Below are 42,183 nucleotides of genomic sequence, written 5' to 3' on the forward strand. Positions count from 1 at the left end.
AGGAGACGCCGGAACTCCCGCGCGTCTCGAACGGCTGACGGTTACGACTGACGACTGACGGCTAACGGCTGACGGCTGACGACTGCCTGCTAACGGCTGACGGCGAGCGACAGGTATCCCCAGCGGCTGATGGCGGCTCGCTGGCGATACGCATCGACCCGCCACGACTCGCAGCCCCGGACCGCGATAACGAGTTCCGGGGCTGCGCGTCTGCTGTGGTAGCCTCTACACGTTCCAAGGGCCTGTAGCGCAGCCCGGTAGCGCACCTCGTTCGCATCGAGGGGGTCAGGGGTTCAAATCCCCTCAGGTCCACCACACGAACGTTCACGGATAACTCCGAGAGCGTTCATGAGTTTCCGTCCAGCCACTTGTTGATCAGGGGATTGGGCGGGATTTCTCGTTTCCAGGGCTGCTTTGCGAAGGCTCGGAGAGGCGTCGAGCCACGCGAGGCCGCCCTTGTTCCGTGCGGGGACACGCCGCAGTGGCCGAACGACTCGGGGCGTCGTTCGGCCAGGACTTCGCGCACCAGCTATTAGTGATCTTGTAGCCTCGCCAGGCTCAGTCTGGTGACCGCTGCAGCGGTTGGTCGCTCAGTCCTGCTCTGCTCGGCTCATGAAGTGCTTTGATACGCTTTTGGGGGCGATACGGGGGCGGATGGCGTCAGCGGAGGGGTCGGATCGTGGCTATCGATGAGTTGCCGTTGCCGGTAGTGAACTTCCTGAACGTCATCGGTGTGGAATGGCCGTACATCGACGAGGAAACGGTCATGCAGTTCGCCTCGTTGGTGCGGGAGTTCGGACAGGCGGTTCAGCAGACGCACCAGGACGCTACCGATGCTGTCCATCGAATAGCGCAGGCACATCAGGGTGCATCGACGGCGCGGATGAAGTCCGGATGGGCGACCTTGTCGGACCGGCACGTGACCGAGATCGTGGATGGCTGCGAGGTGCTGGCGGTCGCCCTGGAGGCATGGGCCGGGTACATCGTGGTCCAGAAGGGCGTGGCGATTGCGGAACTGGTGTCGATGGCCGCGGCATTCGTCGCCGACCAGGCCGCAGCGGTTGCCACGTTGGGCATCGCCGAAGCCGCCGTGCCGGTCATCATCGCTGGCGCACGGAAGCTGGCCGAGTCGTTGATCGACGATCTCAACCAGTACGTTCAGGGGAAGATCATCGAAGCCGCCGCGAAGCCGCTGTTCGCGAAGGTGGAGTCGGCGCTATCCGGGCTGGATTGGTCGCAAGCGGGTGCCTCCGGTGAGACCGCGGAGGGCTTCAGTCTGGACATGCAGGAGCTGACGACGCAGACCGGGATCCTGCGCGCTCACGCGGAGACGATGCGCTCGCACGCGGTCAGGCTGAGCGACGGAATCGGGGGATTGAGTTTCTGATGGGGGCTGGAGAGGAACTCGCTGTTGCCGCAAAGGCACTGGCCCGGGACTTCGCCGAGTCGGCCGACCGGATCGCCGACAAAGCCGCGTCGTTCGCGGAACAGACTGCGGACAAGGCGCTGAGCAACGGCCGCGATCTGGAAAGCCTCGACCAGGATCTGGGTGGCAAGTTCGACGGCATTGGCAAGGGCGGCGAGCCCGACAGTCTTGCCCCACGGCCTGGCACGGCCTCCGGCGAGCCGACACCTGGCGGGGAACCTCTGCCCGCCGGAGGCAGCACGGAGCCGCCCACCCTGAATCACGGCGGCGAGACTCCGACGGGCGGACAGGCGGCTGACGGCAACAGCGGTTCCACTACCGGGGGTGACCCCGTTGATGTCGTGTCGGGTCAGATGATCAGCTCTGAGACCGACCTGGAACTGCCTGGGCTGTTGCCCCTTGTGCTTCGGCGTGCCTATGCGTCCGGTTATCGCGGTGGCAGGCACTTCGGACCGGGGTGGTCCTCGACTCTCGACCAGCGTGTTGAGATCGACGAGGACGGTATTCACTTCGCTGGCGACGACGCTCAGATTCTGCACTACCCCCTACCTACCCAGCCTGGTCAGCAGGTACTGCCCGCTGCTGGCGCCCGGTGGCCGCTGACCTGGGACCGGGCCAGCGACACGATCCATATCGAAGACCCTGGGCGCGGCTGGACCCGGCACTTCACCACCCTCGGAGCCGGGAGGACCAGCGCAGGTCAGCTGCGGCCGATCACCGCGATCTCCGACCGGAACGGCCATCGCATCACATTCGTCTTCGACGAAGACGGCGTGCCCTCCGAGGTTCAGCACACCGGTGGCTATCGCGTCGCGGTCGAAACGGACTACACGCTCGCGGGCGTTCGCGTCACAGCCCTCCGCCTGCACGATGGCTCGCACGACGGACAAGGCAGCAGTGTCTTGACCTACGGCTACGATCGTCAGGGGCGGCTGACCGAAGTCACCGACTCTACGGGCGTGCCATACGTCTACGAGTTCGACGATCACGACCGCGTCACAGCGTGGACAGACCGCAACAGTTTCAGATATGAGTACGAGTATTGTCGCGAAACGGGCCGCGTTGTCCGAGGCGCGGGGCAAGATGGCTACCTCTCCGCGGCGTTCGAGTACGACGTCAAAGCCCGCGCCACCAAGGTCACCAACAGCCTGGGGCACGTCACCGTGTTCCGGTACGACGAACACGGCCACATCACAGAAACCGTCGATCCTCTTGGCAACGTCACGCGGACCGAGTTCGACCGTTATGGGCGGCCGCTTTCCCGCACCGATCCTCTCGGACACACCACTCGATTCGTGCGCGACGAACGCGGAGAGCCGGTCCGCATCGAGCGTCCCGACGGGCTGGCCGTGGCGGTCGAATACAACGACCTGCGGTTGCCCGTCCGCGTCATCGGCGCCGACGGAGCTGAGTGGAAGTACGAGTATGACGCGGCCGGCGGCATCGTCTCGGTGACGGATCCGGCCGGCGCGGTGATCGGTCTTCAGCGAGACGAGCGCGGCGCTCTCGCCGCGGTGATCGACGCGCTGGGAGCGGTTAGCCGCTACGAGTCGGATCGTGCGGGGTTGCCGTTGGCCGCGACCGATCCGTTGGGTGGGCAGGCTCGGATCGAGCGCGACGCCTTCGGCCGCCCCGTCGTGCTCACGGACGCACTGGGAGGGACCACCCGCGTCGGCTGGACCATAGAGGGACGGCCGGCATGGCGCGTCCTCCCGGACGGCACGCGGGAGGAGTGGACCTACGATGCCGAGGGCAATCTGCTTGAGCAGCGCGCTCCCGGCGGCGCCGTCACCCGTTTCGAATACGGCGATTTCAGCAGGCCGACAGCACGCGTCGACCCGTCGGGCGCGCGCTACCGGTTCGCTTATGACAAGGAACTGCGCCCTGTCTCGGTGACAGGACCACATGGCCGAAGCTGGACCTACGAGTACGATCCGGCCGGCCGCCTCGTCTCGGAGACCGATTTCAACGGTCGCACCATCACGTATCAGTACGACGCAGCCGGCCGCGTTGTAGGGCGGACGAACGGCGCGGGCGAGTCGGTGCACCTTGAGCGGGACAGCCTTGGCGCGGTTACCGAGCGCCGAGTAGGCGAAGCGGTCACCCGTTTCGAATACGACGCCGCGGGACGGATATCGCGGGCTCTAGGTCCCGACAGCGTGCTCGAATACGGCCGCGACAGCCTCGGTCGAGTGCTTACCGAGACGGTGAACGGGCACGTGCTCGCGAGCGAGTACGACGCTGCAGGCCGGCGGATACGCCGCACGACGCCGAGCGGCGCGGTATCCGAATGGGCCTATGACGCGGCCGGGCGACCCATCTCCCTCGCTACGGCAGGCGGCGGCCTGACGTTCCAGCACGATGCCGCCGGCCGCGAGATCACACGCTATTTCGGCACCACCGCGGCTCTCTCGCAGGAATTCGACGCCCTGGGCCGCCTGACTGTACAGGGCGTGTGGGCCTACGATCGGCCGGAAGCCGAGGCCACAGCGACGCCCGTGCCGCGCCTGTTGCAGCAGCGGTCGTACACGTACCGGCAGGACGGCATCCCGACATCCGTCGCCGATGCGTTGCGCGGCACGCGTACTTTCGACCTTGACCGGGCCGGCCGGGTCACGGCGGTGAACACGGCGACATGGACCGAGTCGTACGCGTACGACCAGTTCGGCAACATCGTCCAGGCGACCGGCCCGTGGGGTGACGACCTGCAGGGCGAGCGGCACTTTGAAGGCACCATGCTGCGCCGAGCCGGGCGCGTCGATTACGAGCATGATGAGCAGGGCCGCGTCGTCCGTGTCAGCCGTCGGACACTGTCCGGTCAGACAAGACAGTGGTCGTATACCTGGGATGGCGAAGACCGCCTGACTCGCGTGACGACCCCGGACTTGACCAGCTGGGAATACGCGTACGATCCACTCGGTCGCCGCATAGCCAAGCGCCGCCTGGCTTCGGACGGCGCCGTCGCCGAGGAGACCTTGTTCACCTGGGACGACATTCGGCTTGCCGAACAGCTGTCTCATGGCCCGGACGGCCGTTCCACCGCCGTGACGTGGGAATGGGAGCCCGGTACTGGCCGCGCGGCCACGCAGGTCCATCGCTCCTGGGCAGATGACGCTCCACAGGAGGAGATCGACGCCGCCTTCTACGCAATCGTCACGGACCTGGTCGGGACCCCGTCCGAGCTGATCGCAGCTGACGGCCGCGTGGCCTGGCACAGCACCTCGACGCTTTGGGGCTCCGTCGTGGCGGTCTCGGCGGACGGAATCGACTGTCCTCTGCGGTTCCCCGGCCAGTACCTCGATGCCGAATCCGGGCTTAGCCACAACGTATACCGGTACTACGACTCTGGAACCGGTCGGTATGTCACGCCGGATCCGCTGGGCCTGGCCCCGGCGCCGAACCAGCACGCGTACGTCCCGAACCCGGTCATCGGCACCGACGAACTCGGGCTCTCCCCGGCCGCCGGCGCTCAGACCAACTACATGGACGCGACGGACAAATTCGCGATCAACGCGGCCAACGCCAAACCGATGCCCGGCTTCCACGACGTCATCATTCACGGCAGCCCGACAGACTTCGGGCCACAGCCCACATCGTGGAAGAACGGCACGAATTTCGACCACCGGACGCTTGCCAACCTGCTGGAACACGATCCGAGCTATGCCGGCGGCCCGATCAGGCTGCTGTCCTGCAGTACCGGCAAGCTTCCGGACGGCGCCGCGCAGAACCTCGCGAACAAGCTCGGTGTCACGGTCGTCGCGCCGACCGATACGCTGTGGGCCTATCCGTCAGGACGACTCACCGTCGGTTCGACGGCACTGCGCAGCAGCGGCTCCACCGATTTGTGGAACGTCTTCGAACCGGGCAATAGTTCGACCTCGCTGACCCAGTGGCTGGCCAAACCGTAGCAACGCTGAACAGGATGGCTGTCAGATGAAGCAACTCGGTTTCTTTCGAGAGCTTCCACACGGCGACCCGGAAGGTCCCTCGCTGCTCGAAGCCGGACGCCAGACGCGGGACGACGAGGCGGCGATCGTGCGTTACCTCGCGGAGAGCCCTGTGCTGGCCATCTCCGGCAGTGCCGTGTACGACGTCATCGATTCGCAGCATCCGGTCGCCGGCCGCAACGCGGTGCGCACCGACGGCGTGTGGATCTGGCCCGATGATCTCGCGTATTACGTAGCCAACTATCACATCGTGCTGCCCGCCGAGTTCATCGCGGATGGAACACGGACTAAGTGGGCTGTCCGCGACCTCACGCAGGCCGAGTTGGAGGACCTGGAGCGGGAGATGTTCGGGGAGTAGGCACCGGTCTCGGGTTCGCGCACGCCGGCTGAGACGGGACAACTCGTCGCACTGCTCGGCGGCGAGCCGGAGATCCTTCCAGGCCGCCGTCAGCTGCGGGGCGATGGCCAGAGATCTGACCCGAGTCAAGATGCCCAAGCTGATCGCGAAGGACTTCTCCGTCCAGGCCGCCGCCGCAGACGCGCACCACAACACCCGGCTGATCGCCGCCGAAGCGCGCGCCGCGCACGTCGCATCCCCCTGCTCGATGTGAGTAGTGAGTTGTACGGCGAAGCGGTGGAACTCGGCCATGGCCGGCTGGACATGGCCTCGGTTATTAGAGCCATCGAAGCGCGCAGTGCGGCTGAGGGATGTCAGCCGACGTTGTAGCAAATTCGTGACGCCAGCGGCTTTCACCGAGGCCGGATCGTCGCCCGCGGCTGGTACTGTCAGCGATCCGGTGGGGGCGGGCAGGCCGCCCGGCCGTGGTTCGGGTGGGATACATGAGAACTAGAGTGCGCGTCGCGCTGACCTTGAGCGCCGTCACTGTCGCAGCGGGGCTGACGGCCTGGCCCGCGCAGGCGGCCGGGACTACCTACTACGTCGACATCTCCAACCAAGCTTGCTCGGACAGCGGAAGCGGTACCGCGGCCGCGCCGTTCTGCAGCATCCAGGCAGGCGTGAACGCGGCATCGGCAGGCGACACGGTCGTGGTGTCGAGCTCGCTGAACGTGATGTACCGGGCCGGCGCCGTGATCTCCAAGTCCGGTTCTGACGGGTCGCCGATCACCATCGAATCCAACGCCGCGCAGCACTACTCGAGCAGTGGCAACCCGCTGATCTGGACGACGTCGGGCTCGTCCGCCTTCGTGCTCAACGGCGCCAGCCACATCGCGATCCGGGGCTTCGCGATCCTCAACTACGCGTCGGCTCCGCTGGTCCAGGTCCAGAACTCCACCGACGTCACGGTCGACGGGATCGACGGCGCCGCTTCCTCCGGCGACGGCGGGTCGGCGGCGGTGACCGTCGACGGAGCGTCCAGCGCCGTCACGATCAGCCGGAGCGCGCTGAGCGGTATCACCGTGAGCTCGGGCGCCGCGAACGTCACGGTGACGACGAACCGTGTCTCCGGCAACATCGGGCAGACGCCGATCCTCGCGACCGGCGTCAACGGCCTGAACGTGACCAGCAACACCGTCGAGCGCGCCTGCCCGTCGGGCATCGACGTCGAGGGCGCGTCCCAGCAGGTGTCGATCGAGAACAACATCGTCATCGACGACTGGGGCTGGGGGCCGGGCATCTCGGGCGGCTACCGGGACTGTGCCGGCGTGGTTGCCGGCACGACGCCGGCCCAGCCCGAGGTGACCGTCTCCGCGGGGTCCGCGGCGCACGCGACGAGCGACTACAACGACCTCTACACCTGGCCCACCAACAACACGGCCATGTACGGCTGGAACGGCGCTACCTACCCGAACCTCGCGGCGTTCAAGACGGCCACGGGGCAGGGAGCGCACGACCTCGCTTCGCTGCCATGGCCGGCCCAGCAGCAGGCGAACCCGTATGCGACCGCGGATCTGCCGCTCACCGAGGGTTCCCCGGCGATCGACTCGGGCGACGCGAACGCGCCGGGATTGCTGGCCACCGACATTCTCGGTAACCCGCGCACGGACGACCCGTACGTGCCGAACACCGGCGGCGGATCAGGCTACGTCGATCGCGGCGCCTACGAGTTCGTGCCGGCGGCCGGCAGCCCGGCGAGCGTCACCGCGACCCCGCTGACCGGGACGTACCCGCTGGTGGTCACCGCGACGGCGACGCCCCCGAGCGCCTGGGCCTGGGCCAGCACCTACTCGTTCAACTTCAACGACGGAACCGGGTGGACGACCCCCTCGACGTCGAACAAGATTCAGCACACCTACACGAAGCTCGGGGCCAACACCGCCGGGATCGACGTTCGCGAGACGCTGTACGGCGCCACGACCTCGGCGCACGACTCCGACACCATCACCGTCAACCCCGGCAGCGCCCCGCTCGTCGCCTCGCTCAATCTGTCGTACCCGAGCGTGCCGGCCGCGCCGATCTCCGTCACCGCCGACGGAGCGGGGAGCACGGACGGCGCGCCGATCTCCTCGTACACCTTCGACTTCGGCGACGGTTCGACGCCGATGGTCGTGTCCGCGGCGGACGGGACTTCGGCCACGCACCCGATGGCGATCGGCAAGTACACCGTGAAGCTGACGGTCGTCGACGTGCTCGGGAACACCGCGACGACCACGCAGCAGCTCGTGGTCGCGACCGACGCCGTGGAAGCCGCCGCGCTGACCGTCACCGAGGGAGCGCCGGTCAACGGCCTGGTGCCGGTGACCATGGATCCGAAGGGCACCACGGACGGCGCGCCGATCTCCTCGTACTCCTTCGACTTCGGCCACGGGTCCGCTCCGGTGGTCGTGAACGCCGCGACCTCCGCTCCGGTGACGCGCCCGCTGCCGCAGGGCTTGTATATGGTCAAGCTCACCGTCACCGACGCGTTCGGCCGCTCGCAGAGCGTGTCGAAGACGGTCGCGGTGGGCGGCGGGTTCCAGCCCTACGGCCCGGCGCGGATCATGGACACCCGCAAGGGCATCGGCGTGGCCGCGGGCGCCGTGCCCGCGCTCGGCACGGTCAAGCTCAAGCTGCCGCAGGCGCTGCTCGGCACCGCGGACAGCCCGACGATCGCGGTCGTGCTGAACGTCACGGTGACCGCGCCGGCCTCCGGCGGCTACCTGACCGTCTACCCCGACGGCATGACCCGGCCCACCAGCTCGAGCCTGGACTTCAACGCCGGCGAGACCGTGCCGAACCAGGTCACCGTCCCGGTCGGCCCTGACGGCACCGTGGACTTCTACCTCGGCAGCGGCGCGAGCGCCCAGCTGATCGCCGACGCGGAGGGCGTCTACTCCCTCGGCTCCGGAACGGGATACACCGGGGTCGGTCCGACCCGGGTGCTCGACACCCGGACCGGGCTCGGCGGCGCGGGCGGCCGGGTGGCCGGCGGCGGCACACTGAAGCTGACCCTCCCGACGAGCGTCGTTCCGGCGAGCGCCACGGCAGTCCTGATGAACGTGACCGTGGTCCACCCGTCCGGCGGCGGCTACCTCACCGTCTACCCGGACGGCGGCTCCCGGCCGACCACCTCAGTCCTCGACTTCCCCGCGAACGACACCGTGCCGAACCTCGTCGTCGTGCCGATCACGAACGGCAAGGTCGACTTCTACCTCGGCAGCGCGGGCAGCGCGGACCTGGTGGCTGACGTGGCCGGGTACTACAGCCCGTCGTCCACGAGCGTGTTGCTGCCCATCGTCCCGACGCGTCTGCTGGACACCCGCCAGATCGGGCCGCTGCCTGCGGGCACGTACGGCACGCTGGAACTGTCGAACGCGCTTCAGGTGCCGTCGAACCTGCTCAGTGCGGCGCTCTACAACATCACCGTGACGCGGCCGCAGACGGGTGGCTATCTCACCGTCTTCCCGGACGGCCTGACGGCGATGCCCAAGGCCTCGAACCTGGACTTCGCCGCCGGACAGACCATCGCGAACGCCGTGCTGTCCCCGCTGCTGGACGGCGGAACGAACATCTACAACGGCTCGGGAGGCAACGTCGACGTGATCGTCGACCTGTTCGGGGTCTTCGCGCCGACGATCTCGCAGAGCACGATCAGCTCGTCCGCCATGCACCTGAGCGGCTTGGCCGGGCAGGAGAGCGCGCTGCACGCTCCGCACGGAGCTTCGAGCGGAACGCGTTGACCGTCGAAGTGTCCTGATAAGCACACTGAGCAGTAGCTGTTCGGCTCCGAACCCGGTGACGGGTTCGGAGCCGAACGCGTTATGCGGGGGCTGTTACAGTGCCGGCCAGTCGGCGAGGATCAGGACGCTGCCGTCGTCGTGTACCAGGCGCGCGGGCAATCCGAGGTCGGTGAGCCAGCGCGCGGCGGATTCACCGCGAGCCATAGCAGCGGTGGCCGCGATGCTGGCATCCACGCACGTGATCGCGGCGACGCTTACCGCGCTCCAGCAGGATTGCGCGGGCTCGCCGAGCCGGGAATCGCCGAGCCGGGAATCGACGAGCCGCGAATCGACGAGCCGCGAATCGACATGGCGGTGCAGTTCCGTGCCCGCCCCGATCCAGCGGTGTACCGCCGCGCTCGACGTGGCGAGTCCGCCCTCTGCGATGCTGACGGAGCGGCCGGGAGCGGCGGCGTGGCCGATTGCCGCCTGCTCCGACGCACCGTCGCAGGCACCGTCGCGAGGGTCGTCGGCCACGCGCACCCGCCAGCCGCCATCAGGGGCCTGACCCTGGACGGCGAGGTCGTCACCGAGGCTCACCAGTACACCGCAGCCGGCTGCTCGGTGTGCGGCATACGCGGCGCGGTCCGCCGCCAAGGCCTTTGCGGTAGCGCCGAAGTCGAGCAGTGAGCCTGGTCGGATGCGGATCGACTGCCGACGCGGATCCCAGTCGATCGATCGCCAGCCGGGAGCCGGAGCAGGTCGGGTCATGCTGATGCTTGCGCCGCCAGCGCGCGCCTGTTCGAAGTCGCGGTCGTACCCCGTGCCGACGACCGCCGCGCGAGTCGGGTCCACCGCGCCCTCGGTGAGCCGGGCCGCCCGCAGGGCCACCTCCACGGCCTCGGCGAACAGGTCGCTGACGGCCACGGGCCGACCCGCGCTCGCGTTCACCCGCGCGAGTTCCGAGTCGCCGCGGAAACGGCTGCACGCCGAGTTCATCGCCTCGATCTCCGCGCGCGCGGCCGCACAGGCCGAATCCAGCCGCTCCGGCACGGCGGACAAAACGACAGCCGTCCCGCCGAACGCGGGGAACTCGGCCCGTGCGATGTCGAACGCGGGAGTGGTCACGACGAGCCGCCCACAGTCGCGCAGTAGGTTCGCGGTGGGCGCGGCAGGATCACCGCTGCCACGATGCCGACAGGTGCGCGGCGGCCATTGCGATCGCGATACCTGCGGCCAGGCCGACCGCCGTGATCGACCAGCGCAGGCCGCGACCGCCGACCGCGACCGCCGCGCCGTAGGCCCGTGAACTGCGCAGGTCCGCGCCGATGAGCCCGGGTAGCCGCCAGATGTAGGCGAGCACGTGGATGGTCATGACTCCCAGCCAGAGCACGAAGCTCGCTTTGTGCATGAACAGCAGCGGGATGCCGTGGTAGGACGTGCCCTTCTCGAAGCCGAGCGCGACGCCGGTGCTGAGTACGCCCACGCTCGTGAGGATCACGAACGGCCCGAGCACACGCAGCAGCGGCGCAGGCGGTCCTTTACGCGCGTATTCGCGATCGCCGGTGTAATAACGGATGAAGCGGTAGAACGTCGAGCCGATCTTCACGCAGACCGGGCCGATGAGAAGCAGCCCGATGAAGTAGTGCCAATACAGCAGGCTGCGTAGGGAGAGGATCGTTACGCCCTCCGCGGCGAACAGCACGAGCAGTACGGCTCCGGTGATCGCGGTCAGCCGCTCGTTGCCCTCGGGTCCGGAGTGCGATCCGGCCGGCGGAGTCCTGCGATGGGAGGTCATGCCGGGGGAGCGCGCGGCCTCGTTCGATGCGGCGTTCTCTGTCACTGCGTTGTTCCACGCGGCGCTGTCACGTACCACGGCCCGGTGCGTCCCTTCTGCAGACCTCCCCTCCAGGATCGATTCCGGGCTTCGTGAATCCGGTTCAGAACTCGCTCAGAACCGGTAAAGATCGCTGATCGGGCCTCGCGAACCGGCGCGCCGCGGGCGTTTCGGTCGTTCGATCAGGACGCTGACGGAAGATCGAGTTCCACGGTCAGCCCGCCGCCGGGGGTGTCCGTCAGCCGCACCGCGCCGCCGTTCGCCGTGATCAGCCGGTGCACGATCGCCAGGCCCAGCCCGTTTCCGCGCGCGTCCGGATTGCCGAAGCGGTGAAAGGCGGCCTGCTTGGCCGGCTCGTCCATGCCCGGACCGTTGTCGATCACCTGCAGCAGCACCCGGCCGTCGACGCGCCTCACCCGCATCTGCACGCGGCCCGCGTCGGGGACCGCCTCCAGGGCGTTGGCCAGCACGTTGTCGAGCATCTGCTCCAGATCCCCGGCTCCGAGGCGCGCCACCGCCTCGGGCCCGATCGCGCCGACGGTCTCGGGCGGTTCCAGCTCGATCCGCCGCTCCCTGGCCACCGGCTCCCAGGCCGCGACGCGTTCCGCCGCGACCGCACCGACGTCGACCGGCTCGCGGCGCGGCACCCGCCCCTCCGCCCTGGCGACCGCGAGCAGACCGTCCACGAGCCGGGAGAGCCGGCCGATCTCCTCCAGCGCCCCGGCCAGCTCGGCGGCGGTTCCGCCCTCGGTCTCCGCAGCCAGCACGTCCAACCGCAGCCGTAGCGCGGTCAGCGGCGTGCGCAGCTGGTGTGAGACGTCTGCGACCCACGCCCGATGGCCGTGCACGAGGGTCTGTGTCCGCTCTGCCATCCGGTTGAACGTCGCCGCGAGTGCGCGCACCTCGGCCGGCCCGTGGCTGGTCTCGGCGCGGACGGTCAGCTCTCCATCACCGAGCCGCGCCGCCGCGGCGCCAAGCCCGCTCAGCGGCCGGGAGACCCAGCGGGCCAGCCGAAGCGAGAGCGCCACGCCCAGGATCAGGCCGGCCAGTCCGGTCAATCCGAGCCAGACCCAGAGCACCGTCATGTGCTCGTCGAGCTCACCGGTCGAGCGCCCGAACACCACGGTGCCCGAATACTTGTCGTCATCGGAGACCGGCACCGCGGCCAGGAACCACGCTCCATCCTGCGCGGTCTGCTCGTGATCGCGTGCGGTGCGTGCCGTCACGACCAAAGCACGGGCACGAGCGTCCGTCGTCGCCGAGCAACCCGCGGAAGTGAGCAGGCGGTCATCCGGCAGGTAGACGGCGGCGCAGTCGTGGTGCTTCGCCGCCTCGGCGAGGGCCGCGTTCATCGCGGTGGGCGGGTGGTGGTCGGTCAGGTACTCCTCGGCGGCGGAGGACACCTGGCGCCCGGCCGAGATCGCGTCGAAACGGAACGACTCGCGTTCCTTGGCGTCGACCGCCACGCCAACCGGCACTACCGCCACCACCAGCAGCGCCGCGATCAGTGCCACGAATGTGAGCGCGATGCGTCGGGACACGGCCGGTCAACCCGCCGTCACGGCGCCGTGTGCGACGGTGCCGACAGTCGCCGGGCAGCGGGCCGGGCGCGCAGGGGTGCAGGGACTCATTCGAGTTCGCCGAGCCGGAATCCCCGCCCGTACACGGTTTCCACCAGCCCTGTCACACCGAGCTTGCGCCGCAGTGCCGCCACATGCACGTCCAGCACCTTCGTCGGCCCATACCAGTTGGCGTCCCAGACCCGCTCCAGCAGCTCCTGGCGGGAGACGACGCGGCCGGGGTCGGCGGCCAGGCACTCCAGGATGTCGAACTCCTTCGGCGTCAGCGACACCTCGGTCCCGTCCACGGTCACCCGGCGGGTGCGCGGATCCACCGTCATCGGGCCGTGAATGTACACCGCCGGGCCGCTCGGCCGGATGCGGCGCAGCACCGCCCGGATGCGTGCCAGCAGCTCCGCGAGCCCGAAGGGTTTGACCAGGTAATCGTCCGCGCCCTCGTCAAGGGCGACGACCCGGTCCCCTTCCTCTCCGCGTGCGGTCACCACGATGATCGCCGCGTCGCAGCGCCGGCGCAGGCCGCGGCACACCTCGAGGCCGTCCATGTCCGGCAGCCCGAGGTCGAGCAGCACCACGTCGGCCGCCGCGGCGGCCAGGGCCTGCGCACCGGTCCCGACGACCTCGACCTGGTATCCGGCCCCGGTGAGCCCGCGGGCCATCGAGTTCGCGATCCCGGGATCGTCCTCGACCACCAAGGCCTGGATCCGCAGGCCGCCGCCGCTCCCGCTCGCCGTCACAGGGCCACCTTATGACGCGCGGGCCGGTGCTCGCCTCTGGTCGACCGGAGGAAAAAGGCCAGGACCATCGGCCGGTGCGGCGGCGCGGCAATCCGGTGTCCCGGAAATCTGCGTTCTGGTTCAATGTCAATCGCTGATTTCGGGGGCCGCGCAGCATGGCGCGGCCGGGGCGGTATTGAGGGGCGGGAATTTCAGTCTGATGACGGGTCTGAGAGCACAGGGGCGGATCCGCCGGTTGGCGGTGGTCGCCTTCACGGTGGCGGCGCTGGGAGCGTCGGGCGTGAGCGCCGCCGCTGCGGCGACGAGCACGGGATCGACGGCGGCGAAGCCGGTCGCCGGTTCAAGCGCCAAGCGCGCTGCGACTCCGGCGGCGAAGACAGCGACGCAGAAGGCAGCGCCGCAGAAGACAGCGGCACCGAAGGTGCGGCCGCACGCGTTCTCGCTGCCCGAGCAGCCCGGACTGGCCGGCAAGTTCGTCGCCGCCGGACCGACTCGGCTGCTGGACACCCGCAAGGGGATCGGCACCGGCGGCGTCGTGGCGCCGGTCGGCCAGGTGCCGCTCCTGCTCGACGTCTCGCAGGTGGCGGGCGGCTCGGCGACCCCGACCTCCGTCGTGCTGAACGTGACGGTGACGAACCAGACCTCCGGCGGCTACGTCGTGGTCTATCCCGGCAGCTCGTCGCGGCCGGCCTCGTCGAACCTGGACTACGCCGCCGGGCAGACCGTGGCGAACATGGTCACGGTTCCGGTCGGCTACGACGGCAAGGTCCAGTTCTACGTCTCCGGCGGCCACGCCGACGTGATCGCCGACCTCTTCGGCTACTACACGATCGACACGGCCGCGTCCACGTACGTGCCGGACGGCCCGAGCCGGATCCTCGACACGCGTTCGGGCATCGGGACGGGCGGGGTGAAGGCCCCGGTCGGCGCGGGCAAGAGCATCCGCCTTCAAGTGGACGGCGTAGCCGGCATTCCGGCGGCGAACGTCTCCGCGGTCGTGCTCAACGTCACCGAGACGAACTCCTCGACCGGCGGATACCTGACGGCTTATCCGGACGGCGGCAGCGTGCCGACGACCTCGAACCTGGACTTCCCGGCCGGCAAGACGGTGGCCAACCTGGTCACGGTCCCGGTCGGCGCGGACGGGAAGATCGACTTCTTCAACAAGTCCGGCACCGTCGACGTCATCGCGGACCTGGCCGGCTACTACCTGGCGAACGCGCCGCGGTCCGGCGGGATCCTGCAGAACCTCGACACGCCGACGCGGCTGCTGGACACGCGGTCGGGTCTCGGCACCGGCGGGGTGAAGGCGCCGGTCGGCGCGGGCGCGAGCATCAGCCTCCAGGTGGACGGCGCCGCCGGGATCGCGCAGAAGAACGTCACCGCGGTGATCCTCAACGTCACCGAGACGACGCCGAGCGTCGGCGGCTACCTGACGGTCTACCCGGACGGCGAGAGCGTCCCGACGGCGTCGAACATCGACTTCGCCGCCGGCGAGACCGTGCCGAACCTGGTGGTGGCGCCGGTGGGCGCGGACGGCAAGGTCGACTTCTTCAACAAGTACGGCACCACCAACGTCATCGCCGACGTCTTCGGCTACTTCCTGGCCGGCGGCGACCTCTCGGTCAGCACGCCGAAGTTCGCCTCCCCGACCGTCGACACCACGAGCGGCGCGGTGGCGGACACGGTGACGTGGACGGTCACCGACTCGAACCCGGCGGCTACCCAGACCGGCGGCGAGCTGGTGCTGCGCCAGCAGGGCAGCACTCCGAACACATTCGTCGGCCAGTGGTACGTCGTCGACTTCCTCTCGACGCAGAGCCTGTATCAGGGCGCGACCGTGGTTTCCGGGGACGCCGCGAAAGCGACCTTCTCCTATGACTTCGCCGTGCCGCAGTACGCGGGCGCGGCCACGGCGAAGTGGGTCGTCGCGCTGGTGACGGTCTTCGAGAACGCGACCCAGCAGGGCCAGCTGCTGTCCGGCTCGGAGCTCGCCGGGGCCGGGAACGCGGTGACCGCCACGCAGCAGGTCTCGGCGGTCGCTCCGTCGTACGACCTGCTCCAGCTGGCGAACAACGGCAACCCGCCGTACTACTACAACGCCGGCAACTCGGAGGTCCCGTACCAGCTCGAGGTCCAGGACGGGCAATCCGGGTTCTGGCAGGGCACGCTGACAATCAGCGGGCCCGGCGGCAAGCAGCTGTCGGGGTCGTTCTACTACCAGAACGACTACGGCGTCTCCTCCGGCATGTGCCAGGGGTACGGCTCGACCGCGAACCAGAGCACTGATGCCCACTGCTACGTGTACGTCGACATTCCGGCCAGCGCTCCCGCCGGAACGTGGACGGTGTCTTCGATCAGCCTGACGAACAACGCCGGCCAGACGAAGACCTACACCGGTATCAGCGCGCTGCCGATCAGCGTCACCTCGGACGGTGTGATCAGCGCGAGCAACTTCAGCCCGAGCGCGACCCAGCTGAACAACTGGACCTCGAACGCTCCGTTCCAGCTCTCCATGAGGATCGCGGGAGCGCAAAGCGGCGTCGCCTCCATCCAGCTGTTCTGGGGACCCTTCCTGAACGTGTGCGCGCAGCAGTCGACGACTCCGACGGTCGGCTCCGGCGGCGTCTACACGATTCCCGTCGTCATGTATCGGACGTACCAGGCGCTGAGCACCTGCACCCTGGACGGTGTCGTGATCACCGACGGCGCCGGGAACGTCTCGCTCTACGGCACTCAGTTCGGCGCGGCTGCGACCGGCGTCAAGGTGACCACGATGCCTGACACCACCCCGCCGACGGCCAGCTCGGCTTCGCTGAACCACACCACCATCGCGCAGAGCCAGATCGGGAACTTCAGCTACGTGATCAACGTGCAGTCGAGCGATCCGACCGCGCCGGTCAGCAGTTTCAGCAGCTACCTCTACGACAGCACCGGCAACGTCGTGGGCCAGGAGTTCGGCGGCGTGTCGGCGGGACCGGACGGCGCGCTGATGCTCGGGCTCGACGTGCCGTACGGGCTCGCCGTAGGCACCTACACCGTCGGCTTCACCATCACCGACGAGGCCGGGTTGAGCACGAAGTACGGCGAGCCCGGTTCGGCGCCGGTCCCCGGCGGGCCGCTCACGTTCACCGTGACGGCCGGTTGATTCCCGCACCCGAGCCGGCCGCCGGCCGCACAGCGAAAGGGCAATCCGCCATGCAGCAGCAAGCAACGGAGCAGGAAGAAGAACGCTGCGAGGAGTGCGGCTTCGTCTATCACCTCGACCACGCCGGCGCGGCGATCCGGATCCTTCCCGAGCTCGCCGGGGAGATGGCGCAGCTGCTGCGCAGCGAAGGGGCCGACCTGCGCGGCCGGCGGCAGCCGGAGGTCTGGTCGCCGCTGGAGTACGGATGCCATCTGCGTGACGTGCTCCTGGTCCAGCGGGAGCGGGTGCTGCTGGCGCGGCGCGCCGACCGGCCCGAGTTCACGTCGATGGGCCGGGACGAGCGGGTGGAGCACGACGGCTACGCGTCGCAGCAGCCTGAGGACGTCGCCCGGCAGCTGCTGGACGCCGGATTGATGTTCGTCGGCGTGCTCAGCCACCTGAGTCCCGCCGACTGGGAGCGCGAGGCGCTTTATCCGTTCCCTGCGCCGACGCCGCGCACGCTCGCATGGGTCGCGGTGCACACCGTGCACGAGGCGCGACACCATCTGATGGACGTGCGTCGGCAGCTCGGCTGAGCCAGGGTATTGACTGAGTCGGGCCGACCGGCTCTGCGGCAGGAACGGCGCGATCGCGTGGACCGGAAGGGTGATCCGGGCCACGCGATCGCGCCGTTCTGGGTGTTTCGCGGGCGCTCGCCCTCAGGCGGTCAGCAGGTCAGGTTGGATCCGGCCGGCACGCCCAGGATCTGGACGAACTGCTCGTAGTCGTTGACCCGGTCCTGCATCTCGGCGGTGTTGCCGCCGTTGCACTCGATGCCGCCGTTGATCGCGCGGATGGTCTGGCCGAAGCCCGCACCGTTGACCATCGCGTCGTGCGACGTCATCGAGCCGGAGCCGGTCTGGGTGTTCCAGTACCAGAGCCCTGTCTTCCACGAGGTGGCCGCGTCCGTCGCCACCAGGCTCGGGTTGTCCAGCAGGTCGATGCCGAGCGCGTCGCCGGCGGCCTTGTAGTTGAAGTTCCAGCTCAGCTGGATCGGACCGCGGCCGTAGTAGGCGTAGGTGCCGGCCGGGCAGCCGTAGGGCTCACTCGCGCAGTAGTCGCCCGACTGGTCGATCTCGTTGATGTAGACCAGGCCGCCGGTCTCGTGGTCCACATTGGCCAGGAAGGCCGCGGCCTCCTGCCTCTGCACCGTGCTGCTGCCGGTGGTGGCGAACGCGGGGTACGCGCTGAGCGCCGCGACCAGGCCGCTGTAGGTGTAGAAGGAGTTCCGGTTCGGGAACATCTGGTCGAACTGGGCCTCGCTGACGACGAAGCCTGACGAACCGCCACCGCCGCCGGTTCCGCCACCGCCTCCGCCGCTGGAGCCGGAGCAGCTGTACGGGCTCCAGAACCAGGTGCTGATGGTCGGGTCGTAGCCCGGGTTGTCGTGCGTGGCCTGATAGTACTGGCCGTTCGGCGGATAGAGGACGATCGCGCCGGTCGTGTAGTTGGTACCCGCGGTCCACACCGTGTAGGTGCAGCCCCCGGTTCCGCCACCGCCGCCACCGGTCCCGCCTCCGCCGCTGCCGCCGCACGGGCCCTGGTCGGACCACACGCCCGCGGCGCCGCCGGGCGTATCGCCCTGCGTCCACCACTTGGCGGTCCAGTTGTCGCCGTTGTAAGAGGCCTGCATTCCGCCGGTGTAGACCGCGCCGCTGCTCCAGGCGGCCGCGCAAGGGGTCGAGGCGGAGGCCGCGGTGCTGTTGAGGACCGGAACGCCGACGGCGACCGTCGCGGTGGCGGCTGCGGCGCTCAGCCAGATCAGAAATCGCTTTCTGGACACGTGCTCTCTCCTTCGTGCAGCGTGCGCTGCACTTCGTGCACGGCCCACCGACCGGGCGCCGTACGGCTCGGTCGGCCGATTACTGGTGTCGCAGGGACTAAACCGTGGCCGCACGGGCCTGTCAAGGTCTAGACCAGTAATCCCTGGTCAGCGGGGTATTGGTCTAGACCTAGTAAGGCGGCAGGCTGCCCGAGGGCGGTCGCGGTCACGCCGGGCGGGTGGCGGGCAGCGCGGCGAAGCGCAGTTCCAGCCCTGCGATGAGCGCGTCGAGCCCGGTCTCGAAGGCGCCCTCGTCGATCTCCCTGCGGCGCGACTGGAGCCGGTGCGCGTCGGACAGGTGCGGGTAGTCCGCGCCGTACAGCGCCGGATCGTCGACGAAACCGGCCGCGAAGGAACCGGTCGCCGCGCCGACCACGAAGTAGCGCATCAGGGCACCGATACGGGTCGCCTCGCGCGGCGGCCAGCCCGCTTGAACCAGCGCGCCGTACACCGCGTCGGCGAGTTTGAGCGCGTGCGGCCGGCGTCCCGGGCCGTGCGCGACGACCGGGACCAGGTTCGGGTGCTCGGCCAGGGTCTGCCGGTAGGAGACCGCCCAGGCCCGCAGCGCCTCCGGCCACGGCCGGGCGCCCAGCGGCGAGATGTCCACCTGTGCGGTCACCGCGTCGGCCACGGCTTCGAGCAGGTCGTCTTTCGTCGCGAAGTGGTTGTACAGGGACGGCCCGCTCACGCCGAGCTCCAGCGCCAGCCTGCGGGTGGAGAGCGCGGCCAGGCCCTCCGCGTCGACCAGCGCGATCGCCGCGGCCACGATGCGGTCGCGGCTGAGCAGCGGCGACCTGGGCCTGGCCATGGTGACGCACCTCGCTCTTCCGGGACGGGCGTGCGGTGGGTTACAGTCAACCAAAACTAGCACTGTAAGTTTTTTGTGGCGACGAGAAGGCAAGGCGGTGCGGCCCATGGATCTCTCGCTCGACGAGGAGCACGCGGCGCTGCGGCGGCTGGCCGCGGACTTCACCGACCGGGAGATCGTCCCGCACGCCGCCGAGTGGGACCGGGCCGAGTCCGTGGACCGCGGCATCATCAAGCGGCTGGGCGCGCTCGGGCTGCTCGGCCTGACCATCCCCGAGGAGTACGGCGGCTCCGGCGGCGACCACTTCGCCTACGTACTGGCGCTGGAGGAACTCGGCCGCGGCGACTCCGCGGTGCGCGGCATCGTCTCGGTCTCGCTCGGCCTGGTGGCCAAGTCGATCAACGCGCACGGCACCGAGGAGCAAAAGCGCGCCTGGCTGCCGCGAGTGTGCTCCGGCGACGCGCTCGCCTGCTTCGCGCTGACCGAACCGGACACGGGTTCGGACGCCGCGAACCTGACGATGCGCGCGGTACGCGACGGCTCGGACTGGCTGCTGACCGGCTCGAAGATGTTCATCACCAACGGGACGTGGGCCGATGTCGGCCTCGTCTTCGCGCGGTCGGGGGAGCCGGGGCATCGCGGCATCACCGCGTACCTGGTGCCGCTGGACGCCGAGGGCGTCGAGCGCCGGGAGATCCACGGCAAGCTCGGGCTGCGCGGCCAGGCTACGGCCCAGCTCACCTTCGACGGCGTGCGAGTGCCGGACGCCGCGCGGCTCGGCGCGGAGGGCAAGGGATTCACGGTCGCCATGTCCGCGCTGGCCAAGGGGCGCATGTCGGTCGCGGCCGGCTGCGTCGGCATCGCGGAGGCGGCGCTGCGGCACGCGGTGCGCCACGCGACCGAACGGGTGCAGTTCGGAAAGCCGATCGCGCACCGGCAACTGGTGCAGGAGCTGATCGCAGCCATCGCCACGGATGTGGACGCGTCGCGGCTGCTGGTCTGGCGGGTCGCGGACCTCATCGACCGCGGCCAGGAGTTCGCCCGCGAGTCCTCGATGGCCAAGCTGTTCGCGAGCGAGGCTGCGGTGCGGGCTGCGAACAATGCCCTTCAGGTCTTCGGCGGCTACGGCTACATCGACGAGTACCCGGTCGGCAAGCTCGTGCGCGACGCCCGCGTGATGACCCTGTACGAGGGCACCAGCGAGTTGCAGAAGCTGCTGATCGCGCGGGCGCACACCGGCGTCAACGCGATCGCGTGACGGCATGACGGTGCGGTGAACAAGACAGCGCGGTGCATCAAGACAGCGCGGCGGCAGGGTCGGGAAGCACGTCGGACGAGGAGCGTGGAGTAAGAGCTATGAGAACCGTGTACGTGGCCGCCGCGAGGCGCACGCCGATCGGCAGGCTGCGCGGCGCCCTCGCTTCGGTGCGGCCGGACGACTTGGCCGCGACCGTCATCAAAGACCTGATCTCGGGGCTGCCGGGCCTGGACCCCGCGCGCATTGACGACGTCTACTGGGGCGCGGCGAACCAGGCGGGCGAGGACAACCGGAACGTCGCGCGGATGGCGGTGCTGCTGGCCGGGCTGCCGGAGTCGGTGCCCGGCGCGACGCTCAACCGGCTGTGCGCCTCCGGCCTTGAGGCGTTCACCGTCGCGGCCCGGACCATCGCCGCGGGTGAAGCAGACATCGTACTCGCCGGCGGCTCGGAGTCGATGACACGCGCCCCGTTCGTGCTTCCCCGGCCGGATGACGCGCTGCCGCACAAGATGGAGCTGGCCGACACCCGGCTCGGCTGGCGGCTCGTCAACCCGCTGATGAGCGAGCTGCACGGCCTGCTGGCGATGGGCGAGACGGCCGAGGAGGTCGCCGCCCGCCACGGCATCGGCCGCGAGCGGCAGGACGAGTTCGCGCTGCGCAGCCACCAGAAGGCCGCCGCGGCCCGTGACGCCGGCCGCTTCAAGGACGAACTGGTCGAGGTGCACCTACCGCAGGGCGCCGTGGTCGACACCGACGAGGGCATCAGGTCGGACACCAGCCTGGAGAAGCTCGCGGGGCTCAAGCCGGTGTTCCGCAAGGGCGGCAGCGTCACGGCGGGGAACTCGTCGCCGCTCAACGACGGGGCGGCGGGCTTGGTCCTGGTCTCCGAACAGGGCCTCGCCGAGCTGGGCGTCGAGCCGCTGGCCCGATACGTCGCGGGCGCCTCGGCCGGCGTGCACCCGGATGTCATGGGCGTCGGCCCGATTCCGGCGACGCAGAAGGTGCTCGGACGCAGCGGCTGGAGCGTCGCAGACCTCGATACCGCCGAGCTGAACGAGGCCTTCGCCGCGCAGTCGCTCGCGGTCATCGACGGGATCGGCATCGAGCCCGAGATCGTCAACCCGGACGGCGGCGCGATCGCGCTCGGGCACCCGCTCGGCTGCTCGGGCGCGCGCATCGTGACCACGCTGGTGCACCGGATGCGGCGCGAAGGGCACCGGCGCGGCCTGGCCACGATGTGCGTCGGGGTCGGGCAGGGGACGGCGGTACTGCTGGAAGCGCCGTGATCGGCGAACGTCTTTCGGTCGGAACACAGAAGAGCGGATGAGGAGTAGCAGGATGAGTCGCTTCGAGGGCAAGGTCGCGATCGTGACCGGTGCGGCGCAAGGCATCGGCGCGGCGATCGCGCGCCGGCTGGCGAATGAGGGCGCGAAGGTCGGCGTCGTGGACCTGACCGCCGACCGGGCGCAGGGCACCGTCGATCAGATCGTCAAGGACGGCGGCGAGGCCTTCGCGGTCGGCGCGGACGTGTCGAAGACCGCTGACGTGCAGGCCGCGGTCGCCGCCGTGGTCGAGGAGTTCGGGCGCATCGACATCCTGGTCAACAACGCCGGGATCACCCGCGACAACCTGCTGTTCAAGATGAGCGACGAGGACTGGGACTCGGTCATCGCGGTCAACCTGCGCAGCGCCTTCCTCATGTCCCGCGAGTGCCAGAAGCACTTCGTGGCGCAGAAGTACGGCAAGATCGTCTCGCTCTCCTCCCGCTCCGCGCTGGGCAACCGCGGCCAGGCCAACTACTCCGCCTCCAAGGCCGGGATCATGGGCCTGACTTCCACGCTGGCGATCGAGCTCGGGCCGTTCGGCGTCAACGTCAACGCGGTCGCGCCCGGCTACATCGCCACCGACATGACCGACGCCACCGCGCGCCGGGTCGGCTTCGAGCCGGAGAAGTTCCGCGAGGCCGCCGCGCAGATGACGCCGGTGCGCCGGGTCGGCACCCCGGAGGACATCGCCGCGGCGGTCGCGTTCCTGGCCGCCGACGAGTCCTCGTTCATCTCCGGCCAGACCATCCAGGTCAACGGCGGGGCCGACCGGTGAAGGTGTTCGCGAGCCCGGCCGAGCTCGCGCAGGCGGTCGGCCAGGAGGTAGGCGCCAGCGCGTGGCTGGTCATCGAGCAGGACCGGATCAGCCAGTTCGCCGAGGCGACCGGCGACCACCAGTGGATCCACGTCGATGAGGCGCGCGCGAAGGAGGGGCCGTTCGGCTCGACGATCGCGCACGGATTCCTGACGCTTTCGCTGCTGCCCGCGCTGCTCGCCGAGGTATACCGGGTCGAGGGCGTACGGATGGGCATCAACTACGGCCTGAACCGGGTGCGGTTCATCAACCCGGTCCGGGTCGGCTCCTCGGTGCGCGCGGTGATGACCGTCGCCGAGGTGGATCAGCAGGCTGACTATGTCCAGGTGACGGCGAAGGCGGTCGTGGAGATTCAGGGCGCGCAGAAGCCGGCGGCGGTCGCGGAGACCGTTTCCCGGTTCTATCTCTAGTGATTCGGCTCTGCCGGAGTTTCGAAGCGGCGGCGGGCGGTCCAGCGGCGCGACGGCGCGGGTGGACCGCCTCCTAGCCGCAGAACACTGTCACGCTGGCCGGCAGGTCGGCGGAGGAACGCCCGACCGCGAACTCGAACTCGCCCGGCTCGCCGACGAAGCCGCCCTCCTGCTCCGACCAGTGCGCCAGGCGGATTCCCGGTACCTCGAAGGCGAGCGTCCTGGATTCGCCCGGCTCCAGCCGGATCCGCTCGAAGCCCTGCAGCTTGCGCAGCGGCGTGGGCACGGAGGCGTCGATCGCGTGCGAGTACAGCTGGACCACTTCGTCACCGGCCATGTCGCCCGCGTTCGTCACCGTCACCTCGACGGTCACCGTAGGCGCGCCCTCGTGTGACAGCGCGACCGTCCCGATCGGATCGCCGTACTCGAAGGTCGTGTAGGACAGGCCGTGCCCGAACGGGAACAGGTGCTTGCGCTGCGAGTACTGATACGTCCACTGCGCGCCGATGACGTCGTAGTCGCCGGGCTCGGGAAGTTCGGCGTCGGCCGAGTACCAGGTCTGCGGCACCCGTCCGGCCGGGCTGTAGGCACCGGTCAACACCTCGGCCACCGCGTTGCCCAGCTCCTGGCCGCCGTGTGAGGTCCACAGGATCGCGGGCACGTGTTCGACGGCCCAGTCGATCGCGTACGGGTAGCTGGAGACGACGACCACCACAGTGTTCGGATTCGCCTCGGCCACGGCGCGCAGCAGGGTTTCCTGAGCCGCCGGCAGCGCCAGGCCGTCGCGGTCGACCGTTTCGCGGCCGTTGATGTGCGGGTCGTTGCCCACCGCCACGATCACGCGCTCGGCCGACGACGCGGCGGCCACCGCCTCGTGCGTGCCCGAGGTCAGCAGTTCGACGCTGAAGCGAGTCGCGTCCTGCGGCGAATCGGCATCCGCGACAAGGCTTCCGGCCTCGTCTACGCGCACGTACTTGCGGCTGTGCTCGGCGTTGGAGCGCAGCAGGAACTGGCCGGCCGCCGAGGCTTCGCCGACTGTGTGCAGCTCCCACAGCTCCTTGACGAACCAGCCGTCCGGAGTCTGCGCCGCCGCCTCGACCTGGCGGTCGTGCTCGCCGGTCAGCGTCAGGTACTTGCCATTCTCGGTGGACTGGAACGTGTGCACCGGCACTGGGCACTGCACGCTCGTGCCCCAGTCGTTGTGGACGAAGGGGCCGAACTCCCGCTCCCCGGCGCGCAGCTTGACCACGTCGGCCCCGTCCACGGCCACCACCGAGTCCGCGCCGAACCGGGTGCGCAGCCCGTCCGCGATGCTGACCGCGTAAGGGAGCGTGCCGCTGTACCAGTCGGCCAGCACGCGCGTGCCCAAGTGCCCGATCACCGCGACCGACTCGGGGCGCGGGTTGAGCGGCAGCGCACGATTCTCGTTCTTCAGCAGCACGATCGACGCCTTCGCGGCCTCCAGCGCCAGCGCCGCGTGCGGCTCGCAGACCACCACGTCGGCCCGGATGTCCGCGTACGGGTCGAGTTCGGGGTCGAATTCGCCGGTGCGCGCCCGCATCGCCAGCACCCGGCCGACCGCCGCGTCGATGTCCGCCTCGCTGATCAGCCCCTGCTCCAGCGCCGCGGTGAACCGTTCGATCGTCGGCTGCGCGTTCGCGTCGTTGTCGGTGTAGCTGTCCAGCCCGGCCTTGAGCGCCGCGGCGTGCGACTCGACATGCGAGGGGAAGTACTTCTCGATCTCCACGAGGTTCGACGGAGCCTGCGCGTCGGAGCAGATCACCAGCTCCGGGTTCCAGGCCCGCAGCGCTTCGGCGAGCAGCGGGTGCACGTGGTTCGGGACGCCGTTGGTCAGGTTGTAGCCCGGCATCACCCCGGCCACCACGCCTGCCTCGATCGGGCCGCGGAAGGCCGGCAGCTCGTACTCGTGCAGCACACGCGCCGGCACCCGCACGTCGATCGCGGCCCGATCGGTCTCCACGTTGTACGCCAGGAAGTGCTTGAGGACCGGCGCTGTGCGCCAGATCGTCGGGTGGTCGCCGCGCAGCCCGCGGCAGTACGCCGTCGCCATTTCCGCGGTCGCGTACGGGTCCTCGCTGTAGCCCTCCTCGTTGCGACCCCAGCGCGGATCGCGCAGCAGGTTGACCACCGGCGACCAGACATTGAGCGAGACCATCGTGTGCTTTTCGTACACGTCGCTGCCCTGCACGGCGCGCGCGTCCTGCCGGAAGGCGCGCACCTCGGTCGACACCGCCTGGCCGATCCGCCGCAGCAGTTCCCGGTCCCAGGTCGCGCCGAGCCCGACCGCCTGCGGGAACACGGTGGCCCGCCCGATCCAGGCGACCCCGTGCAGCGCCTCGCAGCCGGTGTGGAACCGGTCGAGGCCGAGCCGTTCGACCGCGGGCTGGTGCTGGTGCAGGAAGGCGATCTTCTCCGCGAGGGTCAGCTGCGCCAAGAGCACGGCAACCTTCGCGGCCGGATCGGCGACAGTCGCAGCGGGCGCGGAAGCAGCAGGCACAGCACTCACGGAAAAGACCTTCCCCACGGTTCCACGATCGAAGCGCTTCGAAAGTCCCATCCCATCAGTCCCGGTGTCAACCCCGGCACGGCCGAACGCGGCTGGTCTCTGCGCTGGTCCAGACAACTTCGCGCAGATCACAAGCGGTATCGATCGGGCTGGTCCAGGGCGGCGGGGAGGCCGCCCGCGGCCTCGAAGGACATCACTCCCGATATCGAAACGTGACCGAACACCCTTGCGTGGGCGGTGGGGCTGACCTAACCTCAACGCAATATTGAAGCGCTTCGACAGTCTCGCCACAGGGCGGTGCTCTCCCTCGGTGCGGTGACGATCCGGAGCCGCCGACTGGCAGACGCAGTCCCGCACCACGACAACTCGATACCCACCCGCCGAGGCCCGGCGCGGATCCGGTCCTTAAGATCGGATCCCCAGGACGAGGCGGAGCCACTTTTCGTCAATGGAGAGTTCAATGCCGAGCTCCAACGCCTTTACCCGCCGCGGCTTCGTCACCGCCACCGCGGGCGCCGCAGGCGCGTTAGCCCTCTCCCCGCTGCTTGCCGCGTGTGGCAATGGCTCCTCCACCGCGAAGGGGAGCACCAACACCAAGACCGGCCTGGCGGCCGCGCTGCCGACGTACAAGGCCAACTCCGCGGTCGCCCCGGACATCCCCATCGTCCAGGGCTCCGGCGGGGCGGTGACCGACGCGGGCTACCTGACCTATCCGGCGAACCCGGTCGCGACCGTGAGCGGCACCCCCGGCTCCGGCGGCACCTACAACGCGATCACGCCGCTGTGGGGCTCGATCCCCGCCGCGAACAACCCGTACTACGCGGCCGTGAACAAGGCTCTCGGCGCGACGATCAACATGCACCCGGCCAACGGCAACACCTACAACACCTCGGTCACCGCGCTGATCGCCGGCAAGAAGCTGCCGGACTGGATCCAGATGCCGACCTGGTGGAACTCGGCCTTCACCGTCGGCGAACTGACCGCGACCCAGCTGGCCGACCTGACCCCGTACCTGGCCGGGGACAAGATCCTGCAGTACCCGAACCTGGCCGCCATCCCCACCGCGGCCTGGACCGCCGGAGTGTGGAACAACAAGCTCTACGGCATCCCGTCCTTCGCCAGTGGCGCGGCCTTCGCGGGCGCGTTCTTCTACCGCAAGGACATCCTCGTCGACAAGATGGGCCTGAGCGGCGACGTGAAGTCGATCGCCGACTTCGAGGCGCTGATGAAGGAGTGCAAGCAGGCCAACGGCGGCATCGGCGCCTGCGACGACCTGTGGCCGTACACGTACCAGCCCTTCGGCGTCCACTCGAAGTTCGAGGTACAGAGCGGCAAGCTGGTGCACATGTACGACACGCCGCAGTACCTTGAGGCGCTGAACTGGAACTACAAGGTCGCCAAGGCCGGCTATATCCACCCCGACGCGCTCGCGGGCGACACCAGCAACGCCAACACCCGGTTCTACTCGGGCAAGACCATCCTCGGCTCCGGCGGCACCGGCGCCTGGAACCTGATGGACGCCCAGTCCGGCATCGCCGCCAACCCCAAGTACAACCGGCAGGCCTTCAAGGTCTTCTCGGCCGACGGCACCACGACGCCGAGCATCTTCGTCGGCTCCGGCGCGAGCATCATGAGCTACCTGAACAAGAGCCTGACCCCGGCGCAGATCAAGGAATGCCTCTCGATCGCGAACTTCCTCGCGGCGCCGTACGGCTCCAAGGAGTACACGCTGATCAACTTCGGCGCCGAGGGCGTGGACTTCACGATGACCTCCGCCGGGCCCACGTACACCGACAAGGGCAAGACCGAGGCGAACCAGGACACCTACCAGTTCCTCGCCGCTCCGCCGAGCGTCGTGTCGAATCCCGGCATGGACCAGGTGACCAAGGACTTCTGCGCCTGGCAGGCCGACGCGGTCAAGCACGCCTACAAGCCGGTGTTCGACAACGCCAACATCCAGGTTCCGGCCCGGCTGGCGGCGGCCGACACCGCCCAGGCGGTCGAGGACACGGTCAAGGAGGTCTACCACGGCCTCAAGCCGGTCTCCGCGTTCCAGGACGCCGTCACCACCTGGAAGAAGAACGGCGGCACCGAATTGATCAACTGGTACCAGACCAACGTGTACGACAAATACGGCTCGATGCAGTAACTCGCGCGCCGCGCGAGTTCGCCGGGCGCGCCGCGGCGTCGCCCGGCGCCGGGCCGAATGCATTGTTGGTTCGGTTCCACGATCGGTCGGATTCACGGTTGGTCCAGCTCACAGACTCCGGTTCCGTGTCGCGTACGGCGCACGCGGCGCGGAACCGGCTCCAGCGGTCACGCCGGACGAGCACCAGGTAGCAGACGGCACGAGTGAGGAGTCAGCCGGTGGCGGCGATCACGACAGGCGGCGGGGGACCGGAGCGCGCGAGCGCGCTCGCGGCCGATGCCGCCCGGACCGGCGCGCTCGCGGCCGGTCCCGACCTTGATCTCGGCGTACCCGAGGACAGCGGGTTCCGGCCGGCCCCACGCCGCCGGATGACCTGGCGCTCCCGGCTGCGCAGGGACAAGACGCTGCTGCTGATGACGCTGCCGGCGATCGCCCTCGTGATCGTCTTCAACTACCTGCCGATGTTCGGCGTGATCACCTCCTTCGAGTTCTACGATCCGCTGGTCGGCGTCGTGCACAGCCAGTTCATCGGCCTGGACAACTTCCGCCAGCTGTTCGGCGACCCGCTGTTCTGGAAGGCGGTGGAGAACACCCTGGCGATCAGCGCCGTGCAGCTGATCCTCTACTTCCCGGTGCCGATCGTGCTGGCGCTGCTGCTGAACACGGTGATCAGCAACAAGGTGCGGGCCTTCGTCTCCGCCGTGGTCTACCTGCCGCACTTCTTCTCCTGGGTGCTGGTGGTCTCGATCTTCCTGCAGATGCTCGGCGGCGCCGGCCTGCTCAACACCTTCCTGATCCACCACCACATCACGCCGTGGAACGTGATGACCGACCCGGGCACCTTCAAGCTGCTGGTGACCTCCCAGGCGGTGTGGAAGGAGGCCGGCTGGGGACTGATCGTGTTCCTGGCCGCGCTGGCCGCGATCGACCCCACGCTCTACGAGGCGGCCGCGGCCGACGGCGCCGGGCGCTGGCGGCGGATGTGGCACATCACGCTGCCCGGCATGAAGGGCGTCATCATCCTGATGCTGGTGCTGCGCCTCGGCAACGCGCTGACCGTCGGCTTCGAGCAGATGCTGATCCAGCGCGACGCGGTCGGCCACGAGTCCGCGGACGTGCTGGACACCTTCGCCTTCTACTACGGCATCGGCACCAACAACTACGGCTACGGCGCAGCGGCCGGCCTGTTCAAGAGCGTGATCTCGCTGCTGCTCATCTACGGCGCGAACCGGCTCGCGCACGCCTTCGGTGAGGATGGGTTGTACCGCAAATGACCGAGTTGGGTATCGAAGGCGCGCTCGCTCCCAGGGCGCTGGTCAACACGCCGCCACGCAAGCGGGCCAAGGGCCGTCCGGTCTGGGAGGAGCCGCCCACCAAGGCCGGGCAGTTCGGCAAGGGCACCGTCATCGCCGTCGTGCTGGCGGTGGTCCTGGTCCCGCTGTACTGCGTCGTGCTCACCAGCCTCTCCACCCAGGGGGCGATCAACCGGGCCGGCGGCCTGGTGCTGGTGCCGCACGGGCTGACCTTCGACGCGTACCGGCAGGTCTTCGAGAACAGCACGGTCACCCGTGCGCTGGAAGTCACCTTCGGCATCACCATCGTCGGCACCGCCATCTCGATGCTGGTCTCGGTCCTGTGCGCCTACGGCCTGTCCCGCTACCGCTCCTTCGGGCATCGCACGATCCTGATGACGCTGATCATCACGATGTTCGTCAGCGGCGGCCTGATCCCGACCTTCATCGTGGTCAGCGAGCTCGGCGGCTACGACCAGTACTGGGCGCTGATCCTGCCCAACGCGGTCAGCGTGTTCAACATCCTGGTGCTGCGCTCGTTCTTCGCCGGCACCGCGGTCGACCTGATCGACGCGGCGCGCCTCGACGGCGCGGGCGAGTGGCGCATCCTCTGGTCGGTGGTGCTGCCCACCTCGCGCGCGGTGACCGCGGTGATCACCCTGTTCTACGCGGTCGGCTACTGGAACACCTTCTTCGGCGCGATGCTCTACATGCCCGCCGACCAGCAGAAGTGGCCGATCCAGTACGTTCTCTACCAGTACGTAAACCTCGGCATGACCATGCCCGGCGTCGCGAACAGCGGCTACGGCGGAATCCACCAGCAGAGCTCCCCGCTCTCGCTGTCCATGGCGGTCGTCGTGCTCACCGTGCTGCCGATCGTGATCGTGTACCCCTTCGTACAGAAGCATTTCGCCAAGGGCATGCTCACCGGCGCGATCAAGGGCTAGCCGGCCGCTTCCCACCTTTTCCCAGTCTTCCGCCAGGCGGGCGCCGCACTCGCCCGCCCGGCGGAGCTCATCCCGCGAGGACACTCCCATGCGTCACGCAACGAAGAGGACACTGCTGTCCGCGGCCGCCTGCTCGGCGCTGCTGGCCGGTTCGCTGGCCGCCGCCCCCGCGGCGCTGGCCGCCGGCTCGCCTTCCGGGCTGGGCTTCGGCCCGGCACCGCACTGGAGCAACGTCAAGATCGGCGCCGGCGGCTTCATCACCGGCGTCGTCTACAACCCGACCCAGCCGGGACTGGCTTATCTGCGCACCGACATCGGCGGGCTGTACCGCTGGGACGCGTTCAGCCGGAACTGGATACCGCTGCTGGACTGGACCGGCTTCAACGACTGGAACCAGCTCGGCGTCGAGTCCGTGGCCACCTCTCCGCTGCACCCGAACCGGGTGTGGGCCGCGGTCGGTGAGTACGCGGACAGCTGGAACTCGGCGAACAAGGGCGCGATCCTGCGCTCCGACGACTACGGCGCGCACTGGAAGACCACACAGCTGCCGATCCTGCTCGGCGCCAACGATCAGGGCCGCGACTCCGGCGAGCGGCTGGCCGTGGACCCGAACGACGACGACATCCTGTACTTCGCCTCGCGCAACGACGGGCTGTGGAAGTCCACCGACGGCGGGGCGACCTGGGCGCAGGACACCGCGTTCCCCGACCTAGGCTCGAACTCCACCAGCGGCCTGCAGTTCGTGACCTTCGACCAGACCGAGAAGCACCGGCGCGGCACCCCGACCCGGCACATCGTGGTCGGGGACGCGGACAAGAGCGCGCTGTATGAGACCACCGACGGCGGGCAGACCTGGTCCGCGGTCGCCGGAGGACCCGGCACGATCCCGATCAAGGCGCAGTTCGCCGCGAACGGGTCGCTGTACGTGGTCTACGACCAGATCACCGGCCCGTATTGGATGGGCACCGGCAAGCTGTACAAGTTCGCGAAGGGGGCCACGGCAGCAGCGGTCACCTCCCCGACCGATGTCTCTCCGCCGCCCTCGTACAACTGGTACGGCTACGACGGCCTCGCGGTCGACCCGGAGAATCCGAATACTGTCATCGTTTCCACCAACGACCGGTGGAATCCGATCGACACCCTCTACCGGTCCACCGACGGCGGCGCCACCTGGCAGGACGTGTCCGCGTCGACGTCGCTCGACATCTCCGATTCGCCTTATCTGGCCTGGGGAGCGACGCCGAAGTTCGGCTGGTGGATCGGCGCCGTGGCGATCGACCCCTTCGACTCCAACCACGTCGTCTACGGCACCGGCGCGACCCTCTACGGCACCTACAACCTCGGCGCGATGGACAGCGGCGGCACAGTCACCTTCTCCTCCAAAGCCGCGCGCGGCATCGAGGAGACCGCGATCAACGATCTGCTGGTGCCGCGCGGGACCAGCTCCTGCAAGCTGATCAGCGCGGTCGGCGACCTCGGCGGGTTCTGCCACACCTCGCTGACCAAGTCCCCCGCGACCGGCATGTCCGCCAACCCGATCCTCAGCTCCGGCACCGGCCTGGCCCAGTCCGCGGACGGCTCGCTGATCGCCCGCGTCGGGTACGGCAGCAACAACCAGTTCGGCGCGTACTCCACCGACGGCGGCAGCACGTGGACCCCGTTCACCAAGCCGGCGACCACCACCAGCGGCGGCGGGAAGGTCGCCGTCTCGGCCGACGGAAAGACGATCGTATGGTCAGCTGGTGACACGTCCAATGCCGGCTCCGGCACCTCGTACTCGACCGACGACGGGCAGACCTGGACCGCCGTGAGCGGCCTGCCCGCCGGGCTGACCCCGGTGGCCGACGCAGTCGACTCCGCCGTCTTCTACGCGATCGACGGCACCAACGGCACGTTCTACAAGTCCACCGACGGCGGCCACACCTTCACCAGTACCGTGACCTCCTTCTCCGGCGGCAACAACACGCAGGTGAAGGCGACGCCGGGCAAGGCCGGCGAGCTGTGGCTGTCAGGACTCGACGACGGACTGTTCCACTCGGCCGACGGCGGCGCGACCTGGACCAAGGTCAGCTCCGCGAGCTCGTCGTACACGCTGGGCTTCGGCAAGGCCGCGCCCTGGTCGAAGTACCTGACGCTCTACCAGGTCGGCGTGGTCGGCGGGGTCACCGGAGTCTTCATGTCCACCGACGACGCGGCGTCCTGGCACCGGATCAACAGCGACGCGCAGAACTGGGGCTGGACCGGTCAGGCGATCACCGGCGACCCGAACGACTTCGGCCGCGTCTACCTGGCCACCAACGGCCGTGGGATTCAGACCGTCGACGTCGCCCCGTTCGGCCTCTCCTTCTAACCCGCCCGCCCGCATCTCAGACCGGGAACCGCTCATGTCCTCCTCCTTCACCGACCGCATCCTGTTCGGCGGCGACTACAACCCCGAGCAGTGGCCGCGCAAGGTCTGGGAGGAGGACATGGCCCTGATGCGGCAAGCCGGGGTGAACCTGGCCACGGTCGGGGTGTTCTCCTGGGCGATGCTCGAACCGACGCCGGGCGTATACGAGTTCGGATGGCTCGACGAGGTGCTGGACCTGTTGCACGCCAACGGGATCGGTGTCGCACTCGCCACGCCGACCGCCTCCACGCCGCCGTGGATGAATCACCGGTGGCCCGAGACGCTGCCGCAGAACCCTGACGGCACGATCCGCACCTACGGCTCGCGCAACGCCTACTGCCCATCCTCCCCGGTCTACCGCGAGTTCGCCGACAAGATCAGCGAGGCGCTGGCCGCGCGGTACGCGCATCACCCGGCGCTGCGGATGTGGCATATCGGCAACGAGTTCGGCACGGTCTGCCACTGCGACCGCTGCGCCGCGCGTTTTCGCACCTGGCTCCAGGTCCGCTACGGCGACCTCGACGGCCTCAACGAGGCCTGGGGGACCGCGTTCTGGTCGCAGCGCTACAGCGAATGGGCCGAGGTGATCCCGCCCCGCCAGGTGCAGTACGTGATCAACCCGACCCAGGACCTTGACTACCAGCGTTTCGTCTCGGACCTGCTGCTCGGCGGCTTCGTCGCGGAACGCGACATCGTGCGCGCGCACAATCCGGCGATCCCGGTGACCACCAATTTCATGGGCTTCTTCAAGGGCACCGACTCCTGGCGGTGGGCGCGCGAGGAGGACCTTGTCTCGGTCGACATCTATCCCGATCCGAACGACCCTGACGCGGCCCGCGACGGTGCCATGGCCCACGATCTGACGCGCAGCCTCGGCGGCGGCAAGCCGTGGCTGCTGATGGAGCAGTCGCCGGCCGGCGCCGGGTGGCGTCACGTCGCGACGCCCAAGCGGCCCGGCCTCAACCGGCTGTGGTCCATGCAGGCGGTCGCCCGCGGCGCCGACGGCGTGCTGCACTTCCAGTGGCGCGCCTCGATGCAGGGAGCGGAGCGCACGCACGGCGCGATGGTGCCGCATGCGGGTCCTGATTCGCGCGTCTTCCGCGAGGTCTGCCAACTCGGCGAGCAACTCGCGCGGCTCGGTGACGTGATCGGCACGCGGGTGACCGCGGAGGTGGCGGTCCTGCACGACTGGGACGCCTGGCGTGCGGTCGAACTGGACCATCAACCGCACAGCGGATTCCGCTACCTCGACCGGATGCGGGAGTACTACACGCCGCTGTGGCGCGCGAATATCACCGCCGACTTCGCGCATCCCGAGGCGGATCTGAGTACTTACAAGCTCGTCGTCGTGCCCAACCTCTATCAGGTCACTGACGTCGCGGCGGCCAACCTGGTGCGCTACGTCGAGCGCGGCGGGCACCTCGTCATGGGCCCCTTCTCCGGAGTGTCAGACCCCGACGAGCGCATCAGGCTGGGCGGGCATCCGGTCCCGTTCCGCGAGCTGCTGGGTCTGCGTATCGAGGAGTACTGGCCGCTGCCCGACGAACCGCTCACTCTGGAATCGGCCGAACTCGGCGACTTCACGGCCGCGACCTGGGCCGAGTGGCTGACCGCCGAGGGCGCGACCGCGGTCGCCACCTTCACCAGCGGCCCGCTCTCCGGCATCCCAGCTGTCCTGCGCAACGCCTACGGCGAGGGCACGGCCTGGTACGTCGCCACCCTTCCCGAGCCCGCCGCCCTGGCCCGCATCCTCGCCTCGGCCTGCGCGGCGGCCGGTGCCGAGCCGGTACTCGCCGGTCTTCCGCCGCGCGTCGAGGCGATTCGCCGCGGCGACAAGGTCTTCCTGCTCAACCACGAGGACGAGTCCGTCGAGATCCGCGACCTCTAGCAGAGATCAGCAGCAAGCGGTCGCCAGCCGGCAGCCGGTGCGCGGCTGTCAGACCCTCCCGCAACCATGGACGTATGCACCTGCGCGATGTGGAACTCTCCGACGTTGACGCCTACATCCGGATGCGCTGCGATCCGGTGATGATGGCCGAACTCGGCGGTCCGCTACCGCCCGAGGGCATGGCGGAGAAGGTCCGGCGGGATGTGGAGACCGTGGCGTCAGGCCGGGGCTGGATCAAGATGATCATCCCGGACGAGGCCGCGCCGCACGTGGTGGCCGGCAATGTCGTGCTCTGGTCGCACGAAGACGAGGAACCCGACTGCGCCGACCCGGCGCCTGCCGTGTTCTGCGAGATCGGCTGGATGGTGCTGCCCGAGTTCCAGGGGCGCGGCCTGGCGAAGCTGGCGGTGCGGGAACTGCTGCGCCTCGCCCACGAGGACGGCCGCTGGGGCCGCATCCACGCCTTCCCCGGCGCGACCAACGGCCCGTCCAACGGGATCTGCCGCTCGCTCGGTTTCACTTTGGACGGAAAGCGCGACGTGACCTTCGCCGGCCGGGTCCTGCACACCAATCACTGGAGTATCGACCCGGCCGATGCGATCCTGGTCAGGTGACTGTGGAGGAACTCGTCCGGCTGCGCAAGGCCCGCGACCAGATGGACCGCGACTACGCGCAGCCCCTCGACGTGGCCGCGCTGGCCCGCACCGCGTACATGTCGGCCGGGCACTTCTCCCGCAGCTTCCGCGCGGCGTTCGGCGAGACGCCGTACAGCTATCTGATGACCCGGCGGATCGAACGCGCGAAGGCGCTGCTGCGGCGCGGGGACCTGTCCGTCACCGAGGTGTGCTTCGAGGTCGGCTGCACCTCGCTGGGCTCGTTCAGCAGCCGCTTCACCGAACTGGTCGGCGAGAGTCCGACGTCGTACCGCAGCCGCTCGCATGAGGAGAGCGCGGTCATCCCGCCCTGCTACGCCAAGATCGTGACCCGCCCGCTGCGCGATGCGCGGGCGAAGGACCTCCCGCGGTCGTAGCGTGTAGCCATGGACCTCAAGCTCTCGCACTGCTTCATCTCGGTGGACGATCACGACAAGGCGCTCGCCTTCTACCAGGACGTGCTCGGCCTCGAGGTGCGCAACGACGTCAAGTACGAGGGGATGCGCTGGATCTCGGTCGGGTCAGCCGCGCAGCCCGAGGTGAACATCGTGCTCGAGCCGCCGGGCGTGGACCCGAACGCGACCGCGGCCGACCGGCAGGCGCTGATCGAGCTCCAGGCCAAGGGCCTGCTGCGCGGCGTGAACTTCGCCACCGACGACGTCGACGCGCTGTTCGAGCGGGTCGCCGCCTCCGGCGCCGACGTGCTGCAAGAACCGATGGACCAGCCCTACGGCGTGCGGGACTGCGCGTTCCGCGACCCGGCGGGCAACGCGTTGCGGTTCAGCCAGGTGCGGGCCAGGAAGTAGCCGGACTCCTAACGCACGTTCGAGACCAACGCCCCGGAGACCGGGCCCCGGGCCCGGCGGACCGCGCGGCACAGGCCGCTCGAGCGCAGCTGCTCCTCGACCTCGGCCGCGCTGACCGGCCCGTCCACCAGGAAGACCGTGGTCGGCCCGGAACCCGACACCAGCGCGCCCGCGGCGCCCGCGGCGCGCCCGATGTCGAGCAGCTCGCCGATCTCGGGCAGCAGCTCGATCGCGGCCGGCTGCAGGTCGTTGTAGAGCGCCGCGCCGATCCGGTCGGCGTCGCCGGAGCGCAGCGTGGCCATCAGGTCCGGGTGCACGCCAGGCTCCGGGATCTCGCGCCGGTCCCGGCGGCGCTGCAGGTCGCAGGTCTCGAACACCTTGGGCGTGGACAGGCCGCCGTCGTAGACCGCGATCACCCACTCCAGGCCGGCCGCCGCGAGCACCGGGGAGATGTGCTCGCCGCGCCCGGTGCCGATCGCCGTGCCGCCGTGCAGCGCGAAGGGCACGTCGCTGCCCAGGCTCGCGGCCAGGTCGTGCAGCTCGTCGCGGCGCAGCCCGGTGCCCCAGAGCCGGTCGCAGGCCACCAGCGCGGCCGCCGCGTCCGCGGAGCCGCCCGCCATGCCGCCGGCCACCGGGATGTCCTTGCGGATCGTCAGCCGCACGTCCGGCTCCACCCGCGCGTGCTCGGCCAGCAGCAGCGCCGCCTGCCAGGCCAGGTTGCGCTCGTCGTCGGGCACCCCGCTCACGTCCGAGTCGCGGCGCAGCGGCTCGACGGTCAGCGAAAGGCCGCGCGAGGCGCGCGCCACGATCTCGTCGTAGAGCGAGACCGCGTGAAAGACGGTCACCAGCTCGTGGTAGCCGTCGGGGCGCAGTGGTCCCACCGAGAGCGAGAGGTTGATCTTCGCGGGGACCCGGACGGTGACCGCTTCGGGACGGAAGGGCCCGTCATCCCAGTCTTCCAGCGCGGTCACTCCAGTCAGCTCCCATCCAGCCCCGGCTCGCGCCCGGGGTCCGCCGCGTCGGCGTTCGCGGCCTCGGCAATCGCAGCGTACTGGTCCACGGTGAGCGCTTCGCCGCGCGCCGTCGGGTCGACCCCCGCGCGGCGCAGGATCTCCTCCGCCCGCGGGGCCGATCCGGCCCAGCCGGCCAGCGCGGCGCGCAGGGTCTTGCGGCGCTGCGCGAAGGCCGCGTCCACCACCGCGAACACCTCCTTGCGACTCGCCCGCGTCGTCGGCGGTTGCCTGCGTTCCAGCGCTACCAGACCGGACTCGACATGCGGGGCCGGCCAGAACACGTTCTTACCGATAGAACCGGCCCGGCGTACAGAGGCGTACCAGCGGGCCTTGACACTCGGTACCCCGTATACCCGGCCGCCGGGCTCGGCCGCCAGCCGGTCGGCGACTTCCGCCTGCACCATGACGAGCACCCGTTCGAGTGACGGGAACCGTTCGAGCATGTGCAGCAGCACCGGCACGGCCACGTTGTACGGCAGGTTCGCGACCAGCGCGGTCGGGGGAGGGCCGGGCAGTTCCGTGATGCGCATCGCGTCGGCTTGGACGAGCGTGAAGCGCGGGAGCGCCGGGTCGTCGGAGGCGGCTGCTGAAGAGTCGTCAGGGCCCGTCGCGGAATCCGCCGCGCCGCCGGGGCCGGAAAGCGCCTCGGGAAAGCGCTCGGCAACCGTCTGCGGCAAGGCGCCGGCGAGCACCGGGTCGATCTCCACCGCGACCACGCGGCGGGCCGCGCCGAGCAGCCCGAGCGTCAGCGAGCCGAGCCCGGGGCCCACCTCCACGACCACGTCGTCAGGCCGCACGTCCGCGGCCCGCACGATGCGGCGGATGGTGTTCGGGTCGATGACGAAGTTCTGGCCGAGTTGCTTGGTCGGCCGCACGCCGAGCCGCTCGGCCAGCGCGCGTACGTCGGCGGGGCCGAGCAGCCCGGGCGCACTCGCCGCCGGGCGCTCGCCCCCGCCATCGCTCAGCTGAACAGGAAGTGGCCGCACACCGGCCATTGTCCAGCACCGGACCGCTGGTAGAGCAATTCGGCCCGGGTGGTCTGCTCCGACGCCGAGGCGTTCGACGGCAGTCCGGAGCCGCCCAGCGAGTCCCAGGTCGAGACAGAGAACTGGTAGAGCCCGTAGTACGTGCCGCTCGGGTCCACCGCGTGCGGGTTGCCGCCCGACTCGCAGTTGGCCAGCGCCGCCCAGTTCAGCCCGGAGGCGCTGCTCGGCAGCGCCTTGGTGCCGACCTTCTCCACCTCGGCCACCGGCTGCTTGGTGACCACCCTGGAGACCTCCTTCGGGGCCTGCTTGACCCCGTTGATGATCTGCAGCGCGTAGGTCACCTTCGCGACGCCGTTCTGGCCGGGCGTCACGACCGTGGTCGTGCCGACGTAGCTGCTCGGGTCGTCCTGCTTGGTGACGGTGTAGGGCAGCGAGACTTCCTTGACCTCGGTCGTGCCGGTGATCCGCAGGATCGAGATGGTCTCGCCGTCGGTCGGCAGCGAGCCCATCGGGACCGAGGCGGTGTCCTGGTTGCCCAGCGTTATCCCGGCGTCGCCCATCGCCGCCTGCACGGTGGCCGCGGTCGTGTCGATCTGGTCGGTCTTGCCGTCCACCAGGAAGGTCACGTGCCGCATCGTGAAGACCGCGAAGTCGCGGCCGGAGCGGCTGATCGGCGTGCCCGGGTCGACCGACACGAAGCGGGCGCCCTGGATCCGGATGCCCAGCTCCTGCATCGCGCCGCCGACGGTGGGCGCGTGTACCCACACGTGCTCGGGGGTGCCGTTGACCGTCACGTTTATCGGACGACCGTACTTGACCGTGATCGTGGAGTTGTCCGCCAGCGCGGCGGACGGCGCGGGGGTGACCAGGTCGTGGCTGCCGGTGGTGATGCTGTCCGAGCTCAGCGCGGCGCCCACGGTGGCGGCGAAGGAGTGGATCTGGCGCGTCGAGCCGTCCACCGAGACGGTGACCGTCTTCTCGAAGGCCACGTACGCGGTCACGCCGCCGAGCAGCGCCGCGAGCACCAGGCCCTGCACCGCGCGCCCGGCCCAGCCGATCTTCCGGCGCCCGGACAGCGGCTGCCGCTGCGCGCCGCCGCGGGTGCGCAGGCTCTCCGGCTGCCGCTGGCCGGGAAGGTCGAGATCGGTGGCGGGCGTGAAGGCCGCCGCCCCGAGCCCCGCTTCGGTGTCGAGGTCCGACTCGGGACCGTCGAGTTCCGGCAGGCGCGGCTTGGTCAGCAGGCGCGTGCGTCCGCGTTCGGGCTCCGGCTCGCCATAGCCTCCGTCGCCTTCGTAGCCGCCGGCGTGGCCCGCGTATCCGGCGTCGTCGCTGAAGCGCTGCGTGTCATACGCGTGCGCCGGGTAGTCATCGCCCACGTATGCGGGGGCGGGAAAGTCGGGCGCGGCGTAGTCGGCCGGGTAGTCGCCGCCGTAGCCGTAGGGCTCGCCCGCGTAGGACGCGGCAGCGTACGAGTCCGCCTCGTACACGTCCGCGTTGTAGGACTCGCTGCGGTACTCCGCCTCGTAGTCGACTGAGCCGTAGTCAGCCGCGTTGTAACCCTCCGCGGCATACGGGTCCGCATACTCGGCGGCGCCGTCCGCGTACGGGGCGTAAGGCTCGCCGTGTGCAGTCGGTTGGTCGTCGGCCGCGTCGGTGTTGAACGGGGGCGAATACCGCGCGGGACCGGTGAAGGAGGACGGCCAAGCGGAGGCGCCTTGGATCGGGCCGCCGCCACCCGTGCCCCGGGTCGAGCGTGATCCGCTCACTACACTCCAGACCTCGCAGGTTCCGGCCACGGACTCCGCGACGCCCGGGAAAGCGGCGGGGGAGTGAACCGATCCGGCTACCGAGCAAGGGACTCTATTCCACTCCCGTTCATGGTCGCCATAGCCCCTTTCGGTCCCCTGGCCAAATCTGATGTCCAGTTAGTCCTATTTGCGGACCGAGCTTTATGGTGATTTGACCTGGATTGCAGCGCAGGATTTGTGGTCTTCGTCACCGAAGCGCTCGATTGGCGTAGTGCGAAATGGCTACGGCAAATGGTTACCGAAGCGTGGCAGTGCTCTGCGAAAAATGGCCGGGTGGGGGCACGCACCGTCCGCGCCGATCGACGCAGCGTCAGGAAAACCCGTCAGCGCAGCCCGAACACCCGGCGCGTATTGGCGTCGATCGCCGCGCAGAGCTCCGCGACGTCCATCCCGCGCGTCTCAGCCATCGATCGCACTGTGTGCGGGATCAGATACGGTGCGTTCGGGCGTCCGCGGTACGGCACGGGCGTGAGAAACGGTGCGTCCGTCTCGACCAGGATCAGATCCGGCGGCGCGACCCGCAGGGCCTCGCGCAGCGCCTCGTTCGCCTTGAAGGTGACCGGCCCGGCGAACGACATGACGTAGCCGCGCTCGGCGCAGATCTTCGCCATCGCCGCGTCGCCGGAGTAGCAGTGGAAGACGACTCGCTCCGGCGCGCCTTCCTCCTCCAGGATCCGCAGCACGTCCTCGTGCGCGTCGCGGTCGTGGATCACCAGGGCCTTGCCGTGCCGCTTGGCGATCTCGATGTGCCGGCGGAAGGACTCCTGCTGCGCGGCCACGCCCTCCGGTCCGGTCCGGAAGTAGTCGAGGCCGGTCTCGCCGACCCCGACCACGTGCGGCAGCGCCGCGAGTTCGTCGATGCGGGCCAGCGCCGCCTCCAGTGCCGCCGAGCCGCCGGGTGCCCGGTGCTGCCGGCTCCAGCCGTCGACGTCCCCCAGGACCAGACGTGGTCCCTCGTTCGGGTGTAGCGCCACGGTCGGGTGAATCTCCGGGTGCTGCTGCGCCGTCTGCACCGCCCATTCGGAGGACGGCACGTCGCAACCGACCTGAATCAGCGTCGTCACATTGACCGACACGGACATCCGCAGCGACTCCTCGACGCTGCGCTCCTGCATGTCGAGATGCGTGTGGCTGTCAGCCACCGGCAACGGCAACGCCTCGGGCGCGGGAGGAGGAACGTCCTGTCCCTGCGCGCCCTTACCTCCGTTGGCACTCACGCCGCCGCCGGCTCCTCCAGCCGCGGGAACAGCACGGCGCCCTTGGTGATCGTGGAACCGGCCGGCAGCAGACCCCAGCGGCCCGCGTCCTGTACGACCTGCTCGGCCAGCGCGCCCAGCGAGGCCTGCGCGCCCAGCGAATCCCACAGCGCGGCCGAGGACTTCGGCATCACCGGGTTCAGCAGCACCGCCACCGCCCGCAGCGACTCGGCCGCCGTGTACAGGATCGTGGCCAGCCGTGCCTTCGACGCCGCGTCTTCGCCCTTGGCCACCTTCCACGGCTCCTGCTCGGTGAGGTAGCCGTTGACCAGCTTGATGAAGTCGAACACCGCTGCGATGCCGCCCTGGAAGTCCAGCGCGCAGACCTTCTCGTCCGCGCTCGCCACGGTCGCCGCCAGCGCGTCCACGATCGCCTGCTCGGCCGGGCCGTGGTCGGTCGCCTCCGGCAGCACTCCGCCGAAGTACTTGCCGACCATCGCGGCCACCCGCGAGGCCAGGTTGCCGTAGTCGTTGGCCAGCTCCGAGGTGTACCGCGCGGACATGTCCTCCCAGGAGAACGAGCCGTCCTGGCCGAACGGAATGGCGCGCATGAAGTAGTACCGGAACGCGTCCGAGCCGAAGTGGTCGGTGATCTGGTGCGGGGCGATGCCGGTCAGCTTCGACTTCGACATCTTCTCGCCGCCGACCAGCAGCCAGCCGTGCCCGAACACCTGCTTGGGCAGCGGCAGCCCCGCGGCCAGCAGCATGGCCGGCCAGATCACCGCGTGGAACCGCAGGATGTCCTTGCCCACCAGGTGGTAGTCGACGGGCCAGAAGCGATCGAAGCGCGCGGGATCGGCGCCGTAGCCGACTGCGGTGCAGTAGTTGAACAGCGCGTCGAACCACACGTAGGTGACGTGCTTCGGGTCCCACGGCAGCGGGATGCCCCAGGTGATCGACGTGCGGCTCATCGAGAAGTCGCGCAGGCCGCCGCGGATGAAGCCGAGCACCTCGTTGCGCCGCGACTCGGGCTGCACCGCGCGCGGGTGTGCGGCGTAGTGCTCGAGCAGCCGGTCCTCGAACGCCGACAGCTTGAAGAAGTAGTTCTCCTCGGTGACGCGCTCGACCGGCCGGCCGTGGATCGGGCAGCAGCCGTCGACGAGCTCCTCTTCGGTGTAGTACGCCTCGCAGGCGACGCAGTAGAGGCCTTCGTACGTGCCGAGCTCGATGTAGCCGTTGTCGTACACGACCTGCAGGAACTGCTGCACCGCTTCGTAGTGGCG

Annotated in this window: 31 protein-coding genes and 1 tRNA gene; 20 read left to right on the top strand and 12 right to left on the bottom strand. The window is 69.4% G+C overall.

The window, feature by feature from the left end:
- The first annotated feature begins 238 nt into the window (after nt 1-238).
- The 6 genes from VFB40_RS20790 to VFB40_RS20815 all read left to right on the top strand — a co-directional run bounded on the left by VFB40_RS20790 (nt 239) and on the right by VFB40_RS20815 (nt 9,492).
- Nucleotides 239-315: transfer RNA gene (locus VFB40_RS20790), tRNA-Ala, on the top strand.
- Nucleotides 316-679: 364 nt separating this feature from the next.
- Nucleotides 680-1,387 (top strand): WXG100-like domain-containing protein, encoded by a 708-nt coding sequence (locus VFB40_RS20795; protein ID WP_324853200.1) that lies wholly within the window; start codon nt 680-682, stop codon nt 1,385-1,387.
- On the top strand, nt 1,387-5,334 hold the full coding sequence (locus VFB40_RS20800; protein ID WP_324853202.1) for a DUF8616 domain-containing protein: 3,948 nt from the start codon (nt 1,387-1,389) through the stop codon (nt 5,332-5,334). Before VFB40_RS20795 ends, VFB40_RS20800 begins: the two co-directional genes overlap by 1 nt.
- Before the next feature lie 25 nt (nt 5,335-5,359).
- Nucleotides 5,360-5,731 carry a hypothetical protein gene (locus tag VFB40_RS20805; protein ID WP_324853204.1) on the top strand — a complete coding sequence of 124 codons (372 nt, stop codon included), beginning with the start codon at nt 5,360-5,362 and terminating at the stop codon, nt 5,729-5,731.
- A gap of 103 nt (nt 5,732-5,834) precedes the next feature.
- The gene (locus tag VFB40_RS20810; RefSeq protein ID WP_324853206.1) at nt 5,835-5,984 is read left to right on the top strand and encodes a hypothetical protein; all 150 of its coding nucleotides are present in this window, start codon (nt 5,835-5,837) and stop codon (nt 5,982-5,984) included.
- A 229-nt stretch (nt 5,985-6,213) separates the two neighbouring features.
- Entirely contained in the window at nt 6,214-9,492 is a 3,279-nt protein-coding gene (locus VFB40_RS20815; protein WP_324853208.1) for a PKD domain-containing protein, read from the top strand.
- 93 nt (nt 9,493-9,585) lie between these two features.
- On the opposite strand, the gene VFB40_RS20820 is transcribed toward VFB40_RS20815, so the two are convergent.
- The 4 genes from VFB40_RS20820 to VFB40_RS20835 all read right to left on the bottom strand — a co-directional run bounded on the left by VFB40_RS20820 (nt 9,586) and on the right by VFB40_RS20835 (nt 13,622).
- Nucleotides 9,586-10,599: an FAD:protein FMN transferase gene (locus VFB40_RS20820; protein WP_324853210.1), complete on the bottom strand. Its 1,014-nt coding sequence runs from the start codon at nt 10,597-10,599 to the stop codon at nt 9,586-9,588.
- A gap of 49 nt (nt 10,600-10,648) precedes the next feature.
- Nucleotides 10,649-11,314: a hypothetical protein gene (locus VFB40_RS20825; protein ID WP_324853212.1), complete on the bottom strand. Its 666-nt coding sequence runs from the start codon at nt 11,312-11,314 to the stop codon at nt 10,649-10,651.
- Between the two features lie 176 nt (nt 11,315-11,490).
- Entirely contained in the window at nt 11,491-12,849 is a 1,359-nt protein-coding gene (locus VFB40_RS20830; protein ID WP_324853214.1) for a HAMP domain-containing sensor histidine kinase, read from the bottom strand.
- An 86-nt stretch (nt 12,850-12,935) separates the two neighbouring features.
- A complete protein-coding gene (locus VFB40_RS20835; protein ID WP_324853216.1) occupies nt 12,936-13,622 on the bottom strand; it encodes a response regulator transcription factor in 687 nt (228 codons plus the stop codon).
- 199 nt (nt 13,623-13,821) lie between these two features.
- On the opposite strand from VFB40_RS20835, the gene VFB40_RS20840 reads away from it, so the two are divergent.
- Nucleotides 13,822-16,770 (top strand): hypothetical protein, encoded by a 2,949-nt coding sequence (locus VFB40_RS20840; protein WP_324853218.1) that lies wholly within the window; start codon nt 13,822-13,824, stop codon nt 16,768-16,770.
- Between the two features lie 50 nt (nt 16,771-16,820).
- Nucleotides 16,821-17,345: a DinB family protein gene (locus tag VFB40_RS20845; RefSeq protein ID WP_324853220.1), complete on the top strand. Its 525-nt coding sequence runs from the start codon at nt 16,821-16,823 to the stop codon at nt 17,343-17,345.
- Nucleotides 17,346-17,476: 131 nt separating this feature from the next.
- Here VFB40_RS20845 and VFB40_RS20850 read toward each other — a convergent pair whose 3' ends face one another.
- Together VFB40_RS20850 and VFB40_RS20855 are read right to left on the bottom strand one after the other, a co-directional pair.
- On the bottom strand, nt 17,477-18,592 hold the full coding sequence (locus VFB40_RS20850) for a glycoside hydrolase family 19 protein (protein WP_324853221.1): 1,116 nt from the start codon (nt 18,590-18,592) through the stop codon (nt 17,477-17,479).
- A 205-nt stretch (nt 18,593-18,797) separates the two neighbouring features.
- Entirely contained in the window at nt 18,798-19,439 is a 642-nt protein-coding gene (locus VFB40_RS20855) for a TetR/AcrR family transcriptional regulator (RefSeq protein ID WP_324840180.1), read from the bottom strand.
- Nucleotides 19,440-19,545: 106 nt separating this feature from the next.
- Here VFB40_RS20855 and VFB40_RS20860 point away from each other — a divergent pair, with 106 nt between their 5' ends.
- The 4 genes from VFB40_RS20860 to VFB40_RS20875 all read left to right on the top strand — a co-directional run bounded on the left by VFB40_RS20860 (nt 19,546) and on the right by VFB40_RS20875 (nt 23,246).
- On the top strand, nt 19,546-20,697 hold the full coding sequence (locus VFB40_RS20860) for an acyl-CoA dehydrogenase family protein (RefSeq protein WP_324853223.1): 1,152 nt from the start codon (nt 19,546-19,548) through the stop codon (nt 20,695-20,697).
- Nucleotides 20,698-20,795: 98 nt separating this feature from the next.
- Nucleotides 20,796-21,983: a thiolase family protein gene (locus VFB40_RS20865; protein WP_324853226.1), complete on the top strand. Its 1,188-nt coding sequence runs from the start codon at nt 20,796-20,798 to the stop codon at nt 21,981-21,983.
- Nucleotides 21,984-22,035: 52 nt separating this feature from the next.
- The gene (locus VFB40_RS20870; RefSeq protein ID WP_324853229.1) at nt 22,036-22,797 is read left to right on the top strand and encodes a glucose 1-dehydrogenase; all 762 of its coding nucleotides are present in this window, start codon (nt 22,036-22,038) and stop codon (nt 22,795-22,797) included.
- The gene (locus VFB40_RS20875; RefSeq protein ID WP_324853231.1) at nt 22,794-23,246 is read left to right on the top strand and encodes a MaoC family dehydratase; all 453 of its coding nucleotides are present in this window, start codon (nt 22,794-22,796) and stop codon (nt 23,244-23,246) included. The genes VFB40_RS20870 and VFB40_RS20875 overlap by 4 nt, the downstream gene beginning before the upstream one ends.
- Before the next feature lie 73 nt (nt 23,247-23,319).
- Here VFB40_RS20875 and VFB40_RS20880 read toward each other — a convergent pair whose 3' ends face one another.
- The gene (locus VFB40_RS20880; protein WP_324853233.1) at nt 23,320-25,773 is read right to left on the bottom strand and encodes a beta-glucosidase; all 2,454 of its coding nucleotides are present in this window, start codon (nt 25,771-25,773) and stop codon (nt 23,320-23,322) included.
- A 460-nt stretch (nt 25,774-26,233) separates the two neighbouring features.
- On the opposite strand from VFB40_RS20880, the gene VFB40_RS20885 reads away from it, so the two are divergent.
- The 8 genes from VFB40_RS20885 to VFB40_RS20920 all read left to right on the top strand — a co-directional run bounded on the left by VFB40_RS20885 (nt 26,234) and on the right by VFB40_RS20920 (nt 35,897).
- On the top strand, nt 26,234-27,922 hold the full coding sequence (locus VFB40_RS20885; RefSeq protein WP_324853235.1) for a type 2 periplasmic-binding domain-containing protein: 1,689 nt from the start codon (nt 26,234-26,236) through the stop codon (nt 27,920-27,922).
- Between the two features lie 218 nt (nt 27,923-28,140).
- On the top strand, nt 28,141-29,196 hold the full coding sequence (locus VFB40_RS20890; RefSeq protein WP_324853237.1) for an ABC transporter permease: 1,056 nt from the start codon (nt 28,141-28,143) through the stop codon (nt 29,194-29,196).
- Nucleotides 29,193-30,161: a carbohydrate ABC transporter permease gene (locus VFB40_RS20895; protein WP_324853239.1), complete on the top strand. Its 969-nt coding sequence runs from the start codon at nt 29,193-29,195 to the stop codon at nt 30,159-30,161. The genes VFB40_RS20890 and VFB40_RS20895 overlap by 4 nt, the downstream gene beginning before the upstream one ends.
- Nucleotides 30,162-30,249: 88 nt before the next feature.
- Nucleotides 30,250-32,511, top strand: a complete 2,262-nt coding sequence (locus tag VFB40_RS20900) for a xyloglucanase (RefSeq protein ID WP_324853241.1) — start codon at nt 30,250-30,252, stop codon at nt 32,509-32,511.
- Nucleotides 32,512-32,545: 34 nt separating this feature from the next.
- Nucleotides 32,546-34,438, top strand: a complete 1,893-nt coding sequence (locus VFB40_RS20905; protein ID WP_324853243.1) for a beta-galactosidase — start codon at nt 32,546-32,548, stop codon at nt 34,436-34,438.
- A 74-nt stretch (nt 34,439-34,512) separates the two neighbouring features.
- The gene (locus tag VFB40_RS20910; protein ID WP_324853245.1) at nt 34,513-35,052 is read left to right on the top strand and encodes a GNAT family N-acetyltransferase; all 540 of its coding nucleotides are present in this window, start codon (nt 34,513-34,515) and stop codon (nt 35,050-35,052) included.
- Nucleotides 35,049-35,468 (top strand): helix-turn-helix domain-containing protein, encoded by a 420-nt coding sequence (locus VFB40_RS20915; RefSeq protein ID WP_324853246.1) that lies wholly within the window; start codon nt 35,049-35,051, stop codon nt 35,466-35,468. Before VFB40_RS20910 ends, VFB40_RS20915 begins: the two co-directional genes overlap by 4 nt.
- 9 nt (nt 35,469-35,477) lie before the next feature.
- The gene (locus tag VFB40_RS20920; RefSeq protein WP_324853248.1) at nt 35,478-35,897 is read left to right on the top strand and encodes a VOC family protein; all 420 of its coding nucleotides are present in this window, start codon (nt 35,478-35,480) and stop codon (nt 35,895-35,897) included.
- Nucleotides 35,898-35,905: 8 nt separating this feature from the next.
- Here VFB40_RS20920 and VFB40_RS20925 read toward each other — a convergent pair whose 3' ends face one another.
- The 5 genes from VFB40_RS20925 to metG all read right to left on the bottom strand — a co-directional run.
- Nucleotides 35,906-36,868 (bottom strand): 4-(cytidine 5'-diphospho)-2-C-methyl-D-erythritol kinase, encoded by a 963-nt coding sequence (locus VFB40_RS20925; protein WP_324853250.1) that lies wholly within the window; start codon nt 36,866-36,868, stop codon nt 35,906-35,908.
- A gap of 5 nt (nt 36,869-36,873) precedes the next feature.
- On the bottom strand, nt 36,874-37,875 hold the full coding sequence (locus VFB40_RS20930) for a ribosomal RNA small subunit methyltransferase A (RefSeq protein ID WP_349261571.1): 1,002 nt from the start codon (nt 37,873-37,875) through the stop codon (nt 36,874-36,876).
- Entirely contained in the window at nt 37,872-39,662 is a 1,791-nt protein-coding gene (locus VFB40_RS20935) for a resuscitation-promoting factor (protein WP_324853254.1), read from the bottom strand. Before VFB40_RS20935 ends, VFB40_RS20930 begins: the two co-directional genes overlap by 4 nt.
- A 365-nt stretch (nt 39,663-40,027) precedes the next feature.
- Nucleotides 40,028-40,921, bottom strand: coding sequence for a TatD family hydrolase (locus VFB40_RS20940; RefSeq protein ID WP_324853256.1), 894 nt, complete (start codon nt 40,919-40,921; stop codon nt 40,028-40,030).
- Nucleotides 40,918-42,183, bottom strand: a 1,266-nt coding sequence (gene metG / locus VFB40_RS20945; RefSeq protein WP_324853258.1) for a methionine--tRNA ligase, incomplete at its 5' end; no start/stop codon positions are given. The genes metG and VFB40_RS20940, both read right to left, overlap by 4 nt.

The sequence above is a fragment of the Actinocrinis sp. genome, from assembly GCF_035650855.1.
In the GTDB taxonomy this organism is placed as follows: domain Bacteria; phylum Actinomycetota; class Actinomycetes; order Streptomycetales; family Catenulisporaceae; genus Actinocrinis.

What these genes read in the sequence shown, in the direction of transcription:
- VFB40_RS20800 (WP_324853202.1), top strand. Translation starts at nt 1,387, where the DNA reads ATGGGGGCTGGAGAGGAACTCGCTGTTGCCGCAAAGGCACTGGCCCGG.
- VFB40_RS20810 (WP_324853206.1), top strand. Translation starts at nt 5,835, where the DNA reads ATGGCCAGAGATCTGACCCGAGTCAAGATGCCCAAGCTGATCGCGAAG.
- VFB40_RS20910 (WP_324853245.1), top strand. Translation starts at nt 34,513, where the DNA reads ATGCACCTGCGCGATGTGGAACTCTCCGACGTTGACGCCTACATCCGG.
- VFB40_RS20855 (WP_324840180.1), bottom strand. Translation starts at nt 19,439, where the DNA reads ATGGCCAGGCCCAGGTCGCCGCTGCTCAGCCGCGACCGCATCGTGGCC.
- VFB40_RS20840 (WP_324853218.1), top strand. Translation starts at nt 13,822, where the DNA reads ATGACGGGTCTGAGAGCACAGGGGCGGATCCGCCGGTTGGCGGTGGTC.
- VFB40_RS20920 (WP_324853248.1), top strand. Translation starts at nt 35,478, where the DNA reads ATGGACCTCAAGCTCTCGCACTGCTTCATCTCGGTGGACGATCACGAC.
- VFB40_RS20845 (WP_324853220.1), top strand. Translation starts at nt 16,821, where the DNA reads ATGCAGCAGCAAGCAACGGAGCAGGAAGAAGAACGCTGCGAGGAGTGC.
- VFB40_RS20900 (WP_324853241.1), top strand. Translation starts at nt 30,250, where the DNA reads ATGCGTCACGCAACGAAGAGGACACTGCTGTCCGCGGCCGCCTGCTCG.
- VFB40_RS20865 (WP_324853226.1), top strand. Translation starts at nt 20,796, where the DNA reads ATGAGAACCGTGTACGTGGCCGCCGCGAGGCGCACGCCGATCGGCAGG.
- VFB40_RS20885 (WP_324853235.1), top strand. Translation starts at nt 26,234, where the DNA reads ATGCCGAGCTCCAACGCCTTTACCCGCCGCGGCTTCGTCACCGCCACC.
- VFB40_RS20815 (WP_324853208.1), top strand. Translation starts at nt 6,214, where the DNA reads ATGAGAACTAGAGTGCGCGTCGCGCTGACCTTGAGCGCCGTCACTGTC.
- VFB40_RS20895 (WP_324853239.1), top strand. Translation starts at nt 29,193, where the DNA reads ATGACCGAGTTGGGTATCGAAGGCGCGCTCGCTCCCAGGGCGCTGGTC.
- VFB40_RS20905 (WP_324853243.1), top strand. Translation starts at nt 32,546, where the DNA reads ATGTCCTCCTCCTTCACCGACCGCATCCTGTTCGGCGGCGACTACAAC.
- VFB40_RS20870 (WP_324853229.1), top strand. Translation starts at nt 22,036, where the DNA reads ATGAGTCGCTTCGAGGGCAAGGTCGCGATCGTGACCGGTGCGGCGCAA.
- VFB40_RS20860 (WP_324853223.1), top strand. Translation starts at nt 19,546, where the DNA reads ATGGATCTCTCGCTCGACGAGGAGCACGCGGCGCTGCGGCGGCTGGCC.
- VFB40_RS20805 (WP_324853204.1), top strand. Translation starts at nt 5,360, where the DNA reads ATGAAGCAACTCGGTTTCTTTCGAGAGCTTCCACACGGCGACCCGGAA.